General features: G+C 56.2%; 52 protein-coding genes, 1 tRNA gene and 2 other annotated features (1 of these 55 cut by a window edge). Of the genes, 36 read left to right on the top strand and 17 right to left on the bottom strand.

All coding sequences use genetic code 11. From position 1 onward, the window contains the following. On the bottom strand, positions 1–1,260 hold a 1,260-nt coding region (gene nagA, locus FX155_RS01220; protein WP_154487467.1), incomplete at its 3' end, for an N-acetylglucosamine-6-phosphate deacetylase. A gap of 109 nt (positions 1,261–1,369) precedes the next feature. Here nagA and murQ point away from each other — a divergent pair. From murQ to FX155_RS01275, 11 genes are all read left to right on the top strand, one after another. Then, positions 1,370–2,206, top strand: a complete 837-nt coding sequence (gene murQ / locus FX155_RS01225) for an N-acetylmuramic acid 6-phosphate etherase (RefSeq protein WP_022487936.1) — start codon at positions 1,370–1,372, stop codon at positions 2,204–2,206. Then, entirely contained in the window at positions 2,196–3,584 is a 1,389-nt protein-coding gene (locus FX155_RS01230; protein ID WP_154487469.1) for a PTS transporter subunit EIIC, read from the top strand. Before murQ ends, FX155_RS01230 begins: the two co-directional genes overlap by 11 nt. 75 nt (positions 3,585–3,659) lie before the next feature. After that, on the top strand, positions 3,660–4,721 hold the full coding sequence (locus FX155_RS01235) for a MupG family TIM beta-alpha barrel fold protein (RefSeq protein WP_022487938.1): 1,062 nt from the start codon (positions 3,660–3,662) through the stop codon (positions 4,719–4,721). Positions 4,722–4,759: 38 nt separating this feature from the next. Continuing rightward, complete coding sequence (gene ychF, locus FX155_RS01240; RefSeq protein ID WP_022487939.1) at positions 4,760–5,869, top strand: redox-regulated ATPase YchF; 1,110 nt, start codon at positions 4,760–4,762, stop codon at positions 5,867–5,869. 24 nt (positions 5,870–5,893) lie between these two features. Further along, on the top strand, positions 5,894–6,664 hold the full coding sequence (locus tag FX155_RS01245) for a histidinol-phosphatase HisJ family protein (RefSeq protein WP_022487940.1): 771 nt from the start codon (positions 5,894–5,896) through the stop codon (positions 6,662–6,664). A 115-nt stretch (positions 6,665–6,779) separates the two neighbouring features. Then, on the top strand, positions 6,780–7,391 hold the full coding sequence (gene nadD, locus FX155_RS01250; RefSeq protein WP_022487941.1) for a nicotinate-nucleotide adenylyltransferase: 612 nt from the start codon (positions 6,780–6,782) through the stop codon (positions 7,389–7,391). 36 nt (positions 7,392–7,427) lie between these two features. Next, complete coding sequence (yqeK, locus tag FX155_RS01255; RefSeq protein ID WP_022487942.1) at positions 7,428–8,006, top strand: bis(5'-nucleosyl)-tetraphosphatase (symmetrical) YqeK; 579 nt, start codon at positions 7,428–7,430, stop codon at positions 8,004–8,006. A 17-nt stretch (positions 8,007–8,023) separates the two neighbouring features. Continuing rightward, positions 8,024–9,001, top strand: coding sequence for an LCP family protein (locus FX155_RS01260; protein ID WP_022487943.1), 978 nt, complete (start codon positions 8,024–8,026; stop codon positions 8,999–9,001). Positions 9,002–9,062: 61 nt separating this feature from the next. Beyond that, entirely contained in the window at positions 9,063–9,416 is a 354-nt protein-coding gene (gene rsfS / locus FX155_RS01265) for a ribosome silencing factor (protein ID WP_012937544.1), read from the top strand. Continuing rightward, a complete protein-coding gene (locus FX155_RS01270) occupies positions 9,413–10,306 on the top strand; it encodes a S1 RNA-binding domain-containing protein (RefSeq protein ID WP_022487944.1) in 894 nt (297 codons plus the stop codon). The genes rsfS and FX155_RS01270 overlap by 4 nt, the downstream gene beginning before the upstream one ends. Before the next feature lie 140 nt (positions 10,307–10,446). Next, positions 10,447–10,522: transfer RNA gene (locus tag FX155_RS01275), tRNA-Ala, on the top strand. 168 nt (positions 10,523–10,690) lie between these two features. Here FX155_RS01275 and FX155_RS01280 read toward each other — a convergent pair. Continuing rightward, the gene (locus FX155_RS01280) at positions 10,691–11,302 is read right to left on the bottom strand and encodes a helix-turn-helix domain-containing protein (protein WP_154487471.1); all 612 of its coding nucleotides are present in this window, start codon (positions 11,300–11,302) and stop codon (positions 10,691–10,693) included. Between the two features lie 132 nt (positions 11,303–11,434). Here FX155_RS01280 and FX155_RS01285 point away from each other — a divergent pair, with 132 nt between their 5' ends. From FX155_RS01285 to FX155_RS01325, 9 genes are all read left to right on the top strand, one after another. Further along, complete coding sequence (locus FX155_RS01285) at positions 11,435–11,629, top strand: hypothetical protein (RefSeq protein WP_154487473.1); 195 nt, start codon at positions 11,435–11,437, stop codon at positions 11,627–11,629. Between the two features lie 154 nt (positions 11,630–11,783). After that, on the top strand, positions 11,784–12,851 hold the full coding sequence (locus tag FX155_RS01290; protein ID WP_154487475.1) for a tyrosine-type recombinase/integrase: 1,068 nt from the start codon (positions 11,784–11,786) through the stop codon (positions 12,849–12,851). 49 nt (positions 12,852–12,900) lie between these two features. Next, entirely contained in the window at positions 12,901–13,761 is an 861-nt protein-coding gene (locus FX155_RS01295; protein WP_154487477.1) for a DnaD domain protein, read from the top strand. Then, a complete protein-coding gene (locus tag FX155_RS01300) occupies positions 13,758–14,207 on the top strand; it encodes a hypothetical protein (RefSeq protein ID WP_154487479.1) in 450 nt (149 codons plus the stop codon). Before FX155_RS01295 ends, FX155_RS01300 begins: the two co-directional genes overlap by 4 nt. A 194-nt stretch (positions 14,208–14,401) precedes the next feature. Next, positions 14,402–14,902 (top strand): hypothetical protein, encoded by a 501-nt coding sequence (locus FX155_RS01305; protein WP_154487481.1) that lies wholly within the window; start codon positions 14,402–14,404, stop codon positions 14,900–14,902. Beyond that, complete coding sequence (locus FX155_RS01310) at positions 14,812–15,873, top strand: relaxase/mobilization nuclease domain-containing protein (protein WP_154487483.1); 1,062 nt, start codon at positions 14,812–14,814, stop codon at positions 15,871–15,873. Before FX155_RS01305 ends, FX155_RS01310 begins: the two co-directional genes overlap by 91 nt. Beyond that, positions 15,863–16,213 (top strand): hypothetical protein, encoded by a 351-nt coding sequence (locus FX155_RS01315; RefSeq protein ID WP_154487485.1) that lies wholly within the window; start codon positions 15,863–15,865, stop codon positions 16,211–16,213. Before FX155_RS01310 ends, FX155_RS01315 begins: the two co-directional genes overlap by 11 nt. 76 nt (positions 16,214–16,289) lie before the next feature. Beyond that, positions 16,290–19,085, top strand: coding sequence for a class I SAM-dependent DNA methyltransferase (locus tag FX155_RS01320; RefSeq protein ID WP_195839595.1), 2,796 nt, complete (start codon positions 16,290–16,292; stop codon positions 19,083–19,085). A gap of 194 nt (positions 19,086–19,279) precedes the next feature. After that, positions 19,280–20,038, top strand: coding sequence for a metallophosphoesterase family protein (locus FX155_RS01325; RefSeq protein ID WP_154487489.1), 759 nt, complete (start codon positions 19,280–19,282; stop codon positions 20,036–20,038). A gap of 727 nt (positions 20,039–20,765) precedes the next feature. Here FX155_RS01325 and FX155_RS01330 read toward each other — a convergent pair. Further along, positions 20,766–21,842, bottom strand: a complete 1,077-nt coding sequence (locus tag FX155_RS01330; RefSeq protein WP_154487491.1) for an AbrB family transcriptional regulator — start codon at positions 21,840–21,842, stop codon at positions 20,766–20,768. A gap of 135 nt (positions 21,843–21,977) precedes the next feature. Here FX155_RS01330 and FX155_RS11615 point away from each other — a divergent pair, with 135 nt between their 5' ends. From FX155_RS11615 to FX155_RS01365, 7 genes are all read left to right on the top strand, one after another. Continuing rightward, the gene (locus FX155_RS11615; protein ID WP_154487493.1) at positions 21,978–22,430 is read left to right on the top strand and encodes a LysR family transcriptional regulator; all 453 of its coding nucleotides are present in this window, start codon (positions 21,978–21,980) and stop codon (positions 22,428–22,430) included. A 10-nt stretch (positions 22,431–22,440) separates the two neighbouring features. Beyond that, a complete protein-coding gene (locus FX155_RS11620) occupies positions 22,441–22,905 on the top strand; it encodes a LysR family transcriptional regulator substrate-binding protein (protein ID WP_268234262.1) in 465 nt (154 codons plus the stop codon). Positions 22,906–22,929: 24 nt separating this feature from the next. Next, a complete protein-coding gene (locus FX155_RS01345) occupies positions 22,930–24,336 on the top strand; it encodes a WG repeat-containing protein (RefSeq protein ID WP_022487947.1) in 1,407 nt (468 codons plus the stop codon). Positions 24,337–24,653: 317 nt separating this feature from the next. After that, on the top strand, positions 24,654–25,919 hold the full coding sequence (gene leuC / locus FX155_RS01350; RefSeq protein WP_022487948.1) for a 3-isopropylmalate dehydratase large subunit: 1,266 nt from the start codon (positions 24,654–24,656) through the stop codon (positions 25,917–25,919). After that, positions 25,916–26,398: a 3-isopropylmalate dehydratase small subunit gene (locus tag FX155_RS01355; protein WP_022487949.1), complete on the top strand. Its 483-nt coding sequence runs from the start codon at positions 25,916–25,918 to the stop codon at positions 26,396–26,398. Before leuC ends, FX155_RS01355 begins: the two co-directional genes overlap by 4 nt. Then, a complete protein-coding gene (leuB, locus tag FX155_RS01360) occupies positions 26,398–27,471 on the top strand; it encodes a 3-isopropylmalate dehydrogenase (protein ID WP_022487950.1) in 1,074 nt (357 codons plus the stop codon). The genes FX155_RS01355 and leuB overlap by 1 nt, the downstream gene beginning before the upstream one ends. A gap of 112 nt (positions 27,472–27,583) precedes the next feature. Beyond that, the gene (locus FX155_RS01365; RefSeq protein WP_154487497.1) at positions 27,584–28,153 is read left to right on the top strand and encodes a DNA-3-methyladenine glycosylase I; all 570 of its coding nucleotides are present in this window, start codon (positions 27,584–27,586) and stop codon (positions 28,151–28,153) included. Between the two features lie 25 nt (positions 28,154–28,178). Here the strand turns inward: FX155_RS01365 and ilvN (FX155_RS01370) are convergent, their stop codons facing one another. The 5 genes from ilvN (FX155_RS01370) to FX155_RS01390 all read right to left on the bottom strand — a co-directional run bounded on the left by ilvN (FX155_RS01370) (position 28,179) and on the right by FX155_RS01390 (position 34,049). Further along, on the bottom strand, positions 28,179–28,682 hold the full coding sequence (gene ilvN, locus FX155_RS01370; RefSeq protein WP_154487499.1) for an acetolactate synthase small subunit: 504 nt from the start codon (positions 28,680–28,682) through the stop codon (positions 28,179–28,181). Continuing rightward, positions 28,679–30,376 carry a biosynthetic-type acetolactate synthase large subunit gene (gene ilvB, locus FX155_RS01375; RefSeq protein WP_154487501.1) on the bottom strand — a complete coding sequence of 566 codons (1,698 nt, stop codon included), beginning with the start codon at positions 30,374–30,376 and terminating at the stop codon, positions 28,679–28,681. The genes ilvN (FX155_RS01370) and ilvB (FX155_RS01375) overlap by 4 nt, the downstream gene beginning before the upstream one ends. Before the next feature lie 39 nt (positions 30,377–30,415). Then, a complete protein-coding gene (gene ilvC, locus FX155_RS01380) occupies positions 30,416–31,426 on the bottom strand; it encodes a ketol-acid reductoisomerase (RefSeq protein ID WP_022487954.1) in 1,011 nt (336 codons plus the stop codon). 82 nt (positions 31,427–31,508) lie between these two features. Continuing rightward, positions 31,509–31,748, bottom strand: a binding site (T-box leader). Positions 31,749–31,879: 131 nt separating this feature from the next. Continuing rightward, on the bottom strand, positions 31,880–32,566 hold the full coding sequence (locus FX155_RS01385) for a response regulator transcription factor (protein ID WP_022487955.1): 687 nt from the start codon (positions 32,564–32,566) through the stop codon (positions 31,880–31,882). After that, positions 32,544–34,049, bottom strand: a complete 1,506-nt coding sequence (locus FX155_RS01390) for a sensor histidine kinase (protein WP_022487956.1) — start codon at positions 34,047–34,049, stop codon at positions 32,544–32,546. Before FX155_RS01390 ends, FX155_RS01385 begins: the two co-directional genes overlap by 23 nt. A gap of 238 nt (positions 34,050–34,287) precedes the next feature. Continuing rightward, positions 34,288–34,527 (top strand) — a binding site (T-box leader). Positions 34,528–34,672: 145 nt separating this feature from the next. On the opposite strand from FX155_RS01390, the gene ilvB (FX155_RS01395) reads away from it, so the two are divergent. The 4 genes from ilvB (FX155_RS01395) to FX155_RS01410 all read left to right on the top strand — a co-directional run bounded on the left by ilvB (FX155_RS01395) (position 34,673) and on the right by FX155_RS01410 (position 38,853). Beyond that, positions 34,673–36,370 carry a biosynthetic-type acetolactate synthase large subunit gene (gene ilvB / locus FX155_RS01395; RefSeq protein WP_154487503.1) on the top strand — a complete coding sequence of 566 codons (1,698 nt, stop codon included), beginning with the start codon at positions 34,673–34,675 and terminating at the stop codon, positions 36,368–36,370. Between the two features lie 12 nt (positions 36,371–36,382). Beyond that, complete coding sequence (gene ilvN, locus FX155_RS01400; protein WP_022487958.1) at positions 36,383–36,946, top strand: acetolactate synthase small subunit; 564 nt, start codon at positions 36,383–36,385, stop codon at positions 36,944–36,946. Continuing rightward, positions 36,943–38,193 (top strand): ATP-binding protein, encoded by a 1,251-nt coding sequence (locus FX155_RS01405; protein ID WP_154487505.1) that lies wholly within the window; start codon positions 36,943–36,945, stop codon positions 38,191–38,193. Before ilvN (FX155_RS01400) ends, FX155_RS01405 begins: the two co-directional genes overlap by 4 nt. A gap of 99 nt (positions 38,194–38,292) precedes the next feature. Then, on the top strand, positions 38,293–38,853 hold the full coding sequence (locus FX155_RS01410; RefSeq protein WP_022487960.1) for a methylated-DNA--[protein]-cysteine S-methyltransferase: 561 nt from the start codon (positions 38,293–38,295) through the stop codon (positions 38,851–38,853). A 30-nt stretch (positions 38,854–38,883) separates the two neighbouring features. Here FX155_RS01410 and FX155_RS01415 read toward each other — a convergent pair whose 3' ends face one another. Beyond that, positions 38,884–40,389 (bottom strand): ArnT family glycosyltransferase, encoded by a 1,506-nt coding sequence (locus tag FX155_RS01415; protein WP_154487507.1) that lies wholly within the window; start codon positions 40,387–40,389, stop codon positions 38,884–38,886. Between the two features lie 157 nt (positions 40,390–40,546). On the opposite strand from FX155_RS01415, the gene FX155_RS01420 reads away from it, so the two are divergent. Then, the gene (locus FX155_RS01420; protein ID WP_195839596.1) at positions 40,547–42,436 is read left to right on the top strand and encodes a YadA-like family protein; all 1,890 of its coding nucleotides are present in this window, start codon (positions 40,547–40,549) and stop codon (positions 42,434–42,436) included. A gap of 38 nt (positions 42,437–42,474) precedes the next feature. On the opposite strand, the gene FX155_RS01425 is transcribed toward FX155_RS01420, so the two are convergent. Both FX155_RS01425 and FX155_RS01430 read right to left on the bottom strand, forming a co-directional pair. Beyond that, positions 42,475–43,596 carry a 5-methyltetrahydropteroyltriglutamate--homocysteine S-methyltransferase gene (locus tag FX155_RS01425; RefSeq protein ID WP_154487511.1) on the bottom strand — a complete coding sequence of 374 codons (1,122 nt, stop codon included), beginning with the start codon at positions 43,594–43,596 and terminating at the stop codon, positions 42,475–42,477. Between the two features lie 148 nt (positions 43,597–43,744). Then, positions 43,745–48,031, bottom strand: coding sequence for an acyl-CoA dehydratase activase-related protein (locus FX155_RS01430; protein ID WP_154487513.1), 4,287 nt, complete (start codon positions 48,029–48,031; stop codon positions 43,745–43,747). A gap of 226 nt (positions 48,032–48,257) precedes the next feature. Here FX155_RS01430 and FX155_RS01435 point away from each other — a divergent pair, with 226 nt between their 5' ends. Then, positions 48,258–49,106, top strand: a complete 849-nt coding sequence (locus FX155_RS01435; protein ID WP_154487515.1) for a carcinine hydrolase/isopenicillin-N N-acyltransferase family protein — start codon at positions 48,258–48,260, stop codon at positions 49,104–49,106. Between the two features lie 121 nt (positions 49,107–49,227). Next, on the top strand, positions 49,228–50,841 hold the full coding sequence (locus tag FX155_RS01440) for a putative polysaccharide biosynthesis protein (protein ID WP_154487517.1): 1,614 nt from the start codon (positions 49,228–49,230) through the stop codon (positions 50,839–50,841). 35 nt (positions 50,842–50,876) lie between these two features. Here FX155_RS01440 and FX155_RS01445 read toward each other — a convergent pair whose 3' ends face one another. The 4 genes from FX155_RS01445 to FX155_RS01460 are packed head-to-tail and all read right to left on the bottom strand — an operon-like array spanning position 50,877 to position 54,058. Then, on the bottom strand, positions 50,877–51,302 hold the full coding sequence (locus FX155_RS01445) for a RidA family protein (RefSeq protein WP_154487519.1): 426 nt from the start codon (positions 51,300–51,302) through the stop codon (positions 50,877–50,879). A 15-nt stretch (positions 51,303–51,317) separates the two neighbouring features. Beyond that, positions 51,318–52,604 carry an aminotransferase class V-fold PLP-dependent enzyme gene (locus FX155_RS01450; protein WP_154487521.1) on the bottom strand — a complete coding sequence of 429 codons (1,287 nt, stop codon included), beginning with the start codon at positions 52,602–52,604 and terminating at the stop codon, positions 51,318–51,320. Positions 52,605–52,636: 32 nt separating this feature from the next. After that, on the bottom strand, positions 52,637–53,857 hold the full coding sequence (locus FX155_RS01455) for a pyridoxal phosphate-dependent aminotransferase (RefSeq protein ID WP_154487523.1): 1,221 nt from the start codon (positions 53,855–53,857) through the stop codon (positions 52,637–52,639). Between the two features lie 45 nt (positions 53,858–53,902). Next, complete coding sequence (locus FX155_RS01460) at positions 53,903–54,058, bottom strand: hypothetical protein (protein WP_154487525.1); 156 nt, start codon at positions 54,056–54,058, stop codon at positions 53,903–53,905. Positions 54,059–54,219: 161 nt separating this feature from the next. Here FX155_RS01460 and FX155_RS01465 point away from each other — a divergent pair, with 161 nt between their 5' ends. Next, complete coding sequence (locus tag FX155_RS01465; RefSeq protein ID WP_195839597.1) at positions 54,220–55,110, top strand: LysR family transcriptional regulator; 891 nt, start codon at positions 54,220–54,222, stop codon at positions 55,108–55,110. Positions 55,111–55,136: 26 nt separating this feature from the next. On the opposite strand, the gene FX155_RS01470 is transcribed toward FX155_RS01465, so the two are convergent. Both FX155_RS01470 and FX155_RS01475 read right to left on the bottom strand, forming a co-directional pair. Then, positions 55,137–56,093, bottom strand: coding sequence for a M23 family metallopeptidase (locus tag FX155_RS01470; RefSeq protein WP_022487970.1), 957 nt, complete (start codon positions 56,091–56,093; stop codon positions 55,137–55,139). A 141-nt stretch (positions 56,094–56,234) separates the two neighbouring features. Beyond that, positions 56,235–56,774 carry a PadR family transcriptional regulator gene (locus tag FX155_RS01475; protein WP_154487529.1) on the bottom strand — a complete coding sequence of 180 codons (540 nt, stop codon included), beginning with the start codon at positions 56,772–56,774 and terminating at the stop codon, positions 56,235–56,237. 172 nt (positions 56,775–56,946) lie between these two features. Between FX155_RS01475 and FX155_RS01480 the strand changes: the two genes are divergently transcribed. After that, positions 56,947–57,151, top strand: the beginning of a protein-coding gene (locus tag FX155_RS01480; protein WP_154487531.1) for an alpha/beta hydrolase. The gene runs 779 nt beyond the window's last position; the window shows 205 of its 984 coding nt (coding positions 1–205); its start codon is at positions 56,947–56,949; the stop codon falls past the right edge of the window.

Here is a 57,151-nt window from a genome sequence, read left to right on the forward strand (position 1 = left end):
TAATCGATTACAATGCAAACCGTATTCATTCGAGTATTGATTATTTAACTCCGAATGAAAAATACCAGCAATTAGTAAGTTAACGAGGTGTCTCGGTTCGATGTGTCTAAAAGCCTTGACACCTTTCAGGGGTGCTGCGCAGAATGCGCAGCACCCCTTTACGTATGTCCGCAAAATCCGGAAATCTTCGTCAAACATGGTGATGTCCGCCCGTTTTCCTGGTTCCAGGGTGCCCCGGTCGGTGAGGCCCAGTTCCCGGGCCGGGTTGGCGGTGGCCAACTGGACGGCCTGGGGCAGGGTCAGGTGGGCCCATTTCCAGATGTTCCGGACTGCCTGTTCCATGGTCAGGATGCTGCCGGCCAGGGTGCCGTCTTCCAGGGTGGCCCGGCCGTCCTTTACGTACACGGTCTGGCCCCCCAGTTCGCTTTTCCCTTCTCCCAAGAGACAGGCCCGCATGGAATCAGTGATCAGCACTATCCGGCTGAGGCCCTTGGTCCGCACCGCCAGCTCCAGGGCCGCCGGGTGGATGTGGATCCCGTCGGCAATCAGTTCGCAGGTCACCGGCAGAGTCAGGGCTGCCCCCACCAGGCCGGGCTTACGGTGATGGAGGGGACTCATGGCATTGTACAGGTGGGTGATGTGGCTGGCCCCTGCAGATATGGCCCGGGCTGCCTCCTCATAGGTGGCGTCGCTGTGGCCCAGGGACACGATGATCCCCGCCCGGCAGCACCGGGGAATGAAATCCATGTCCGTAAGGGTCTCCGGAGCCAGGGTCAGGATCCGGATCAGACCGGTGAAGGGTTCCACCAGATCCCAGTGGGCTTTCTGGATGTGGCAGGCCTTCTGGGCTCCCTTATATCTTTCGCTGATGAAGGGTCCTTCCAGGTTGGCCCCCAGGATCTCCGCCCCGGTTGCCCTGCCCCGGGCTTCCCGGATGGCGGAAAGAGCCCGGGTGATGGCGTCTCCGCTGGACGTCATGGTGGTGGGCAGCCAGCCGGTGACCCCGGTGGATGGCAGCAGCCGGCTCATGGTTCCAAGGGCCTCCCGGGTGCCGTCCATGGCATCTTTTCCTCCGCAGCCGTGGATGTGGAGATTAAGGAACCCGGGGGATACGTAGGCTCCCTGGGCATCGATGATCTCCGTGCCGGCCGGCAGCCGGTCCGGCTCACAGAATCCCTCCAGGGTCTCCCCGAACAGGAGCGCCTGTCCCTCCCGGATTTCTTGTGGTAAAATAAGTCTGCCGTTGATGATTGCTTTCATGGTGGATCTCCTTTTTCTGCTGACCATGGGGAAGGGATCCTCTCCATGGGGTACCTATCGACAAAACACTCTTTATTATAGCATAGCAAAAGGCTGGAGGTTTTTTTCAATGATCGATCTGGACAAGCTTTCTACGGAACAGCGGAATCCCGCTTCCGTTGCCATTGACAAGGTATCCACCCAGGAACTGGTGGAAATCATCAACCGGGAGGACCACAAGGTGGCCGATGCAGTGGAAAAGATTCTGCCGGCCATTGCCCTGGCGGTGGACCTGGTGGCGGACCGGCTGGGCCGGGGCGGCCGGCTGTTCTACATGGGCAGCGGTACCTCCGGACGGCTGGGGATCCTGGATGCGGTGGAGTGCCCCCCTACCTACAGCACCGACCCGGAACAGATCCAGGGGCTCATCGCCGGAGGCTATGAAGCCATCTTCCGGGCCAAGGAAGGGGCGGAAGACAGCGAGGAACAGGGCCGGGACGATATCTGGAACAAGGAACTGACTCCCCTGGATGTGGTGATGGGCATCAGTGCCTCCGGCCGGACTCCCTATGTGCTGGGGGGCATGAAGGAAGCACGGGAACGGGGCTGCGCGGTACTGGGGCTCTGCTGCAGCCGTCAGTCCCCCATGGCCAAACTGGCGGATCTGTGCCTTACGGTGCTGCCGGGGCCGGAAGTGATCACCGGATCCACCCGGATGAAGGCGGGCACTGCCACCAAAATGGTGCTGAACATGATCACCACCGGAGCCATGGTGAAGCTGGGAAAGGTCCGGGGGAACCTGATGATCGACGTGAAGGCCACCAACGAAAAACTCCTGGAACGGGCCCTGCATATTGTCTGCACCGTCACCGGCTGTTCCCGGGAAGAAGCCCGGCTGAGCCTGGCCCGGAACCGGGGCAGTGCCCGGAAGGCCGTGGAGGAATGGGAGGCGGCCCATGGAAAATAAGGACCTGGCCCGGGCCATCCTGGACTTGGTGGGGCCCCGGGACAACGTGCTCCAGGCCAGCCACTGCATGACCCGGCTCCGGCTCCAGCTGGCGGACCGGGCAGTGGACCGGCAGGCCCTGGAAAAACTGCCGGGGGTCATGGGGATCAATGAGGCGGGACCGGAGCTCCAGATCATCCTGGGGCCGGGAAAGGCTGCCCAGGTCACCGATGCTTTCCAGGCTCTGCTCCAGGAAGCACCGGATCTTCCAGGGGAAAAGAAGGAAACGGAGCAGCCTGTTCTGGGAGATTTCACCGGAAAAGTGGGGGACGGAAAAGAACTCCATGAGGCCATCCGGGCCCGGAACGCCACCCCCGGGAAATTGTTTCTGAAACGGATCGCCGGGATCTTTGTGCCTCTCATCCCCGGGTTCATCGGCTGCGGTCTTTTGACCGGGATCCTGAACATCGTCCGTCGGCTGGATCCCCAGCTGGCCGGCCATGCTTTTTTCCAGATCCTGGGACTGGCCGGGAATGCCGTGTTCTGGGCCATGAACCTGTTCGTGGGCTGGAACGCCGCCAAAGAGTTCGGCGGGTCTCCGGTGCTGGGCGGAGTCCTGGGGGCTCTCATCAGCCATCCGGGCCTTGCCGGGATCACCCTGTACGGCCAGGCCCTCATCCCCGGCCGGGGAGGCGTGGTGGCGGTGCTGCTGGCAGCGGCCCTGGGAGCCCTGCTGGAAAAACGGATCCGCAAACTGGTGCCGGAAGCCCTGGACCTGTTCCTGACTCCCTTCCTGGTACTGGGGATTATGGCTTTTGCCACCCTGTTTGTGTTCCAGCCTTTGGGAGACTGGGCGGCGGAAGGCATCGGCTATGCCGCCACGGAAGCGGTGAGCCGGGGCGGAGCCTTTACCGGCTTTGTGCTGGGGGGCCTGTTCCTGCCCCTGGTGATGCTGGGAGTCCATCAGGGACTGACCCCCATCCATGCCCAGTTGATCGCCCAGTACGGGTACACCATCCTGCTGCCCATCCTGGCCATGGCCGGCGGGGGACAGGTGGGGGCCGCCCTGGCGGTCTATGCAAAGACCCGGGATCCCCGGATCCGGAAAGTGGTGGCCTCCGCTCTGCCGGTGGGGTTCCTGGGGGTGGGGGAACCGCTGATCTACGGGGTGACCCTGCCTCTGGGACGGCCCTTCATCGGGGCCTGCATCGGAGGCGCCTGCGGAGGCGCCGTCCAGGCGGCCTTCCAGGTGGGTGCGGCGGCCCTGGGGATTTCCGGTCTTCCTCTGGCTCCCAGCACCACCAACGTGCCCGTGTACCTGCTGGGGCTCATGGTTTCCTACGCAGCCGGTTTCGCGGCCACCTGGGTGCTGGGGTTTGAAGAGAAAAGTGCAGAGTGAAGAGAAAAAACACTTAACCACCTAATCACTTAACCACTTAACCACTGAATGATTCCCTCAAGGAGGCGTTCGAGTATGACGAAATTGGCAAAAGGGATTTCCCTGTACCCCGGCCTGGGACGGCCTTTGGAAGACTGTCTCCGGCGGCTGGAAGAGGCTGCGGCACTGGGGATCACCCGTCTGTTCCTTTCCTTCCACATCCCGGAAACAGATCCGGAGGCCTTTGAACGGGAAGTGGCACCGCTTTTGGCCCGGGCCCGGGAACTGTCCATGGAAACCGTAGGGGATCTGGTGCCCGGGCGCCCGGTACCGGAAACGCTGACTTCCCTGCGGCTGGATGACGGATACACTCCGGAAGCCATGAAGGCCCTCCAGGACCGGTATCCGGACCGGAAACTGGTGCTCAATGCTTCTGCGGTGGGAGAAGACCTGCTGGAAGCACTGGAACGCCAGGGGGTGGACCTGTCCCGGATGGAAGCCCTCCACAATTTCTATCCCCATCCCCACACCGGCCTTTCCGAAGGCTACCTGCGCCGGCAGAATGACCTGTTCCACCGGCTGGGAATTCCGGTAGGGGCCTTTGTGGCCAGCCGGAAGGGACGGCGGGGGCCCCTTCGGGAAGGGCTCCCCACCCTGGAACAGGACCGGCACCGGATCGTATCCCAGGGAGCCCGGCAGCTGGCGGCCCTGGGCCTGGACGCTGTATACATCGGGGACGACGGTCCGGACCGGCAGGAACTGGAAGATCTGGCCCGGGTATCCGGTGAGGTGCTGGAACTGACCCTCCAGGTGTGGGAGGACAGGCCCCTGTACCCGGTACTGGCACACCATGTGTATGAAACCCGTCCGGACGAGGCGGAAGAAGTGATCCGCACGGTAAACAGCCGGGCCCTGTGGAAAGGGGTGGAAATTCCCAAACTGCCTTTCCGCCGCTGCCATGCCGGGGATGTGACGCTGGACAATCCTCTTTACGGCCGGTATGCCGGGGAACTGGAGATCTGTCTCACGGAACTGCCGGCGGACCGGCGGGTGGATGTGCTGGGAAGGATCCCGGAAGAGGAACGGTTCCTGCTGAAGTATCTGCCCGGAGGGAAAAAGTTCCGGTTCCGGGTGGTGAAGATGGACACCGGAATATGATATAATAAACAATAGTCTGCATGAAGGAGAGATACAATATGAGTTCTACCAATCTGGAAATGGGAATCGTGGGCCTGCCCAACGTGGGCAAAAGCACCCTGTTCAACGCCATCACCAAGGCAGGGGCCGAAGCGGCCAACTATCCTTTCTGTACCATAGAGCCCAACGTGGGCGTGGTGGACGTGCCCGATGCCCGGCTGAAAGTGCTGGCGGACATGTTCCATTCCAAAAAGATCGTACCGGCGGGGATGAAGTTCGTGGACATTGCCGGCCTGGTGAAAGGGGCTTCCAAAGGGGAAGGCCTGGGGAACAAGTTCCTGTCCCACATCCGTCAGACCGATGCCATCGCCGAAGTGGTCCGGTGCTTTGAAGATGGGAACATCACCCATGTGGAAGGATCCATCGATCCGGTCCGGGACGTGGAAATCATCAACACGGAACTGTGCCTGGCGGATCTGGAAAGCGTGGAAAAGCAGCTGGTGAAGGCCCAGAAGCTGATCAAGGCCGGGGACAAGAAGGCTGCCGCCCGGGCTGACCTGCTCCAGCGGATCTCCGATGCCCTGGGAGAAGGAATCCCGGTGCGCCGGGTGGAAATGACCGACGATGAAAAAGCCGGCCTGAAGGAACTGGATCTCCTGACCTCCAAACCCATCCTCTATGTGGCCAATGTGGCGGAAGAAGAAGCGGCGGACTGGTCCGGGAATCCCTATGTGAAGGCCCTGGAAGACTATGCCGCCAAAGAAAACGCCCAGGTGATCGTGATCTCCGCCAAAGTGGAAGAAGAGATTGCCGAACTGCCGGAAGACGAAGCCAAGGAATACCTGGAAATGGAAGGCCTTTCCGAAGCCGGCCTGGACCGTCTCATCAAAGCCGGGTTCAAGCTGCTGGGGCTCCAGACCTTCCTTACCGCCGGGGAAATGGAATCCCGGGCCTGGACCATCGTCCAGGGTTCCACCGCGCCTCAGGCAGCCGGGAAGATCCATACGGACTTTGAAAAAGGCTTCATCCGGGCGGAAATCGTCTCTTATGACGACCTGGTGAAGTGCGGCTCCAAACAGGCGGCCAAGGAAAAGGGCCTGGTGCGTCTGGAAGGCAAGGACTACATCATGCAGGACGGGGATGTAGTGGAATTCCGTTTCAACGTGTAAAAACAGGAAAAGAGGTGCGTGCCCATGCTGTTTGATACCCATACCCATGCAGATTATTCCTGCGATGCGGAACAGACCATCCAGGATGCTGCAGCAGCGGCCAGGGCTCAGGGAATCGGGATCATCCTGACGGAACACTGGGACCGGTACTATCCCACCAATCCGGAGATGTTCCTGTTCGACATCGACGACTATTTCAAAAAGGACGGGCCTTACCGCAGCAGCCAGGTGCTCCTGGGCATCGAGGTGGGGCTCCAGCCCCGGGCCATCGAGGAAGACCGGAAAATGGTCCAGGCCCATCCCTTTGACGAAGTGGTGGGGTCCATGCACTGTTTCGACGGGCTGGACATGTACGAACCCACCACCTATGAAGGGCTTACCAAGGACCAGGCGGTGCGCCGGTATCTGGAAGATTCCGTCCGGTGCCTGGAAAGGAAGCCGGATTTCGATTCCTACGGGCACATCGACTATATCTGCCGGTATATGCCCTATCCGGATCCCAATCTGTATTATGAAGACCATCCGGACCTGTGGGACTGGGTGTTCCGGCTGCTGATCGCAGAGGACAAGGCCCTGGAGATCAACACCCGGCGGCTGGGGGATGACAGCGTGATCCCGCCCCTCCTGAAGCTGTACAAACGGTTCCGGGAACTGGGGGGGAGATACGCCACCCTGGGCAGCGACGCCCATTACAAGGAACATGTGGGCCGGGATTTCGCCAAGGGGAAACAGATGGCCGAAGAAGCGGGCCTGACCCTGGTGTACTACAAAGAACGGAAGCGGATCCGCTGCTGACAAATGGGCCTTTGGGGCCCATTTTCCATACATTTGTCACGGCTATATTCTTGTTTTCGTTTCTTTTCCCTGTTATAATACTCTGGTATCACCATCACAAAGGAGAGTGGAGAACATGGGCCGTCAGCGCCTGGGCATCCTGGGCGGGACCTTCGATCCCATCCACAACGGACATCTGATGATCGCCCGTGCCATGCTGGACAAACTGGGACTGGACAGGATCCTGTTCATCCCGGACTACATTCCGCCCCACAAACGGGGCTGGCACTGTTCTCCCTCTGCAGACCGGCTGGCCATGACCATCCTGGGGGCTGGGGAAAATCCCCGGTACACGGTTTCCTCCATGGAACTGGACCGGGGCGGCGTATCCTACACCTGCGATACCCTCCGGAAGCTCCACCGGAAATGGCACCGGTTCTACGATTTGTACTTCATCATCGGGGCCGATTCGGCAGAACAGCTGCCCACCTGGCACCATATCCGGGAGGCCATGACCTATGCCACCTTTGCGGCGGCGGCCCGGCCCGGCTTTGCTCCCCAGAAGGAGAAAGTCAGCGAGGATCTGGCCCGGCAGGGACTGAAGAATCTGGTCTGGGTGGATACACCGGAACTGGACATTTCTTCCACAGCGATCCGGGAACGGATCCGGAAAGGCGAACCGGTGGATACCATGATCCCCAAGGCAGTAGCGGAATACATCGAACAGAGAGACCTCTACCGTCAGTAGGGGCTTCTCTGTTTTTTTCTTGGGAGGGGAAAACCTATGGAATTGAACGAAATGAAAGAACGGCTGGAAAAAGAACTGCCGGCCAAACGCTTCCATCATACCCTGGCCGTCAGCCAGACGGCCGTTGAACTGGCCCGGCTGTACGGAGTGGACGAAGAGAAAGCCGCCATTGCCGGCCTGCTCCATGACAGCGGGCGGCAGGTCCCCAAAAAGGATTTCATTGCCAGGGCGGCGGAACTGGGCATTGAACTGGATGAAGTGGAAAAGAACCAGCCCATCCTGATCCATGCCAAATTAGGGGTCTATTACGCCCAACATGAATTCGGGGTCACGGATCCGGACATCCTGTCCAGCATCCGGTACCACACCACCGGGGCAGCCCATATGAGTCCTCTGGCCATGGTGATCTACCTGGCGGACCTGGTGGAGCCCAACCGGGATTTCCCCGGGGTGGACACCATGCGGGAAGAAGTGAAGAAAGGCCTGGAAAACGGTATGCGGAAGGCCTATGCACATACCATGGAATATCTCCTGGACCAGGAGATGCTGATCCATCCCGACTGTCTGGCCGGGTACAATGAACTTGTCCTGAAAGAGAAAAAGAATCAGAAATAACAGGAGCAGAACAAAAGATGACAGACCAAAAGAAAACAGGGAACCGGCGGTACAAGAAACGGCTGCGGAAAGGACGGGCCTTCTTTTCCCTGGTGATGATCCTTTTCCTCATGGCCAGCTGCTTTGCGGCAGGCATGCGGATCTACAACCGTTTCTTCCGGCCCCGGGCTCAGGTGGCCGAAACCCAGAAGGATACCCTGACTACGGAAGGGTTCTCCAACCGGATCAATGTGCTGCTCCTGGGGACGGACGATGGGGACAGCGAAGACTTTGACAAGGACGTGCCCAAACGGACGGACGCCATGCTGTTGGTGAGCTTCGACCCGGAAAACAGCCAGGTTTCCGTCCTGAGTCTGCCCCGGGATACCCGGGTGACCATCCCCGGACGGCGGGGCCATGACAAGATCAACGCGGCCTACGCCTACGGGGGCGTGAATCTGGCCAAACGGACTGTGGCCAATCTGCTCCAGGTGCCGGTGAACCACTACATGCAGGTGGACTGGCAGGGCTTCATCAAAGTGGTGGATATGCTGGGCGGGGTGGACCTGGATGTGGAACAGGACATGGATTACGAAGACCCCTACGCAGACCTGAAGATCCACCTGAAGAAGGGAAAACAGCATCTGAACGGGGAAAAAGCCGGGGAATACGTCCGGTTCCGTCATGATGAAATGGGGGACATCGGCCGGGTGGAACGGCAGCAGAAATTCATGAAAGCCCTGGCCAAACAGGCCTTCACCGTGGGGAACATGGTGAAGCTGCCCGTGATCATCGGCACGGCGTCAGAGTATGTGAAAACGGACATGACCTTCATCCAGCTGGTGAAGGCGGCCAACTGCCTGCGGATCTTCGGCGAAGGGGGCGTGAAGAGCGCCAGCCTGAAGGGGGATTTCGGGGACATCGGCGGCGTCAGCTACTGGGTCACCACTCCCTCCAAGATTGCTGCCACCCTGGACGAACTGAAGATCCCCCACCGGCGGATCCCCAGCATCTGAGTGCACAAACGTTCTGTGAAACGAGAAATATGAGTTTTTATGAGAAAGGAAGGATGATACTATGACCGGAAAAGAACTGGCCAACAAAATTGCAGCGGCGGCTGCGGACAAAAAAGCACGGGATATCCTGCTGCTGAACATGGAAGGACTGTCTTCCGTCACCGACTACTTCATGATCTGCTCGGCTCCCAGCACCACCCAGGTGCGGGCCATTGCCGACGGCATCGAAGACAAGCTGGCCCAGGAAGGGAAGTTGCCCGCCCACAAGGAAGGGTACAGCGAAGGGAACTGGGTGCTGCTGGACTACGGTGACTGTGTGGCCCATGTGTTCCAGGAATCCCAGCGGAATTTCTACAATCTGGAACAGCTGTGGGCGGACGCTCCCAGCGAAAGTTATACGGAGACGGAAGCATGAGAAAAGAGCGTGGACCGGTAACCGTCAAGACTGTGGGCCGATATCGGGTGGGGGATGTGTGCGAGATGACCGTGGCCCGTGTGGGGGAAGCGGGAGCTTTCCTGGATGCGGGCACCGGCAGCACCTCCGATGACATCCTGCTCCACCAGCACCAGCAGACCAGCCCGGTGAAGGTGGGAGACAAGGTGAAAGTGTACCTGTACCTGGACGCCAAGGGCCGGATGACCGCCAGCATGAAGCTGCCCAAAATGCGGGAAGGCCAGCTGGGCTATGTAAAGGTCCTGTCCGTCACCCGCCAGGGGGGCTTTGTGGACATCGGCGCCGAACGGGGGGTATTCCTGCCCTACAGCGAAATGCGGGGCCATGTGTCTCCGGGTCAGCTGGTATGGGTGAAGCTCTACCGGGACAAAAGCGGCCGGCAAGCGGTGACCATGCGGGTGGAAGAGGACATGGTCCGGGCTTCCGTGCCTGCCAAAGATGTGAAGGTGGGGGATGAACTCACCGGCACCGTCTACAACATCCTGCCGGAAGGGTTCTTCCTGCTGACCACCCAGCGGTATCTGGCCTTCATCCACCGGAGCGAAGTGCCTGACGGACGGCTGGACTTCGGTCAGAAGGTCACCGGACGGGTCACCTTCGTCCGGGAAGACGGCCGGGTGGACATGTCCCTCCGGGAAGTGAAGGAAAAAGCCATGGTCACCGACAGCGAACGGATCCTGGCCCTCCTGGAAAAACGCCAGGGCACCATGCCCTACAGCGATGCCACCCCGCCGGAAATCATCAAAGACGCCTTCGGCATTTCCAAAGCCGCTTTCAAACGGGCCCTGGGGCGCCTGATGAAGGAAGGGAAGATCACCCAGGAAAACGGGTGGACCAGTCTGGTGAAGTAAGGGAAGCTGCGCTTTCCGCCAATGGTCAATTGTCAATGGCCGAGGGAAGCCTGCTGGCACAGGCTTTGAACGGTTTTTCAAAACCATGAAAAAAGTTGTTGACAGGAAGCCCTTTTGGGGGTATACTTAAGAAGTCGTTTGGGGGCATAGCTCAGCTGGGAGAGCGCTTGCATGGCATGCAAGAGGTCAGGAGTTCGATCCTCCTTGTCTCCACCAAATGAAAAGTCAGTACCCATGCGGGTTTGCACCGCATGGGTACTTTTTTTGTTTATCAAGTTTAGCGTAAGGGAGACCTTATAGTAACCCTTATGAAAAAACAGGACAGAAAGTTGAATGGATAAAAAACTTTCTGCCCTGTTTTTTTATGCATTTATTTATGTAGTCTTATAACAAAGCGTTTAAATCATAGACCGGAAGTGCGGGATTTTCCCATATCTTTTTATTGTTTTTATCAAATTGTATGGCAAAGGACATCTTCTTACGAAATTCCTTATCACTGGGAATTTTAAGTGTCAGCAGGAAGGATTTTATCTTCTCGCTCAGGGTAGGATTGTCCCATTCATTACTATGGGCTACATTGCCAACGAAAAAATTACGGAAAAAGAGAAGGTTAAATCGATTATCAAGAGTATAAAATTTAGGCTCTTTGCCATTGTAAACATAGTTGACATAATTCTTGATTTCATTAGGCAAATTCATAGATTCATTTAAGGCGGCGTATTTTTCAGCTCTGGAAATGGACTCCTCTGAATAAGGCGTATCACTGATACCCATCAGCCAATCAATACTGACCCCGTAAAAATGATGGATCCTTAATAGAACTTCAAAAGAAGGGCGGGCTCGCCCACTCTCAAGATCGGCTATATTGCTGCGGCTTTTGTATCTTAATAGCATAGCTAAATCTTTTTGTGTAATTTTGTACAGTTTCCTTAACAGAATAAATCTATCAGAAAAAAGAGAACCATCATATAGACTAATGTTTTGAGCAATATCCATAAAAAACTCCAGTACATAAAAAAAATATTGCGTCGATTAAATCGACGTGATATAATCACGTATAGAAGGTCGATTAAATCGACTTAAAAATAAATCTTTAGTTCATTATAACACAGAAAGGAGATTTCAGACATGGAAAAGAAATTCTTTACGACGGATGAGGTACGGCATGAAGTGTTCAGCGACCAAATCAGCAAAGGTACTATTTTGACGATGATTCGGGAAAAAGAGATTCCTTCTATCCGTATGCGCAAACGTTTTTTCATTCCGGCGTATTGGGTGAATGAACAGTTTAGAATTGCGGAAGGGAAAGAAGGGTTGAAATGAGAGCAGAGAAAGGAACTGGGACTAAGTATTACGATCAAAATCGCCAGCGGTACGTATTTCGGAAGTACTATTATGCGGTAGATGGTACGAAAAAAGAAAAATTATCACCGCTAAAAAACGAAAAGATTTGGATAAAAAAATCCAAGAATGAGAAATGACTCTGGAGAATGGACGAGAGACTTTTTCTACTGTTCTGACTGTTGATGATGTAGTGACGGTATGGATAAACTCAATCCAGACGACCATTAAAAAATCAACCTGTAAATTGTACATGAGCGTGATGAATTCTCATGTTCTCCCAGTTTTTGGCAAGCGGAAGCCGGACACGCTTACAGCTGTGGAAATCCAGTATTGGATTAATAGACTGTTAGCAAATCCTCTTAGTGCACGGACGTGTAATATAATCCGGTCTACCTGGAGTACCTGCTTTGACTGGGCAGTGGGACAGGGACTGATTCGAAAAAATCCGTTGCGAGGGGTTAGGGCTCTACGAGATAACCCCAAACCTGTCCGTGCGTTAAACCGAGAAGAACTGAAATGCCTTTTGGATGTGGCAAAAAGTGGGAGGTATTATCCTTTCGAACAGAACGATTTTGGAGAATATAGTCAACAAGAAGTGGTAGTTGTGGTGACTTTAGCTGCACGGACTGGGATGCGCAGAGGTGAAGTATTTGGACTGCGATGGAATGACATCGATTTTGGGACTGCGACTATACATGTAGTAAATAGTTTAGGCCCAGACCGAGAGTTATCGGCTCCGAAAACACTTACCAGTACCAGAAATATTTTAATTGATCCGAATACATTGGATTTATTGAAATGGTGGAAGGCTTACCAGAAAGTGTACATGAAAAATTTCTGTGGAATAACAGAACATAAAAAAAATTTGGTGTTCACGACTCAGAATGGAACTCCAGTAAGCGTCGATAATTTTCGGTGCCGTCAATGGAAGGCTCTAACGGAAGCTGCTGGCTTGTCTGGCATAGGTTTTCATTCGCTTCGGCATACTCATGCAACCTTGCTTATCGCAGCTGGGGTTCCTGTGAAGGTTGTCAGTGAGCGTCTCGGCCATAAGTCGGTGGCTCTAACCATGAAAGTGTATGTTAATGTACTTCCAACTATGCAGCAAATGGCCGTTGAGGCCATACAGAACATGACGAAAAATGAAAATGCCCCATCGGCTGTTGGCGCAGCCGATAAGGGCCAAGGTGACGAAAAATAATGCACTTCTCCGTCACCCTCCATTCTAAACAATGTAGGAGGGCTTGTAAATGGAAAGACTGAAAAAAAATGAAATCTATATGGAACGATTCATACAAGTTCCATTGGAATTTTTCAAAGACCCGAAATACGCTGACTTGTCTTCGAACGCAAAACTGATGTTTGGACTTATTAAAGATCGCGTTTGGCTTTCTGAGAAAAATGGGTGGATAAATAAGGAAGGAGACATATTTTTATATTTTACGCAGAAAAAGATGGAAACTTTGCTTGGAATTGCGCATTGCACCTGTTCAAAAACAATGAAAGAATTGGAGGATCATGAATTGATTGAACGTGTCCGGCAGGGCTTGGGATTGCCGGATATCATTTACGTCGGGAAAATAGTTCCTAGCCGAATGACATCAAGAAGTACAAAAAACAAACTTCAGGAGTATGGAATTCATATCCCTGATGTTCAAAAAACAAACACTAGATATACTGAAGTCATACAAAAAGAGGAAGAAGATAAAGAGAAAAGTTATCCACAGGAACTTTCTTCATTTTCATCGTCTCTTGATTTCTTTATGAAGAACTTCCATAAACCTGGTCCGTTTGAAGAAAAAAAGATTAATGCAGTAGTCGAAAAATACGGTGAAGAGATTGTCACTAAGGCTATGGAGGAAGCTGCATTAAAAGGAGTCCTGACAATGAAATATGTTGAAGCAATTCTCAAGAATTGGGAGAAAAATGGTGGCGACAAGAATCCCAATTCTCCCAAAACCAGCAATCAACATCCAGAATGGTGGACGCCAGAGAAACAAGCCAGAGATGTGGAAGAAATAAAAAAACAAATGAAAGAACTTGGAATACCCGAGTATCCGGATGAAAAGAGCGGAATTAAAGAAAAAAATGACGGAGGTGTCAAAAAATGAAAAAAGAGAGAGATACCAGGACAATAGAAGCGGAAATGCAAAAAAGGCAAGAGCAGCTAAAGAAAGCCCAGAACGAAATCCGTTCCCTGAATGCGGAACTGACAACCGCTAAGAAACGAGAAAAGGCCCGGCGCTACGCTGCAATCGGATCCGCCATTGAAAAGATATTAGGTGTCGGTGAGCTGTCAAACAACGATCTGAATGTCCTGATCTATTATCTTGAAAAGCCGTTTCATTCGGCAGGTGGCTCTCAAACGACAATGGCGGCGAAGTTTTCAGAAGCAATCAAAGCCGAAAGAGCGAAGGTCAGCGCTGCCCCAAATATGGCCTCCAACAGGCCGGCCAGCGCTGCATCAAAACCAGAGGCCGTCCCATCGGGACGGCAGGGCTTCACCGGAACAGGAAATGGAAGTACGCTTCCATTCCCTTCCCCGGCAAAGCCCTAACCCCACTACCGCCGATGGTGGTAGGCAAGTTTCGCCTACTGGATAGCCACTCGCTTCGCTCCGGCCATCCAGTAGGCTTCCCGGGTACGGTCGATGCTCCTCGCATCGCCCTGCCGGGAAACTTGCAAGGGGGCTTCGCTCCCCTTTGAACCCCCAAAAAATTTGCTTCGCAAATCAAAAGAAGAAGGTGCAAAATGAATCAAACCGTGACCCCAAAAACTCATCGCTTGCGGAACCATCAGGCCCTGGTCCGCTTCACCGATGAGGAATGGAACGACTTGCAAGGCAAGCTGAAAGTCAGCCAACAGACCCTGCAAGCCTACGCACTCAATGCCCTGCGCCATTCCCGGATTTCCACGGCTAGCGAAGTCCGAGAAATCCAAATGATTGGCCATCATTTCGATTTCGCCAACCAGCAACTGCGAGGCGCTTGCTCCAATTTGAACCAGCTGGCGAAAGCCCTGAACAAGCTGAACCGGATCATGGAAACCCAGACAGTCAGCCAGCAGCAGTTTCTGTCGCTGGTTGGCCTGATTCCCACACGCCCTGAACTTGATAACTGCATGCTAACCATCCAGAACTGGCGAAAGGAGATGGAAATTCCATGGCAGTCCTTAAGGCAATTTCTGGCCCGCCAAAGACCCACGGCGGCCTCCGGAACACCATCGAGTACGTCCTGCGAAACGACAAAGTAAAAGACGGCTACATGGATATGACCGGCCCGGCTCCGGAAACGCTGACCTGGGATTCCGTATATCGCTCCTTTCGGGAAGAAAAAGAAATCTGGAATAAGGACTCCGGCCGGATGTGCGCCCATTACGTGCTTTCCTTCCACAAAGACGAAAAAATCACACCGGAAGAGGTGCTGGCCTTTGGTCAGGAATTCGCTGGAAAAGCATTTCCCGGCTACCAGGTCCTTCTGGCCGTTCACCAGGACCGGGGGCATCTCCATCTCCACATGGTGTCCAACACGGTCAGCTATGAGGACGGTCACAAACTCCACACCACTACCAAGGACCTGGCGGACATGAAGGAAGCTATGAACCAGATGTGCCGGGATCGTGGCCTGACCGTAGCCGAAAAGGGGAAACATTTTGATGGCAGCCGGATGGAAGAAGGCGAAGGGATTGCCTGGAACCATAAAAAATACCGGGCCATGAGCAGCGAAAAAAAGCCGTCCTATCTGGTGGAATGCTTTCAGGCTGTAATGGAAGCCAAGGAAAAAGCCGTTTCCAGGGATACCTTCATTACGGCCATGGAACAATCCGGCTGGAACGTCCACTGGTCCGACAAGCGGAAGCACATAACATTTGAGAACAAAGACCATCAAAAGGTCCGTGACTCCAACCTGTCCAAGACCTTTACCGTAAACATCAGCAAGGAGGCGTTGCAAAATGAACTACAAAACCAAGCCGAAAGACAACAGCGAGAAGAGCTCGCAGCCTACTACCGACAGCTCCAGGACTCCATCTCCGGATCAGCTCCTGAAGATGCAGTCAGCAAGGATTACCCAGTTGGAGCAGGAAATTGCAAAAAGGACCGCCCGGATCAAAGAACTGGAAGACCAGCTCAAAGAACAATCCAAGGGCATATCCATGGAGGACCTCAACGCTCTGTCCGGCCAGTTAAACGAAGCCATAAGCAAGACTATGACTTTGAACGATAAACAGTTTGAATACCAAAGCGAACGCATCCGGGATGCAGTAAGCCGGGAAATCAAGAATATTCATATCCCCAGGCCCAACATCCCCCGTCCACCGTTCTGGTGGTACATAGAACCATATGTTCTCATTGGCGTAGCCGTATTTTCATTTTTCTTTCTTTACGGTATGCGTATGGTCAGTCACATTGATAACAAAACCGAAGTCCTGGCAAGAATGGATGAACGGATAGCCCGGATCCAATGGAATGTATCCTTCCCTGATGATCCCGTTGGACTCACCACCCCCATCCATGACCGCTGGGTAAACCAATTAAAATATGAATCAGAACAGCAAAAGGAATAAGTCACACCGGCTCATTCCTTTTCTCTTTCCACAGGGAATGTGATACAATACACCCAATAGAACTTTGTTATGGGGGATGGACATGGAAGATCAGAAACGACAAGCAGCTAAGGATTTTGCAGAATATTGGCAAGATAAAGGCTATGAAAAGGGAGAAAGCCAAAAGTTCTGGCTTTCTCTCCTTCGTGACGTGTATGGAGTATCCCACCCGGAACGGTATATCAGCTTTGAAGACCAGGTCCACCTGGATCATACCAGCTTCATCGATGGGATGATTCCCTCTACCCACGTGATGATTGAACAGAAAGGCCGGAACAAGAACCTGAAAGCAGCCATCAAGCAATCGGACGGTTCCCTGCTGACCCCGTTCGTACAGGCTAAACGGTACATTACCGAACTTCCGGTCAGCATGCACCCCAAATACGTGATTACCTGCAACTTCCAGGAGTTCCTGATTTATGACATGGACAACCCCCAGGGAGAACCGGAACAGCTCCTGCTGAAAAACCTGCCCAAGGAATACTACCGCCTAAATTTCCTGGTCAATGAAAAGAGCAAAGTACTGAAACAGGAAGAAGAAATCTCCGTGAAGGCCGGGGATTTGGTGGGGAAAATGTATGATGCCCTCCGGAAACAGTACCTGGATCCGGATTCTAACCATGCCCAGAAGAGCCTGAATATCCTGTGCGTCCGGCTGGTATTCTGCCTGTATGCGGAAGATGCTGGTGTTTTCGGCAGCCACAGCCAGTTCCATGACTATCTGGAAACCTACCGAACCCGGAATCTCCGGGATGCTCTGATAAAGTTATTCCGTATCCTGGACCAGAAACCGGAAGACCGTGATCCTTATGAGGCCCCGGAACTGCTGGCCTTCCCCTATGTGAACGGTGGTCTTTTTGCCGATGAAAACATTGAAATTCCCCGGATAGATGAAGAAATCGCTGAACTGCTGATTAAAGAGTGCAGCGAGCAGTTCGACTGGTCCGAGATCAGCCCCACCATCTTCGGGGCCGTATTCGAAAGCACCTTGAACCCGGATACCCGGCGGAAAGGCGGGATGCACTACACCAGCATCGAGAACATCCATAAGGTTATTGACCCCCTATTCCTGGATGATTTGAAAAAGGAACTGGAAGAAATTAAAAGCATCCAGGTGGAAAATACCCGGAAAAAGAGTCTGGTGGCCTACCAGGAGAAGCTGGCTTCCCTGAAATTCCTGGATCCGGCCTGTGGCAGCGGAAACTTCCTAACAGAAACCTATCTGTCCCTGCGGAAGCTGGAAAATGAAGCCGTTTCCTGCTACTATGAAGGCCAGATGGTACTGGGAGACTTCGTAGACCCCATCAAAGTCTCCATCAGTCAGTTCTACGGCATCGAAATCAACGACTTTGCCGTAACCGTGGCCAAGACGGCCCTGTGGATTGCCGAAAGCCAGATGATCCAGGAAACCCAGAAAATCGTCCACATGGACATTGATTTCCTGCCCCTGACTACCAATGCCTTCATTCATGAAGGGAACGCTCTGCGGATGGATTGGAACAATGTATTACCCCATGGGGCTTGCTCGGTCATAATTGGCAATCCTCCGTTCCGAGGATATAGTTTGCAAACCAAAGAGCAGAAAGCCGATATTCTTTCCATCTATGTAGACGAAAATGGAAAGCCTTATAAAGCGGCCGGGAAGATTGACTATGTAGCCGGGTGGTATTTTAAAGCAGCCCAGTATATGCAAAGGACTTCTATCAGAGCAGCTTTTGTTTCTACCAACAGTATTACCCAAGGTGAACAGGTAGCCGGAGTCTGGAAGCCAATTATGGAACGCTTTGAAACCCACATTGATTTTGCATGGCGAACCTTTGTCTGGAGCAGTGAAGCATCTGAAAAAGCAGCCGTTCATTGTGTGATTGTTGGATTTAGTGATGCGCCAAATAATACAGATAAAATTATTTTTGATGGCTCTACAAAAAAAGTAGTAGAAAATATCAACCCGTATCTCATAGAGGCACCGATGGTATTTATTGATAGTCGAAAAAAGCCTATATCCAGAGTCCCAGAAATGGTATACGGAAACAAGCCAACAGATGGAGGCTTTCTCTTTCTCACACCGGCAGAAAGAAACGAAGCTATCAAAAAAGAACCGTCACTAAATAAATACATAAAACAAATTTACGGAGCAAAAGAATATATTAACAATATTGAGCGGTACTGTTTCTGGCTTGAGAATATCTCTCCAACAGAAATTAAAAAATCGGCTTTTCTAAAAACGCGTATTGAGGGCGTACGTAAATTTCGCTTGAATAGTCCTAAAAAGGCAACTCAGAAAAGTGCTGAAACTCCTTATTTATTTCAAGAAATTAGACAACCACATAATAATTACATCATAATTCCAAGGCATTCATCTCAGACGCGCAGATATGTTCCGGTTGGCTTCGTATCGCCAGACATAATTGTCAATGATGCCGTACAAATAATTCCCGATGCTAGTTTGTATATGCTAGGAGTAATATCATCCAATGTTCATATGGCGTGGATGCGGGCTATTTGTGGCCGAATAAAAAGTGACTATCGTTATTCAAAAGATATTGTCTACAACAATTTTCCCTGGCCTACTCCCACCCCGGCTCAAAAAGCCAAAATCGAAAAAACGGCACAGGCCATTCTGGATGCACGGGCCAAATATCCGGATTCCAGCCTGGCAGATCTGTATGACGAACTGACTATGCCCCCGGAACTCCGGAAGGCCCATCAGGAAAATGACAAGGCCGTCATGGAAGCCTATGGGTGGAATTGGCGGGGAATGACCGAAAGTGACTGTGTGGCCGAACTGATGAAGTTGTATCAGAAGCTGATTGACACAGAAAAGGAAGAGTAGAGAAAAGAAGATGCCGGATGAATGGATAGACAGTATCCTCCAGCTCCAGGATACCGTTAGGATGCTCCAGGTGCTCTTCTGACGAGAGATAAGCCAAAATACGAAGCCAGTTGTACCATGAAAAGCAAATCCCGTCAGAACGCTTCTAAAATGAGATTCTGACGGGCTTTTTACACCCATGAAAGGAAAGTATCATGATTTATCTCACAGGAGACACCCACGGCCCTCTGGATTTTGACCGGATCCGGCCGGAAAATCTGATTCTCCGGGGCGTGGACTGCCAGCCGGAGGACATTCTTATTGTTTGTGGAGATTTCGGGATTCCCTGGACGGACCCCGCCCAGGGCCCGGACCGGGAAATGCTGGAGGAAATCGCCCGCTGGCCCTATACAGTGGCCTTTGTGGACGGGAACCATGAGAACTTTGCCCTGCTGAATCAGTACCCAGTGGTAGAATGGAAGGGCGGACAGGCCCACCAGCTTCTGCCCAACCTGTACCACCTGATGCGTGGGGAGCTGTTCACCCTGGAAGGCCATACCTTCTTCACCATGGGCGGAGCCATGAGCATGGACCGTTGGATGCGGAGAGAAGGGATCTCCTGGTGGCCGGAAGAAATCCCTTCCGAAGCGGAATGGCAGCACGCCTGGGACACCTTGGACCGGGCCGGATGGAAGGTAGACTACGTGGTGACCCACACGGCCCCCACTCGCTGGAAAATCCAGGGCGGTATGCGGATGGTGGCCCACCTGGGCGACAAATGCCCGGTGGCCCGGAAGCTGGAAGAACTGGAAAGCCATCTCACCTACCACCGCTGGTTCTTCGGCCATCTCCATGACGATAGGATTACCCAAGATGCGAAAGGCGTTTGGCTGTATGAAAAGGTTGTGGTCCTGGAAGAGTATGGCTCCAGGATACGGTCAGGGTGCTTCAGACGCTCTTCTGACGAGAGATAAGCCAAAATACGAATCCCGGTGGTGACATGAAAAAGAAACCCCGTCAGAACACCTCTAAAATGAGGCTCTGATGGGCTTTTTTTAGGGGGAACAGGAGTATTTGTATGGGTCAATTGCAACTTTTTGAAAATTGAAAAACAAAATTTGGCATAGAAAAAAATGAATAAAAAAACGGATCTATAAGAAAGGGGAAGAGACCTAAAAAGAGACCTTATGCTATTGCTTTTTTTGTTTCAAATGAACTGCTTGCACAAGATGTTGATATAATTATTCTTAACACTACTAATTAGCGTATATGAACAAGATAATAAATGAAAAGTGGAGATGGCATGCAAGAGGTCAGGAGTTCGATCCTCCTTGTCTCCACCAAATGAAAAACCAATACCCTTGCGGTTGTGAAGCCGCAAGGGTATTTTTTGTATCTGGGGCCGTTGAACGTTGACAGCTGAACGTTGAGGAGCTGTTGCTCATGCAACAGCCCTTTTTTATTCCGTTTTACTTCATCGAAGGCGGTATAAAAATTCTCTCTGGTTCTCCATGCTCATGGCTACCCAGATGGTGACCGTGGCCATAGCGCTGTTGATCAACTGGCAGTGAAAAAGGGGGAATATTGCACGTGAAAAATATGTATGCAATATCCCCGTCAATGGTCAATCGTCAATGGCCGAATGATAAAATTTGCAGGCAAATTTTTGGATGTGTAAATCGGTACCGTAGGGGCTGCTGCTTATGCAGCAGCCCCTTTTTTTCCGCTGTCCGGCTTGAAGAACCTCCGGATCACAAAGGGCACTCCCATGGCCAGCATGAGCACCCGGACCAGCTGGTAGGTAAGGATCACGGCCACATCCTGGTGCATTTCCAGGCCGGTAAGGCACATTTCCGCAATGCCTCCGGGGGCCAGGGCCAGAAAGGCGGTAAGGGTGGAAAAACCGTAGAGCCGGGACATGAACAGGGACAGGGCGACGCTGGAAGCCACCATCAAAAGGGAACCCAGGAGTACATTGGGAATCAGTTCCCGGGTCTTCAGCAGTTTTTCCCGGTCCATCATGGTGCCGATGTACAGGCCGATGTGGAGCTGGGCAAAAGCCATGGCGGGAGCCGGGACCCGGGGCACACTGCCCTGCCACAGAGCAAAGAGGGAAGTGATCAGAATGGGTCCCAGCAGCTGCCCTGTGGGCATATGGGTCTTTTGGGCCAGGAACCGGCCCAGGAACACCAGGGGGACCACTAGCAGCCAGCCCGGATGGAACAGGCTCCGGAAATCACCCAGGGTGGTGACCCACAGACTGGCGCCGGCGGCCCGGGTGATCTGGCCTCCGAACAGGTTGATGGCCAGGAAGGGCACGCTGACTTCCACCACGAACAGCCGCAGGCACTGGGAGACTACCACCACGTTTTCGTCCGCTTCCTCATAATCGTCCATGAGCACGGTCATGGCTGTCAGGCCTCCCGGCAGGCAGCCCATAATGGAACTGAGCAGGTTGGCGAAGGTGTGCCGGTGCATGTGGATGGCCACGGCCACGGAAACGCCCAGGGTGAACAGGCTGGCACCCAGGATCCCCAGGGTTTCCTGGCTCATTTTAAGGAAGGTGTCCGGGGTGCAGTTGCTGCCGATGCCGTAGCCGGCTACCCCCAGCATCAGCCCCCGCCAGGCCCGGGGCCATTGGAAGGAATTATCCAGAAAAGTGCGTACAACAAAACCGGTGATGATACCTCCCAGCAAATAGGGAATGGGGATGGCCAGCTGCCGGAGCAGGAAGCCCAGCAGGGCGGATGCCAGTAAGGCGGGAAAACGTTGTTTCATGGAAAGATCTCCTTTGGAAGCCGGAGCGCCTGTCCGGCAGGATACTTTTATTATAGACAATGGGTTCCATACTGTAAAATCTTAATAGTATAATAGGGATATAGCAAAAATGATATAACAAAAGGAGGGACTGCCATGTTCCATGAAAAATACCTGCGGGATTTCCTGAAAGTCTGCGAAAACGGCAACATTACCGCTGCCGCCGCCCAGCTGGGCCTGTCCCAGCCTGCTCTCAGCCGGATCGTGAAAACGGTGGAAAAGGAAGCAGGGATGCCTCTCCTGGTCCGGGAAGCCAGCGGAGTCTACCTGACACAGGCGGGAGAAATCTATGCCCGGATGGCCCAGGCCATGGTGGAAAACTACCAGAACGGTCTCCGGGAGATCCATGACCTGCGGGATTCCCAAAGCGGCCAGATCCGTCTGGGGCTGTCCCGGATCTCCAGTGAGACCCTGCTGCCGGTGATCCTGGAGCAGTTCCGCACCCTGTATCCCCAGGTGGAACTCCGTTTGACGGAAACCCTGATCCGACAGCTGAATCCTCTCCTCCGGCAGGGAAAAACTGGACCTGGCCCTGACCTATTTCCCTGACGATCCGGAGTTGGAATACACCCGGCTGCTGACGGATACGGTGTATCTGGAGGCCCCTCCCGGCTTCAGCCGGCAGTTTTCCTGGACCCCGGGTACCGGCCATGTGATGGAGGATGTGGGGCGGCTCCGGAATCAGCCCTTTATCCTGCTGAAACCGGGGCGGGGGCTCCGGTACAAGGCGGATCAGTTCTTCCGGGAGGGGAAGATCCAGCCCCGGATCATCCTGGAAACGGACAGCGTGGAACTGGCTCACCGGCTGGCCCTGGCCAACCACGGGTTCGCCCTGATCCCCCGGCTGGCTTTTCCCACCCTGGCCCGGACGGATCAGTCGGTGTTTTTCCAGGTGAAAGACCATCCTCTGGACCGGACCCTGTACCTGGCCCGGCGGAAGGGGGCCTACATGACCCGGGCCATGGAAGCCCTCTGCGGCCTGATCCGGACCAGTGTAACAGGATCCCGTTCTATGGTACAATAAGGCAAGTGAACGGAGGTGTTTTCTATGAACAGAAAACAGATGGCTCTGCTGGTTGGACTTTCTCTGGCTTTGGGGCAGACGGCTTTTGCCGCCGACCATGTGGCCGTGGTGGAGAAAGACGGAAAGCAGGGCGTGATCGACCGGGCAGGGAAGGAAATCCTGCCCCTGGTCTATAAAAAAATCGCAGTGGGGGATCCGAAAGAGGATCCGGCGATCCTGGTCCAGCTGAAGGGAAAATACGGCCTTTATGACCGGGAGGGAAAGCAGCTGCTGGCCCCCACCCTGAAGAAGATCACCGATATCAATGAAGGAATCATCGGCGGCGTGACGGAAAAGAAGTGGAATTTCTACACCCTCCAGGGAGCCAGGCTTCCCGGGGAATGGGAAGAGGCCCGGGCCTTCCAGGAAGGGCTGGCCCCGGTGAAAACCCAGGGCAAATGGGGCTTTGCGGACAAAACCGGGAAACTGGTGATCCCTGCCCAGTACAAGGAAGTCCGCAGCTTCAGCGAAGGGCTGGCCGCGGTGAAAAAAGACAGCCAGTGGTTCTATATCCGGAAGGACGGGAGCCTGCTGCCCAGCATGAGCGTGAAAAAGGCCGGGGACTTCCACCAGGGGGTGGCCGTGGTGGACGGAGGCTGGCTCATGGATACCCAGGGAAAGAAATACGCCAAACTGAAGCCTTATGCCTTCGTAGGGGACTTCCAGGACAATGGATTGGCGGAAGTGGGTGTCCGCCGGGCCAGCCACAGCTTCCTGGATTACATCTCCATCGGCTGGGGCTGGGGAGACGGCTGGGGCTGGGGCGGTCCCTACTGGGGCGTGGGCCCGGGCTGGGGTCCCTATTGGGGAGATTACGGCTACCACCATCATCACCATCATCACGGCTGGGGTGGCAGCATCGGCATCTCTCCGGGAGCAGTGATGCCCTCCAGTATGTACCGGGGCTATGTGAACAAACAAGGCCAGGAAGTGATTTCCCCCACCTACAGTTTTGTGTCCCCCTTCTACGGGAAACTGGCCCTCATCCGGGACGAGGGCCACTGGGGCATGGTGGATGCCAAAGGCCAGGTGGTGATCCCGGCAGCCTACGATGCCCTGCTGCCCTTCAGTGAGGGACTGGCCGCCTTCCAGTCGGACAAAAAGTGGGGGTTCATCGACGAGACCAACAAAGTGGTGATCCCCAACCGGTTCGACAGTGTCCAGAATTTCTTCCAGGACCGGACCACAGCAGTGGAAAAGGAAAAAGGCGGGATCATCGACAAAACCGGGAATCCGGTGGCCCCTTTCCGGTCCGAGCTCCGGGAGCTGGGGCCTCTGACAGCGGACCGGGCGGCCTACAAGGACGCCCAAAAGAAGAAATGGGGCTATGTGGATGAAAATGCAAAGGTCGTAATCTCTCCGCAATATGACAAGGCTGGAATTTTCGACTGATTTTTCAAATCGGCTACAAAAAACTATTGACAGAAACAGAGTGCAGTGGCATAATGTAAACCATACCATTTCAAACAAACACAGGTAATGAACGGGAGCGGAATCGCAGAAACTTCCAGAGAGCCGGCGGCGGGTGTGAGCCGGTAAGCTTCGAGGATTCCTCTCACCCGGGAGCCGCAGGGGGGAAAGACCAGTAGTCCCTGCCGTCCACAGTGCGTTAAGCTGAATGAGACCCAACATAGGGTGGTACCGCGTCCATTCGCCCCTATCTGCTTTGCAGCAGGTAGGGGCTTTTTGTGCAAGAGAGGGGAATACGTATGGGAATGACAAGAACACAGAAAATCCTGGCCCGGCATGCCGGCCGTCCGGAGGTGGAAGAAGGGGAACTGCTGGTTTCCCAGGTTGACCTGACCCTGGCCAACGATATTACCGGGCCTCCGGCCATTGACGAATTCGACAAAATCGGCCGTCCGGTATTCAACAAGGACAAGATCGCATTGGTGCCGGATCATTTCTCTCCTCCCAAGGACATCAAATCCGCCACCCTGTGCAAGCATATGCGGGATTTTGCCCGGAAGCATAACATCACCAACTATTTCGAAGTGGGCCGGATGGGCATCGAACACGCCCTGGTGCCGGACAGCGGGCTGGTGGCTCCCGGGGAACTGGTGATCGGGGCTGACTCCCACACCTGCACCTACGGGGCTGTCAACGCCTTCTCCACCGGGGTGGGCCAGACGGACCTGGGGGCAGCCATGGCCAGCGGCCAGACCTGGTTCAAGGTCCCCAAGGCCATCAAAGTGGTGCTCACCGGCAAAAAGCCGGACTACATTTCCGGCAAGGACGTGATCCTGACCCTGATCGGGATGATCGGGGTGGACGGTGCCCTGTACCAGTCCCTGGAATTCTTCGGAGAAGGAGTAGGGGAACTGGCCATGGCGGACCGGTTCACCATCTGCAACATGGCCATTGAAGCCGGGGCCAAAAACGGCATCTTCCCGGTGGATGACAAGACCCGGGCATACCTGAAGGAACGGGGAGTCACCCGGGAATGGGAACCGGTGGAAGCCGATGAGGATGCGGTCTACGACCGGACCATCACCATCGAACTGGACAAGCTGGTGCCGGTGGTGGCCTATCCCCATCTGCCGGAAAACACCCATCCGGCAGCGGAAGGCAAAGACCTGGCCATTGACCAGGTGGTGATCGGGTCCTGTACCAATGGACGGTATGAGGATCTGGTATCCGCCGCCCGGATCCTGAAGGGACGGAAAGTGGATCCCCGGGTCCGGTGCATCATCATCCCGGCTACCCAGGAAATCTACAAACGGGCCATGGACAACGGGCTGCTGGATATCTTCATCGAAGCCGGTGCAGCGGTTTCCACTCCCACCTGCGGACCCTGCCTGGGCGGCTACATGGGCATCCTGGCTGCCGGGGAACGGTGCGTTTCCACCACCAACCGGAATTTCCGGGGCCGCATGGGCCATGTGGACAGCGAAGTCTACCTGGCCAGCCCGCTGACGGCTGCTGCCAGCGCCGTTACCGGTCACATCACTGATCCCAGGGAGGTACTGAAATGAGTAAAGTATGGCGTTACGGAGACCATGTGGACACGGATGTAATCATCCCCGCCCGCTACCTGAACATCTCCGATTTCAAGGAACTGAGTGAACATGCCATGGAAGACATCGACACCACCTTTGCCCCCAATGTAAAACCCGGGGACATTATGGTGGCCGGCCGGAACTTCGGCTGCGGGTCTTCCCGGGAACACGCCCCCATTGTGATCCAGCAGAAAGGGGTCGCCTGCATCATTGCGGAAAGCTTTGCCCGGATCTTCTACCGGAATGCCATCAACATCGGCCTGCCGGTGCTGGAAATCGGGGAAGAAGCCAAAAAGATCCAGGCTGGGGACCAGGTGGAAGTGGATTTTGACAAGGGAGAAATCCATGTGGTGAACAAGAACCTGACCATCAAGACCCATCCCCTGCCAGCCTTTGTCCGGAAAATCGCCGAAGCCGGCGGTCTCATCAATTATGTGAAAGGAGTCCATGCCTGATGAAAGTCACTGTATTGGCCGGGGACGGCATCGGCCCTGAAATCACCGATGCGGCTCTGGAAGTCCTGAAGAAAACGGCGGAAGTGTTCGGCCTGGACATTTCCTACGATCATAAGCTTATGGGGGGCTGTGCCTATGACCAGTTCGGCACTCCCCTGCCGGAAGAAACCATCGCCAGCGCCAAGGCTGCTGACGGGGTCCTGCTGGGGGCCGTAGGGGGTCCCAAATGGGATCATATCGAAGACGTGACCAAACGGCCGGAGAAGGGCCTTTTGGGCATCCGGAAGGCCCTGGGACTCTACTGCAACCTGCGTCCGGTCCAGGTGCGGCCCTACATGGCCCATCTGTCTCCCCTGAAGACGGAACGGGCGGAAGGGGCCGATCTGGTCATCGTCCGGGAGCTCACCGGGGGCATCTATTTCGGGGAACACCGGGAAGCTGCCCTGGTGGACGGGGTGGAAACCGCCTCTGACGTGGAAAAATACACCCGTCCGGAAGTGGAACGGATCGCCGTGAAAGCCTTCGAGGCAGCCCGGCTGCGCCGGGGCAAGGTGACCAGCGTGGACAAGGCCAATGTGCTGGGGGCCTCCCGGATGTGGCGGAAAATCGTGGAAGAAATCCATGAGGCCAAGTATCCTGATGTGGAACTGAACCATTTTTATGTGGACAACTGCGCCATGCAGCTGGTGCTGAACCCGAAACAGTTCGACGTAATCCTTACCAACAACATTTTCGGGGATATCCTCAGCGACGAAGCCTCCACCATTGCCGGCAGCATCGGGCTCCTGCCTTCTGCCAGCCTGGGGGACGGCACCGGGCTCTATGAACCCATCCACGGCAGCGCCCCGGACATTGCCGGAAAGGACATTGCCAATCCCCTGGGGACCATCCTGTCTGCTGCCATGCTGCTGCGCTATTCCCTCCATCAGGAAGAAGCCGCCCGGGCCATCGAAAGGGCCGTGGACGAGGTGATGAAAGCCGGCTACCGGACTCCGGACCTGGCCGGAGAAGGACTCACCACCGTAGGCACGAAGAAAATGGGCCAACTGGTGGCGGAAGCGGTGAGAAAATAAGGGGTCTGCTGCCTGGGCAACAGACCGTCAGCGGTCAGCTGTCAAGGGTCAGCGGCCGAAGGAAAAAAGCTGCCTGGAAAGGCAGCTTTTTTTGATGAAGGAGATGAAAATTATGACCCAATGGGCGGACGGGAAAATACGGTGTTTCTGGGCCAATCCCAACAATCCCCGGTACATCCGGTACCATGATGAGGAATGGGGACGGCCGGTCCATGAAGACCGGAAACTGTTTGAGATGCTGCTGCTGGAAACCTTTCAGGCCGGTCTTTCCTGGGAATGTGTGCTGAACAAGCGGGAAGGGTTCCGGCAGGCCTTCGACGGCTTCGATCCGGAAATCATTGCCGGCTATACGGAAGCAAAAACAGAAGCTCTCCGGCAAAATCCCGCCATTATCCGGAACCGGCTGAAGATCCGGGCCGCCGTGACCAATGCTCAGGTGTTCCTGGCCATCCAAAAGGAATGGGGGAACTTCGACCGGTACCTGTGGCACTGGACGGAAGGAAAGACCATCCGGGAAACGGGTCTTGCCCATTCCCCTCTGTCCGATGCCCTGTCCAAAGACCTGAAGAAGCGGGGTATGAAATTCGTGGGCACCACGGTGGTCTACTCTCTCCTCCAGGCCGTAGGAGTCATCTGGAGCCACGAGAAGGGGTGCTGGCTGGAGCAGCAAAAGGGGGTGTGAAAAAATTCACACCCCCTTTTTTCATTTACATCTTCTTCACCGGCACCAGCCCCCGTCCCAGGGAAATCTGCCCGGTCCGGGCGATTTCGATGATCTGGTAGTCTTCCAGGACTTCCAGCAGGGCGTCGATGTGGTCTTCCCGGCCGGTGAGCCGGAGCACCAGGGACTTTTTCTGCACGTCCACCACTTTGGCATGGAACAGGTCCGCCAGGTTGGTCAGCTCTTCCCGCGCCTGGGGGGTGGGGGCGCTGACTTTGATCATGGCCAGTTCGTAGCTCACAAAGGGAGCGTCGTCCAGGTTCACCACCTTGATCACATCGATAAGCTTGGCCAGCTGTTTGATGGCCTGGTCCAGCTCGTACCGGTCCTCCACGGACACCACGATGTTGATCCGGGTCACGTCCCGTTCTTCCGTATAGCCGGCGTTGATGAACTCGATATTGATGGCCCGGCGGCTGATCAGTCCGGCTACATGGGTCAGGACCCCGGGCTTGTTGTCGGCCAGGATGGCCAGATGCTGTCGAATCATGATTGTTCGCCTCCTGTTACCATTTCATCCAGTTTCTTCCCACCAGGGACCATGGGGTAGACATTTTCGTCCGGCGGGATGGTCACTTCCAGAAGGGCCGGGCCGTCCTGGGCAAAAAGTCTGTCCAGGGCTTCCGGCAGCTGGTCTTCCGTTTCCACTGTCCAGGCCGGTACGCCCATGGACTGGGCAATCCCTGCAATGGACGGATTGGCCGTCAGGTCGGATTCGGCAAAATGGCCCTGGTAGAACATGCCCTGCCACTGATGGACCATGCCCAGGGTGTTGTTCCGCAGGACGACGGTCTTTACGGCAATGCCGTATTTGTGGAGGGTGGCGAATTCCTGACAGTTCATCAGGATGCTCCCGTCTCCGGTAATGAGCACCACCGGGTTGTCCGGAGCCCCCAGCTTGGCTCCCAGGGCGGCGGGCAGACCGTAGCCCATGGTCCCCAGGCCTCCGGAAGTGATGAAGTGATGGGGCTGGGAAACCGGGTAGAACTGGGCGGCCCACATCTGGTGCTGGCCCACATCGGTGGCGGCAATGGAATCGGGACCGGCCTTTTGGGCCAGCTGTTCCAGCACTACCTGGGGAGAAAGCCCTCTGTCAGAGGAAGGACGGGTACCGGAAGGATGGCCGGCCTTCATTTCCTGGAGCTCCTGGCGCCAGGTGACGGTCTGGACCGCCGGAATGGGGGCGGCTTCCAATTTCTTCCAGAAGGCGGGCAGGGACCAGCGGAGATCCCCGTTCACACTGAGATCCGCGTGGACGATCTTGTTGATCTCCACCTGATCGATGTCGAAATGGACGATCCGGGCTTTGGGAGCGAAGTTGGCCACAGAGCCGGTGACCCGGTCGTCGAACCGGGCTCCCACTGTGAGCAGCAGGTCACACTGGGTGATGGCCATGTTGGCGGTCCAGGTGCCGTGCATACCGGCCATGCCCAGGTTTTCCTCCCAGGCATCGGGGATGGCTCCTTTGCCCATAAGGGTGTATACCACCGGCAGCTGGGCGGCTTGGACGATCTGCCGGAGGGTGTCCGCAGTGTCGGACAGGACCACTCCGCCGCCCACCATCAAAAGGGGACGGTGAGCCTTACGGAGAGCCTCCAGGGCCCGGTCCACTTCTTCTTCCCGGCCTTCCTGGAGGGGCTGATACCCCCGGAGGGAGACGGTTTCCGGATATTCGTAGTCAAAGGCCGTGTCGAACACATCCTTGGCCACGTCCACCAGCACCGGTCCCGGCCGGCCGCTCCGGGCGATGTAGAAGGCTTCCTTCAGCACCCGGGGCAGGTCCTGAACCTTTTTCACCAGGTAGTTGTGCTTGGTGATGGGGGTGGTGATGCCGGAGATGTCCGCTTCCTGGAAGGAATCCCGGCCGATGAGATGGGTGGCCACCTGGCCGCTGATCACCACCAGAGGGATGGAATCCATATTGGCGGTGGCAATGCCGGTGACCATGTTGCAGACTCCGGGACCGCTGGTGGCAAAGCAGACACCCACTTTCCCGGTGGCCCGGGCATAGCCGTCCGCTGCATGGACGGCCCCCTGTTCATGGCCGGTGAGGATATGGGGGAATTTCATCCGGTACAGAGCATCATACAGGCTCAGTACGGCCCCTCCAGGATAGCCGAAGACAACCTGGACCTGTTCTTTTCGCAAACTTTCGATGACGGCTTCTGCACCGGTGATTTTCATGGTTTCCCCTGCCTCCTTTAAAGCTGGAATGGTTGTGGATTACTCGTTTTTGTCGTTTTCATGGAGCCAGGGCATCATGCTGCGCAGTTTTTCCCCGACTTTTTCGATGGGATGTTCCGCATGCTGACGGCGCATGGCCAGGAAGTGAGCCCGGCCGCCGGCACGGTTTTCCAGCAGCCAGTCTTTGGCGAAGGTGCCGTCTTGGATATCCTTCAGAACCTGTTTCATGGCAGCTTTGGAATCCTGGGTCACCACTTTCGGGCCGGCGGTATAGTCCCCATATTCGGCGGTGTCGGAAATGGATTTCCGCATTTTGGCCATGCCGCCTTCGTACATCAGGTCCACGATCAGTTTCATTTCATGGAAGGTTTCAAAGTAGGCGATTTCAGGCTGATAGCCGGCTTCGCACAGGGTTTCGAATCCGTTGGTGATCAGCTGGCAGATGCCGCCGCACAGGACAGCCTGTTCCCCGAACAGGTCAGTTTCCGTTTCTTCCTGGAAGGTGGTCTGGATGACCCCGGCACGGGTGCCGCCGATGCCTCTGGCATAGGCCAGGGCCAGGTCGAAGCATTTGCCCGTGGCATCCTGTTCCACTGCGAATACATCAGGGACGCCGCCCCCTTCTACAAAAGTCCGGCGGACCAGATGGCCCGGACCTTTGGGAGCCACCATGAACACGTCCACATCAGCGGGAGGGACGATCTGCTTGAAATGGACGTTGAACCCATGGGCAAAAGCCAGGGCGCTGCCGCTTTTCAGGTTGGGAGCGATTTCGGCTTTGTACACATCGGCCTGCTTTTCATCAGGGATCAGGACCATGGTTACGTCAGCAGCGGCTACCGCTTCGGCTACGGTCTTCACTTCCAGGCCGGCAGCCCGGGCCACATCGGCGGATTTGCTGCCTTTGTACAGGCCCACCACCACGTTGACGCCGCTTTCCTTCAGGTTCAGGGCATGGGCATGGCCCTGGCTGCCGTAGCCGATGACGGCCACCGTCTTGTCTTTCAGTACGCTCCAGTTAACGTCCTTGTCATAAAATACTTTTGCCATGGGAAACATCTCCTTTGAAAATAGAAATAAAATGGGGATACGCTGCAGGGGTTTTTCGTATAAAAAAATCCGTCCCTATGAAAATAGGGACGGAAAGTTTCCGCGATACCACCCTGGTTCTCCGGCCATTGCTGGCCTGGAGCGCTCTGCAACGTACTATCATACGCGTTCCGGTTAACGGGGGAAAGCCGTCCGTGCTTACTGTTTTTCAGCAGGCTCCTGGGGGAGGATTTTCGTTTGCCGGTTTCTGCTGGCTCTCACCATCTGTCAGCTCTCTGGGAGAAACGGGAGGCAAAGTACTCGTTCCCTTCATGGGATTTGCCTTGTTCACTTGGTTTGAAAAGGATGGTGTCAGTATACATTGCACAAGAACAGTTGTCAACATGATTTTTAAAAAAGTTCCAAAAGCACAAAACGAAAATAAAAAGTGTAAAGAATGTAATAGCCGTTTTTCTATTTCCGGAACCGGTAGCCCACGCCCCATACGGTTTCGATGTACTCCGGTTTGGTGGTGGAGGTTTCGATCTTTTCCCGAATCCGGTTCACGTGGACGGAAACCGTGGCCGTGTCCCCCAGGGAATCTTCTCCCCAGATCCGCTCGAACAGGGTCTCTTTGCTGAACACGATCCCCGGATGTTCCGCCAGGAACAGCAGCAGGGCGAATTCCTTGTTGGGCATGATCACTTCTTTCCCGTCCACATAGACCCGGTGGCCTTCCCGGTCGATGGTCAGGCCTCCCCGCTGGAGCACCGGGCTGGCGGCTTTCTGGCCGGTGAGCTGCCGGTACCGCTGGAGATGGGACTTTACCCGGGCCACCAGTTCTCCCGGGCTGAAGGGCTTCACGATATAGTCATCGGCGCCCAGGCCCAGGCCCCGGATCTTGTCCACATCTTCCTGCCGGGCGGACACCATAAGGATGGGGATGTTCCGCTTTTCCCGGATCTGCCGGCACACCTGGAACCCATCCAGCCCCGGCAGCATAATGTCCAGCAGCACCAGATCCACCTCTGGTTCCAGGGCTTTCTTTTCCCCGGAGGGGCCGTCCGGGGCGATTTCCACCTGATAGCCGTTGGCTTCCAGATAATCCCGTTCCAGTTCCGCTATATCCCTGTCATCTTCAACAATCAGGATCTTTTCCATTGTTCCCATTCTCCTCCAAAGAAAATTCCATGCATATTTTCAGGCCCCTGGGCTGATTGGCCTCCGCCCAGATCTTTCCCTTCATGGTTTCCACGATTTTCCGGACCACCGCCAGGCCCAGGCCGCTGCCGGCGGACACATGGCTCCGGGCCCGGTCCGTCCGGTAGAAGCTTTCAAAGATCCGGTCCAGCTGGTCTGGTGCCACCCCGGATCCGTTGTCCGCCAGTTCCAGCCGTACCCGGTTCTTTCCGTCAGAGAACAGGTGGAATTGGGCGGTGCCGGTTTTTTCCGTTTTGTATTTCCAGCTGTTGCTCAGCAGGTTGTCCAGCACCCGGGCAAACTGGTCCCGGTCCATTTTCACAGGGGCCCGGTCCAGGGTGCTTTCCAGAGTCACCTGGAGGCCGTTCTGTTCCCAGTGATCCTTTTGTTCCTCCACATAGTCCTTCAGACAGGCGCAAAGATCCACCGTTTCCCAATGGAAGGGAACCTGGTCCAGATCCAGTTTGGAAAACAGGAACAGGGTCTGGTTCAGTTTGGCCATGCTTTCGGTGGTTTCCAGGATTTTCTGGAGGTACCGCTGCTGTTTTTCCGGGGTGTCCGCGATCCCGTCCTGGAGCCCGGAGGCATAGCCCTGGATTTTGGTGAGAGGGGTGGCCAGGTCGTGGGCGATCCCTGCCAGCATTTCCTTCCGGCTCCGGTCATACTGCTCCCGTTTTTCCCGGGCATGGCGCAGTTCCAGCCGGGTGGTCTCAAAGGCCCGGAGGGTGTCTCCGATTTCATCCCGGCTGTCGGCTTTCACCGGGGTATCCAGGTCTCCCCGGCTCACCTGGGCGGCCACCCGGCGGAGTTTGTTCAAAGGCTTCAGCAGCTGGACGGCCATAAGCCGGCTGAGAGCCAGGCCTGCCAGGGCAGCGGTCAGCATCACCAGCAGGAAGGCTCCTACGAAGCTGCCCTTGAACAGTTCCTTGGAGTGCATGGCGAACCGGTCGTCGGTTTCCACCAGCGGGTCAGCCCCCACCACATAGGTTTCCACGCCGGTCTGGAGGGAACGGTAGTAGAAGGCCACTCCTTTTTTTCCCCAGCTGATGCCACCCCGGCCTTCCGGTACCTGCTGGAGAGTGGCGGTGCGGATTTCCTCCGGCTGCTGCCCTTCCGTCACATAGAAGGGCTGGCCGTTCCGTTCCAGCAGTACCCGGAGCCCCTGGTCTTCCAGATGGTCACTGACCAGCAGCAGAGGTTTGGGTTTGTCCGGGTTGTAATGGTCTGACCGGACCCGGAGCCGGGTCAGTTCAAACTGGATGGACAGAGTGGGGCCGCTTTCCGGCCAGATGAAGGAAAGGACGCTGGCACGGTTCAGGTTTTCTATACCAAAGATCCAGAAAATCCCCACACTGAGCACCATGAAGCAGAGTACAGGGGTCAGGATCATCAGATAGTTGGCGGCCAGCAGCCGTTTCCGGATGGGAAGGTCTTTCCAGCGCATAGGTTCCACAGTCCCGCCCGGGAAAAGCGGGAGGCTCCTTTCTTTTTGAATGTCTTCATATTATAGCATTTTTCCTGGGGCCTCCGAATGGAAGGAAAGATTGTTTCGAAAGAGTTTATGGGCTGTTTCTTTCTTTACAATTAAAAAATAAAAAACAGGAGAATGCAACAAAAACACAAAAAGATATTGACAAGCGTCCTCACGGGAGATAAAATAGCGACAATTCACAATTTCAAATCCCAATCCCATGAGGGGAAAGAGTAGTCCGGGGGAAGCTGACAGAGAGATGGCGGCAGGTGCGAGCCATCAGGGGAACCTGGAGGAAACTGGTCCCGGAGGAGACAGGCTGAAGCAGTGCAGTAGGCCTGGACGGTGTTCCCCGTTACCGGAAGCGCGTATGACTGTACGTGGCAAAGTGTCCCGGACCAGCAATGGACCGGGGAAACAGGGTGGTACCGCGGATTTTTCCGTCCCTTTGGAGGGACGGATTTTTTTTATTTCTGCGGCCACCGTCAAATCGACTTTCCCCACCCGGGTTCCGATACCAGAACCCATTGAAAAGGATCAGGGCCACGATACCAGGGCCCAGTTGAAAAGGAAACAGCGTTGAAGGAGGACCTCTTATGGAAATGACCGGCGCAGAAGCCATCCTTGCATGTCTCAAAGCAGAACAGGTCCCGGTGGTTTTCGGCTACCCGGGAGGGGCCGTACTGGGCCTGTATGATGCCATTTACAAAACCAACTTTCCCCATATTCTCACCGGCCACGAACAGGGGGCCATCCACGCGGCGGACGGGTACGCCCGGGCCACCGGAAAGGTGGGGGTGTGCATTGCCACCAGCGGCCCCGGGGTCTGCAACATGGTGACGGGGATTGCCACCGCCAACATGGATTCCATTCCCCTGGTGATTATCAGCGGTCAGGTGGCCACCTCCCTGATCGGTCAGGATGCCTTCCAGGAGGCGGACACCGCAGGGATCACCACTCCCATCACCAAATACAACTATCTGGTCCGGAAGGTGGAGAACCTGCCCCAGGTGCTGAAAGAAGCCTTTTACATTGCCCGGACCGGCCGGCCGGGACCGGTGCTCATCGACATCGTCACCGACGTGTTCGATGCCAGACTGGATTTCCAGTATCCCCAGGAGGTCCATCTCCTGGGCTACCAGGGGAGTCTCCATCCCCGGCAGTCCGATGTCCGGCGGGCGGCGGAAGCCCTCTGCCGGGCCCACCGTCCGGTGATCATGGCCGGAGGCGGGGTGATCCTGTCTGGCACCGGAGGAGTGCTTACGGAACTGGCCCGAAAAACCGGGATCCCGGTGGTCACCACCCTGATGGGGAAAGGGGCCGTGCCCGATTCCCTCCCCCAGAACCTGGGGATGCTGGGGATGCACGGCAGCTACGCCGCCAATATGGCAGTATCCGGCTGTGACCTGCTGCTGGCTTTCGGGGTCCGGTTCGACGAACGGTCCACCGCCAAGGCCAGCCTGTTTGCCCCGGCGGCCCGGATCGTCCATTTCAATGTGGAACCGGGGGAAATCAACAAGATCATCCCGGTCCAGGTGGCGGTGCCCGGCGATCTCCAGGAATCCCTGCCCCTTTTTGCCAGTCTGGTGGAACCTCTGGCAGAAGCCGTTAAAGAGCAGACGGCTCCCTGGCGGGAACAGGGAGAAGAAATGAAACGGGAGGTCCCCTGCAGCGCCCATGGGTGCACCGGGGGGATTTCTCCGGAAACCGCCCTGAAACAGGCGGCGGCCCGGGCTCCCCAGGACACCCTTGTGGTCACCGACGTGGGCCAGCACCAGATGTGGGCGGCCCAGTTCTTCCCTACGGAACAGCCCCGGCATTTCCTTACGTCCGGAGGGCTGGGCACCATGGGGTTCGGCCTTCCTGCCGCCCTGGGAGCCAAAGTGGGGGAACCGGACAAAACCGTCCTCCTGATTACCGGGGACGGGAGCATTTTGATGAACTGTCAGGAATTCACCACCCTGCCCACCTACGGCATCCAGGTGAAGACCATCGTCCTGCGGAACGGCCAGTTGGGCATGGTGCGCCAGCTCCAGGGCCTGTTCCGGGGAGGCCGGTATTCCCAGACCAAACTGATCCGGAAGCCCTCCATGGCCAAAATCGCGGAAGCCATGGGGATCCCTTCCCGGAGCATTTCCCGGCCGGAAGAGCTGGCAGAAGGTCTGGAGTTCCTGTTTGGGTCGGAGGGATCCGCCCTGCTGGAAATCACCATTCCCGAGGATGAACGGGTCTATCCCATGGTCCCGGGCAGCAAAGGGCTGGATCAGATGATCCTGGGCCCGGAAGAGAAATAAGGAGGAAAACCCATGAAATGGCAGCATATCGCCCTTCTGGTCAACAACCGGCCGGGAGTCCTGTCCCATGTGGCCGGACTCATCGCCCGCCGGAACATCAATATAGAATGCCTGAACGTAGGCTACACGGAAATCCCGGAAATCAGCCGGATCAACCTGGTGGTGGGAGTGGAAAGCCGGTTCCAGCTGGACCAGGCCATCCACCAGCTGAGCCATCTCATCGATGTAATCAAGGTGGTGAACCTGGATGATGCCCCCCTGGTGAGCTATGAACTGACCCTGATCAAGGTCAGCGCCCCTACCCCCCAGATCCGGGAAGAACTGACCAACATTGCTGGCCTGTTCCATGCCAAGATCGTGGATGTGTATCCGGATTCCCTGATTTTCCGGCTTACGGGACGACAGGATCATATTGAGGCCTTAAAGCAGATGCTCCGGAGCTACACCGTCCTGGAAATCGCCACCACCGGCCAGATTGCCCTGGGACGGGGGCCCCAGACGGTGAAGGACAGCCTGCTGGCCGCACCTCGGCCGGAAGAAACGGAACCGGCTGAAAGGAAAGGAGAACAGCCATGAGCCAGAACCAGACCGCGGATTTCCGCCTGTTTGCCCGTTTGTCCGTCCTCCGGAACCTTCGCCGGGATCCGGTGATCCACAGCCTGGCCAAAGCCCAGGCCCATCCGGAACGGGAGAAACACCTGGCCCGGGCCCGGGAAGCTGTCCTGGCCGCCGCTGAAGAGCTGGGCCTTGCCGGGAACCTGTGGCAGGGATACTTTTTCCATCTCCTGGCAGAAGGGGACAACCTGGCCGCCCAGGTGGCGGAAAACCGGGGCACCGCCGGCAGCGGCCTTCTGGCGGCTCTCACCCGGGACCTGGAGGCCCTCCGTCCCTTTTTGGACCTGTCCGGGCAGGCGGTGTTCCAGGACGGGTTCTATGACCATTATGAACCCAGCCGGCCGGCCCGGGAGAACCTGGAAAGCCAGCTGGCCCGGCAATTGAAAGAAACCCCTGAAGCCGCCGGACAGGCCCGGCTGCTGCTCCACCATTACCAGCGGTACGGCCGGGGAAAAATGGCCCGGTATGAAGCCTTCTGCCTGGATGCCAAAGGACGGTTCCAGGGGATTGCCGACTTTCCCCATTACGCCTGGGACGATATCCTGGGTTATGAGGACCAGAAGGAGAAGCTCCTGGCCAATACCCGGCAGTTCATGGCCGGCCGGGGCTGCAACAATGTGCTGTCCACGGGCAGCCGGGGCACCGGGAAGTCCACCTCCATCAAGGCCCTGATCCCCCTGTTCAGTGCCCAGGGCCTGCGTCTGGTCCAGATCAAGCGGGATCAGCTCCAGCTCTTGGCGGAAGCCATGGAACGGGCCGGGAAGATCCGCAGCCACCGGTTCCTGTTCTTCTTCGACGACCTGTCCTTTGATGAGAACGAAAAGGAATACAAGTACCTGAAATCCGCCATTGACGGAGGGGCTGCTCCCCAGCCGGACAATGTGATGCTGTGCGCCACCAGCAACCGGCGGCACCTGCTGAAGGAAACCTGGACGGACCGGAGTGACGACCTGGAGGCGGAAGTGTACCGGGAAGACGCCACCAACGAATCCATTTCCCTGTCCGACCGGTTTGGGCTGATCCTCCATTTCGGGGCTCCCACCCAGCAGGAATACCTGGCCATCATCGACCACGAACTCCGGAAAGAAGGCATCCAGCTGTCCCCGGAAGAACTCCGGGTGGAAGGGGTCCGGTGGGAAATGGAACACTCCGGCCGGAACGGAAGGATTGCCAAACAGTTCGTCCAGTGGTATCTGGGGAATCATTGAGAGGGTTGCTGCGTCTGCAGCAGCCCCTTTTTCCTGTCTGATAACCGCCGGTTTTTTCTTTTTTTCTGGTACAATAAAGGCAGAACAGGAGGGAAAACCATGAAAAAGACGGTGTTGTATATGGATAAGGTGGAAAGTCCCTTGGGGACCATCCTCTTGAGCAGCCATGGAGAAAAACTGAACGGGCTGTGGTTCCAGGGAGAGAAGTATGAAGAAATCCGGATGAAAAACGAAGACGGTGTGGAAGAACGGCCGGATCTCCCTGTATTCCAGGAAACCCGGCGTTGGCTGGACCTGTATTTCCAGGGGAAAGATCCAGGCTTCACGCCTCCCCTTGAACTGTCCGGCAGTGATTTCCGGCAGCAGGTAGGGCGGATCATGCTGACCATTCCTTACGGAAAGACCATGACCTATGGCGCCATTGCCCGGGAAATGGCCCGGAGGGAGGGAAAGGAGCGGATGTCGGCACAGGCCGTGGGAGGAGCGGTGGGCCACAATCCCATCAGCTTGATTATTCCCTGCCATCGGGTGGTGGGGACCAGCGGAAGCCTGACCGGATACGGCGGCGGTATGCCCCGGAAAGTGTGGCTGCTGGAACATGAAGGAATCGATCTGAAAGCCTCCGGTTTCACCATACCGAAAAAAGGGACTGCCCTGTAACAGGGACAGTCCTTTTTGCTTCCAGGAGATTCAGTTTCTTCCCCACACGGTCCAGCGTCCTCCTTCTCCCAGCTTCTCCCAGTCTCCCGGGACCTGCTGGAGGAAGTCTTTCTGGCTGCTCTGGTCCACCAGCACAATGAGCCGTCCCGTATTCGGCAGATCTTCCAGGGCTTGGAAGGGCATCATGTTCTTGGCGTTCCAGTTGATTCCTTCCGGCCGCATCTGCTGCAGCCGCTGCCGGGTTACCAGCCGGGGAGCGGGAATCTTGCTGTAATAGGTGAAGGAAACCGGATACCGGCCCCCGTACACGTACACCGGCACCCCGGGCACATGATGGACGGAAACCAGCTGGGCTACATCCCAGGCGGAAGCCTGGCGGCACAAAGGGGCGGCCAGCACAAAAGACAGCACCGTGAACAGCAGGACCATGGCCGCGGCTGCCCGTTTCACCCAGTACTGGAAATCCAGCCGGCTGACGGCACAGGCCAGGCCTATGGCCAGCGGGGGCAGGTAGGGGAAGGTGTAGGTGGGATATTTGGTGGCCATGCATTCAAAGAAGAACCAGGTGACCAGCACCCACAGGAACAGGAAGCGCTGCTGGTCGTCCAGGCTCTTCCAGAAGGTCCGGGTCTTGATCCGTTCCTTCAGGGTCTTCCCGTACTTCTTCCACAGCCAGGGCAGGCTCAGGCTCCAGGGGAAGCAGCCAATGAGGAAAATCAGGAAGTAATACCACCAGGTGTTGTTCCGGGGATGTTCAGACACCGTGGCCCGGAGCACATTGTGGACCCCGATGAACCCGTCCAGGAAGGCGAAACCGTGGAGAAGTGTCATGGGGACGTACCAAAGGGCGGCAATGGCCAGAGCCAGCAGGATCCCCCGGAACAGCTTCATGTGGGCCAGGGTCTTGAAATCTCGGTTCCCGGCCAGGTAGGCCAGGATGATCAGGCCGGGGAGCACCAGACCCAGAGGCCCTTTGGTCAGGATGGCCACCCCGGCCAGGACATAGGCTCCGTAATACAGACGGGGCCGTTTTTCTGTCTTGGCAAGGTAGAACAGCATCAGGGCTCCATCTATGGCAACAAACAGGGTCATGTCGGTGATCACCGCCTTGGCCAGGTAGAAATATTCCACACTGGTGGCCATAATGAGACCACTGAGGAATCCCACATTCCGGCTGTACAGCTTCTGGGTGAACCAGTAGGTCTGGAGCACCCCGATGGTGCCGAAAACCGCCGGGAAGAACCGGGCGGCAAAGGAAGTCTCTCCAAACAGTTGGAAGGCCGCCAGCAGTTCTCCGTAGAACATCCAGGGTTTGTCATACCAGTAGTTTCCGTAGATCCGGGGGGAAAGCCAGTCCCCGGAAGCCAGCATCTCCTTGGCGGTAAGGACATAGTTGGATTCCACCGGATCGGTGATCAGCAGCTGTCCGTTGCCGGCAAAGAACAGCACCAGGCTCAGCAGCAGAAGCAGAAAAGCAGGCCAGTGCCGATGATAAAAGCCCAGCAGCGGATTGTCGTCATGTTCCCAATATTCCATATCCGGATCCTCCCATATCTTGATGGTTTCAGTATAGAAGGGAATCTTAAAGGAAAATTAAACACAATCGAAGGATTGATTAAAGAAAAGGAGGACAGCTGTACGTACGACTGCTGGTATGACAGGAAGAGGAAAAATAAAATACGGAAAATTCCAAGTGAATCCGGAAGGCGGTAACCGGGACCGGAATTATCTCAATGATGGAGCCAAGGGAACCGATTCCCTGGCAGTAGGGGCCGGGGCTTATGCCGATGGGACCATGGGGGCAACCGCCCTGGGCAATGATGCCCATGCAGAAGGGGAACGGGCTTTGGCCGTAGGGAACGGATCCCGGGCCACAGGGTTGGATGCCATTGCCATCGGCACCGGGTCCCAGGGAGAAGCCAATGGCACCAATGCCATTGCCATTGGGGAACAGAGCCATGCTGTAGGCCTGTACACCACAGCGGTAGGCAGTTATTCCGAAGCCACTGCAGAAGGGGCCGTGGCCCTGGGGCAGCAGGCCAAGAGCAAAGGGGCATACAGCACCAGCATCGGCCTTATGGCCAACGGCATGTATGAAGGAGGCACGGCCGGGGATCATTCCACCGCCGTAGGCGCCTATTCTGAATCTTCCGGACTGGCTTCCACAGCTTTGGGCGGCTTCAGCAAAGCCACTGAGAAATTTGCCACTTCCCTGGGGTATGCCAGTGGAGCCGGCCTGCGGGGGACGGCGGTGGGAGCCGCCAGTCTGGCAGAAGGAGAAGGGGGAACGGCTGCCGGTATCCTGAGCCGTGCTGTTGCCTCCGGGTCCGTGGCTCTGGGCATGGAATCCGTGGCCGACCGGAAAGCGGGCTGGCAGGGCTACCATCCCGTATACGGCCAGATGGTCGATTCGTCTCCTGCCTGGCAGTCCTCGTGGGGCGCCGTGTCCGTAGGAGCTGGGCCTCAGGATCAGGATGAAAACGGCAGGCCGATTCCCCAGCGGACCCGGCAGATCATCAACCTGGCTGCCGGCACGGAAGATACGGATGCCGTGAACGTAGCCCAGCTGAAGGAAGCCATGAGCGATGCCCGGATCTCCATCCATGCCGGAGAAGGGATCATTGTGGAGAAACGGGGAACGGAATACACCATCAAAGCCAATCTCAACGGATTGAGCAACGAACATGGAACGGTACATATCCTGTCCGACCCCAGTGAGCTTCCCGGCACCCAGGATGAGCCGGAACTCAGACCGGCCAGAGCTGCCCTGCGGGCGGTGGCGGAACCGGAAACTGACGACGGAGGTCCGGTCCATGTAGGTTACGTGGCCAACGAGGTGGATTTTGCCACCGACGATGGGAATACCGCCAAACTCAACGACGGGGGCACCGTCAAGGTACTGGGCGGGGACAACATCCATACGGCTTCCAGTTCCACTACAGTCGAAAATGGCCGGACTGTGGACAAAATCCACATCCATCTGAAACCGGACATCAAGGTGGACAGTGTGACCATCGGGGAAAAGGGCCCGGTGCTGGATGGAAAGGGTATGGATATGAAAGGTCTGTCCATTACGGGACTGGCACCTGGTGAAGTGTCGGCTGCCTCTACCGATGCAGTGAACGGCAGCCAGCTTCACGCCACCAACCAGATGGTCCAGGAAAATCGGCAGAACATCACCCAGTTGGGGAACTCTCTGAACAAACTGGATGCCCGGGTGAACCGGGTGGGTGCCGGGGCCGCCGCGCTGGCAGCTCTCCAGCCCCTGGACTTTGATCCGGATGACAAATGGGATTTTGCCGCCGGATACGGCAATTATGCAGGAGCCCATGCCATGGCCATCGGGGCCTATTACCGGCCCACGGAAGATGTGATGTTCAGTGTGGGAGGCTCCTTCGGCGGAGGCGAGAATATGGTCAATGCCGGAGTCACCTTCAAATTGGGCAAAGGAGGCAAAGTGACCACCTCCAAGACGGCCATGGCCAGGGAAATCAGCATCCTCCGCAGCAATGTGGAAGAACTGAAAGCCATCGTCAACCGCCAGAGTGCCCTGATCGATCAGCTGACTGCAAAAGAACGGTAAGGAAAAGGGGCTGTTGCGTATGCAACAGCCCCTTGTTTTCACGCATCTTCCCAGACTTTTTCCGCAATGGACCGGATCAGACGGAGCTTGGCCCACTGTTCTTTTTCCGTCAGCAGGTTCCCTTCTTCGGTGGAGGAGAAACCGCACTGGGGACTCAGGCACAGCTGGTCCAGGGGTACGTATTTTTCCGCTTCCCGGATCCGGGCGATGATGTCTTCTTCCTTTTCCAGTTCCGGGGTCTTGGAGGTCACCAGGCCCAGGACCACCTGCTGATCTTTGATGAACCGGAGAGGTTCGAAGCCTCCGGCCCGGTCGCTGTCGTATTCCAGGAAGAATCCGTCCACATGGCAGCGGCCGAAGAGGGTTTCCGCCACCGGTTCGTAGCCGCCGCTGGAGAACCAGGTGGAACGGAAGTTCCCCCGGCAGATGTGCATGGTGATGGTCATGTCCTCCGGTTTGGCTTCCAGGGCCCGGTTGATCATATCCACATAGTGGTTGGCCAGTTCATCCAGGTCAAAGCCCCGTTCTGCATAGGCTTTCCGCTTGTCTGCGTCGCAGAATTCTCCCCAGCTGGTGTCATCCAGCTGCAGGTACCGGCAGCCGGCAGCGTAGAAGGACCGGATGGCCTGCTGGTAGGCCAGGGCAATGTCCGTGAACAGCCGGTTCTGGTCCTGGTATTGGGGAATGGGTTCATAGTGTTTTTCCCGGACGCAGCAGATCAGGTGCAGCATGCTGGGAGAGGGGATGGTCATTTTGGCCAGGGTGTCCCCGGCCGCTTCCTTCAGGAACCGGAAATGGTCCAGGAAGGGGTGGCTGCCGAAGCTGATGGGACCGGTGATCTTGGCAGTCCGGGCTTTGGGCTGGGCCCCTTTGAAATGGACGGACCAGTTTTCTGCGGAAATCTCCGTAACTCCTTCCAGTTCCGTCAGGAAATCCAGGTGCCAGTACCGGCGGCGGAATTCCCCGTCGGTAACGGCCCGGAGTCCCACTTCTTTTTCCTTGGCCACCAGGTCCCGGATGGCTTCGTCTTCCGCAGCCTTCAGGTCAGCGGCAGTGATGGTCCCGGCGGCAAAAGCCTCCCGTTTTTCCTTCAAAGCAGCCGGCCGCAGAAAGCTCCCTACAATATCATACCGAAAAGGCGGTTTGTTCTTTACAGTCATGAATATATCCTCCCACATCATTCACATTTTGTTCATGGGAAAAGTATAGCATACGCATAGGGATTTGGATAATGCAGAAAAACAACCGGTTGCTATAGATTTTGGGAATAACAAAAAAGGCCTGCTGCGCCGGCAGCAGGCCTTTTCTTTAAATCATGATCTCCCTCTTCGCCAGATTCTCGTCGAAGAAGCCTTTTTTCTTTTCTGCTTTGGGAGCGGGAGCCGGGGCGGCGCTGGTGCGGATGTTCTCCACAAACAGCAGCAGCCGGTTGGTCACGTTCACGTCGCTGACCCCGCTGTCGAAGTCCAGGCTCAGCAGGTTCATGTGGGGATAGAGGGATTTGATCTTCTTTTCAATCCCCTTGGAGATGATGTGGTTGGCGATGCAGCCGAAAGGCTGGAGGCTGATCACATTCTCGATGCCGTGCTTGGCGAAGTTCACCACTTCCGCCGGCAGCAGCCACCCTTCCCCGAACTGGGCGGCCATGTTGATGATGTTCTTCCCGTCGTTGGCCAGTTCGAAAATGTCCTCGATGGGAGTGAAGTATCGGAATTCTTCACCGATCTCGTTGAACTTCTTCACCTGCTTGTTCACCCACATGTACAGCACATCGGCGATCACATTGGGCATATGGTGCCGTTCCAGGCCGAATTTCCGGTTGGTGATCCGGTTCACGAAGGCCTGCATGAAGAAGGGTGTCAGGAGAGGCGGCATCACTTCGATGGAATGCTCCATGAGCCAGCCAGTGATGTTCTTATGGGCGAAGGCGTTGAATTTCAGGTAAATCTCCCCTACGATCCCCACCTGGGGCAGCCGCACATCCGGTTTGGCCAGGTCGTTGAATTCCGCCGCCGCTTCCTTCAGCAGCTTCAGAAGGCCGCTGGAGCTGTTGGCTTCGATTTCCTTCTTGGCCAGATCCAGGTACTTGTCCTTCAGTTCTTCTGCCTTGCCCTTTACGGTTTCCCGGACTACGGAGGCATTGAAGAACTTGGCCAGGCAGTCGGAGAACAATACGGTGGAAACGGTGATCTTGGCAATCTTCAGCCAGTTCAGTTCAAACCCCGGCTGGTCGTTCTGGATGTTCTTGCTGGTGGCCAGGGACAGCACCGGGGTGTCCTTGAACCCGGCAGAAATCAGGGCGTGCTTGATGAGACCGAAATAGTTGGAGGCTCGGCACTGGCCGCCGGTCTGGGTAATGGCCACAGCCGTGTGGGAGGGGTCGTATTTCCCGGACTGGAGCGCCCGGATAAAGTCCCCCACCACCAGGGTGGCCGGGTAGCATACTTCGTTGTTGGCGAATTTCAGCCCCAGATCCGCACTTTGGACAGTGCTTTCCGGCAGGGTTTCCACATGGAAGCCTGCATTCTTCATCACCGAAGGGATCAGCGGGGAGATGAAGGGAGTGAAATAGGGAGCCAGGATGGTGTAGTCCCGCATGCTCTTTTCGAAGCGGGGAGGCTGTTCGAAGGGGGTGGAAGTGAATTTGGCATCCCGGTTGTACCGGATGCTTTCCACCACGGACCGGACCCGCAGTTTCAGGGAGCCGATATTGGACACATCGTCGATCTTCAGCAGGGTCAGGGCCTTCCCGTGACGCTGGAGGATGCCCCGGACTTCGTCCTGGAGGAAGGCATCCGGGCCGCAGCCGAAGGAGGTCATTTCCATAAAGTGGACGCTGTTGTCCTGACGGGCCACCCAGTCGGCAGCCTTGGAAATCCGGTTGATATAGGCCCACTGGCGGACCAGATAGGAATCATCGATGGTGATGGTGCTGTCATCCCGGACCAGGTCCTCGTTGATCACATTGATGCCCATGGCTGCAATGGATTCGCTGAGTTTGTGCTGGATCAGGGGGTCCGTATGGTAGGGACGTCCTGCCAGCAGGATGGTCAGCTGTTTATTGTCCCGGCTTTTCCGGAGAATTTCCTCATTCTTTGCCTTGATGGCCCGGCCGTATTCTTCCTGGGCCTTCAGGGCCGCCTTCAGGGCCTTGTCCGCGGTGAACCGGTCAAAGCCGATGTAGCTCAGGTATTTCCGAATCTGCTTCTTCAGCAGGGATTCATCCTGGAAGTTGATGGGCGGGGAATCAATGGGGATCTCCGTGTTCACCACGCTTTTGATCACGTCGGAATAGCCGGAGACCACCGGGCAGTTGTAGCTGTTCAGCTGCCGCTTGTCATCCTGCCGTTCGTAGATCACATAGGGCATGAAGATCCGGTTCACCCGCTTCCGGATCAGGTTGTTGATGTGGCCGTGGACCAGTTTGGCCGGGAAGCAGATGTTGTCGCTCATCACATCGTGGATCCCGCCTTCGTAGTTCTTGAAGGTGGAGGGATCGGACAGCTGGACCTTCAGGCCGCAGGTGGTGAACAGGGCATGCCAGAAGGGATAATCCTCGTAGATGTTCAGGCACCGGGGAATCCCGATGACCCGCTGGGCATCCTCGTTTACCGGACGGTCGAAGAGCAGCTTGTATTTGTAGTCGTAGATGTTTTCTCCGGGCTTGTGGTCTTCCCCGTTGTTGGTGAAGAATTTCTCACATTTGTTCCCGGAATAATAGATGCTGCCGTTGCTGAAGTTGTACTTCTTGATCAGGCAGTTGTTTTCGCAGCCGTGGCACTGGAGCTGGCTGTCAGTGTAGTTGGCCACATGGATCATGTCATCCAGGGTGGCTTCCCCTTCCGCCCGGCTCCGGGCAAACAGGGCACAGCCGTAGGCTCCCATGATTTCCGGGATGTTGCTCCGGTGGACAGTGGTGCCGGTCAGCAGTTCGAAGGCCCGGACCACCGCATCATTCTTCATGGTGCCTCCCTGGAGGACGATGTCGTTCCCCAGGTCATGGGTGTTCTGGAGCTTCAGCACCTTGTACAGGCAGTTCTTGATCACGGAATAGGCCAGACCGGCGGAAATGTCCCCGATGGTGACTCCTTCCCGGAGGCTCTGTTTTACCTTGGAGTTCATGAACACCGTGCACCGGGTACCCAGGTCGCAGGGTTCCTTGGCTTCACAGGCCAGTTTGGCAAAGTCGCTGACGGAATAGTTCAGCCCCTTGGCGAAGGTTTCCAGGAAGGTGCCGCAGCCGGAGGAGCAGGATTCGTTCAGTTCCATCCGGTTCAGGACCCCGTGGTCCACGAAAATGGCCTTCATGTCCTGGCCCCCGATGTCCAGGATAAAGGAAACGTCCTGGTGGATTTTCCGGGCGGCCAGATAATGGGCGATGGTCTCGATGATGCCAGTCTTCAGGTCGAAGGCGGCTTTGATCAGGTCTTCCCCGTAGCCGGTGGAACAGCTGCCCAGGATCCGGGGGTTGGCTCCCACCTTCAGGCATTCTGCATAGAACGCTTCGAAGGCTTCCTGGACGGCGCCGATGGGATTCCCGTTGTTGGGCCCGTAATGGGTGTACAGGATCCGGTCTTCCGGGTCCGTAACCACCAGCTTGGTGGTGGTGGAGCCGGAGTCGATGCCCACATAGACTGCGTCGGTTTCCGGGGTGAGAGGGGTCAGCTGGATGGCGTCCGCTTCCTTGGCCTTTTTCCAGGCGGCATAGTCTTCCGGGGATTTGAAAATGGGAGGCAGGATGTCATCGGACCGGACGGCCACTTTGGGAGCGCTTTCCAGTTTTTCCACCAGCTGGTCGAAAGTGATGGAAGGAGCGTCTGCCGCACTGAGGGCAGTGCCGTAGGCCGGAATCAGATTGGCGTTGTCCGGCACCACGAAATTCACATAGGGGATCTGGAGACAGTCCATGAGAGCCTTCCGCAGAGCGGGCATAAAGGTCAAAGGACCGCCGCAGAGCAGGATCTTGGGCTCGATGGTGCAGCCGTGGCTCAGGGTGGAAATCACCTGGACCGCCACTGCATGGAAAATGGAAATGGCAATGTCTTCCCGGCTCACGTTCTTGGCCAGCAGGTTCTGGATATCCGTTTTGGCAAAAACTCCGCAGCGGGAAGCGATGTAGTGGACGTGCTGGGCCATTTCCGCCAGCCCGTTCAGCTGTTCGATGGGAATCCCCAACAGCACAGCCATCTGATCCAGGAAGGCCCCGGTGCCACCGGCACAGTTCCCGTTCATCCGCAGATCACAGCTGCCATCTTTTTTAATATACACGATTTTGGCGTCTTCGCCGCCGATGTCGATCAGGGTGGCCACGTCCGGATATTTGGCTTTGACGAATTTGGTGGCGGCGATGACTTCCTGTTCAAAAGGAATGTTGAATTTTTCCGCCACCCCCATGCCCACGGAACCAGTGATCTTCAGCTTCAGGCTGGCGGCTCCGATCTGGGAACGCAAAGTCTGCAGTTCTTCCCGCAAAACGCCAGCCACATTGGCCTGGTGCCGCTTGTAGCGGGAAAACACCACATGGGAATGATTGTCCAGCACGACGATTTTACACGTGGTGGACCCGATGTCTAAACCTACACGATACGTACTCATAATGCACCTCATCTTAAAGTGTATTTAATTATAGCACAAATCCCGGAGAACTCCAGTGGTTAATCCAACATAGGGTATGTGGCAGCAGGTCCTGAATGAAACCCTTATCGCAGTGCAGAGTGAAGGGGGCAGAGGATTCCCTCCAAGCCCGGTGTTGGGGGCATAAGGCCCTGAAAGGATAATTGTGATACAATGACAGAAGACAAAGAAAGGGAAGGAATCCATCATGGGAATTTCAGTAAGGAAACTTCTCCCAGTCTGCCTGGCCGCCTGGCTGCCGGCGGCTGCCGCCTGGGGATGCACTCTGTTCGGAGCTCAGGGGAGCCGGGTCTTGGGAGGGGGAAGTCTGCTTGTAAAGAATCGGGACTGGCGGCCGGAATATCAGGAAATGCGGCTGGTCCAGGGACCTTTATACCGGTATTATGGAATCTATGGGGGAGCGGAAAACCATATGGCTCTCAAAGGCGGGGTTAATGAAGCCGGCCTGGCGGTGTTCTCAGCATCTGCCAGCAGCATCCCGCGAAAGGAACGGCTGGCCATGGGGCCTTGGGGAAAGGGGGCGCTGAAAGAACTTCTGGGCAGCTGTGCCACAGTAGAAGAGGCGCTGGCCAGGGGTACGGATTTGGGAGGTCCCAAATTCCTGCTGCTGGCAGATGCTTCTGAACTGGCCTGGGTGGAAGTGGGGGATCATGACCAGGTGGCTGTGCGCCGGGTCAGCAACGGTACCCTTTCCCATACCAATTTTTATCTGAGCCCGGAGTTCCAGCGTCTGAATCTGAAAGAGGGCGTTTCGGCTCGGCACCGGTACCGCCGGATCGAAGAACTGCTGGCAAGCCAGCAGACCCCGTATGTGTTGGAAGATTTGATCCGCTTCAGCCAAGACAAGGCGGAAGGACCGGACAACAGCATCTGGCGGCTGGGCAGCCGGCCGGACGGACCTCAGACCCTTGCTGCTTTTGGGGTGTGGCTGCATCCGGGAGCTCGGCCGGATGTGTTTGTCAAGATCCGCTACAGCCCCGGAGACCAGGGAAGGGAGGATGAGTATCAGCTGGATGGAGAACATTTATTTCCCTGATCCATGGGAGAAATGCCCACAACCTGCCAAAATATGATAAAATAATACAATTACAGTGCAAATCCCAGGAGCCCGGCGGACCCGTCGGGGTTCCTGCAGAAACCGATAAAGGAAGGGCAGTATGGAACAGCAAGGACAAACTTCCGGCAACAGCAAGACGAAAAAATTTTTGAAGGGTACTTTGATTCTCACCATTTCCAGCATCGTGGTGAAGGTGATCGGGGCCCTGAACTGGGTGATCCTCTCCCGGGTCATGGGGGGCGAAGGCATTGGTCTGTACCAGATGGGCTTCCCCATCTATCTCATGGCCATCACCGTTTCTTCCGCCGGGATCCCGGTGGCCATTTCCATCATCACCGCGGAAAAAGTGGCCAAGGAGGACTATACCGGGGCCCAGCGGGTGTTCCGGGTATCCCTGCGGATGCTGTTCTGCACCGGACTGTTCTTCTCCCTGTGCCTGCTGGTGATGGCCAGATGGCTGGTGTCTTCCGGGATCATCCCGGATCCCCGGGCCTACTATTCCATCATCGCCCTGGCACCGGCGGTGTTCTTCGTTACCTTCCTTTCCAGCTTCCGGGGGTACTTCCAGGGCTGGCAGATCATGACTCCCACCGCCTGTTCGGAAATCACCGAGCAGCTGGTCCGGGTGGTCACCATGATCGCCTTTTCCTATCTGCTGATGCCCTACGGTCTCACCTATGCGGCAGCCGGGGCCAGCATGGGGGCTGGGGCCGGGGCCCTGTGCGGCCTCCTGCTCCTCCAGGTGTTCTACCTCCGGCTGAAGCACAAATTCTTCCCCAAAGGGGAACAGAAGGTGCCGGAAGCGGAACAGGAACCGGCCGGGAAAATCATCCGCCGGCTCATCGCCCTGGCCCTGCCCGTATCCATGTCCAGCCTGATGCTGCCCATTGTGTCCAACCTGGACATGATGATCGTGCCCCGGCGGCTCATGGTGGGAGGCTGGTCCATGTCCGAAGCCACCACTCTGTTCGGGTATCTCACCGGCATGGCGGTGCCTCTCATCAACATGTCCACCATCCTGACGGCGGCTCTGTCCATCAGTCTGGTGCCTGCCATCAGTGAATCCCGGGTGCTGGAAGACAGGGAAGGGATCCGGGAAAAAGTGGCGGCGGCCTTCTCCGTGGCGGCGGTAATCACCATTCCCTGCAGCATCGGCCTTCATGTACTGGGAGGACGGGTGGCGGCCCTGATTTATAACGCCCCCAAGGCCGGGCCCTCCATTGAGACCATGAGCTGGGCCATTTTCCTCCTGGGGCTCCATCAGGTGAGCACCGGGATCCTCCAGGGGTTGGGGAAGACCAAGATCCCGGTGATCAATATGATCATTGCGGCGGCTTCCAAAGTGCTCCTGAACTGGAACCTGACCCCCACCCTGGGAATCGTGGGGTCCTCCTGGGCCACTGTGGCGGATATCGGGATCGCCGCCATCCTGAACCTTTTCTTCATTAAAAAGTACACCGGCTTCTCCCTGGAACTGAAGCAGCTGGGAAAAACCGCCCTGGCTGCCCTGGTCATGGGAGCGGCGGTGAAAGGCTTCCTGGCCCTGGTGCCCAACTGGGGTGCCTGGAGCATCTTGGGCGGCATGGCCGTAGCCATTCCCGTCTACGGCCTCCTGCTCCTGGTGCTGAAGACCATGCCCGAAGAAGAACTGAACCAGATCCCCTTCCTGGGAAGGAGAATGGTGATGGTGGGGAAGAAACTGAAATTGCTGTAAAAAAGAGGCTGTTGCGCGTGCAACAGCCTCTTTTTTCATTCCTTCTCCTTCACCACAGCCAGCAGGCTGATTTCCACCGGAGCGTTGCCCGGGAGCCCAGCCATGCCCAGGGCACAGCGGGCACACCGGCCGGCGTCTCCCAGTTCTTCCAGCAGGTATTCAGAAGCAAAATCCGCCAGTTTGGGGTGGGCGGTAAAATCCGGAGCTCCGTTCACGTACACGTCCATCCGTAGGATCTTTTCCAGCATTTCTCCGGTCCGGAGCTGGTTCCGGGCGGCTGTCAGGGCATTGGCCGCCGCCTGGACCACCGCCTCCCGATAGGTTTCCAGGGGAACCGCCCCCTGGACTTTGCCCTGCATGATCAGGACGCCTTCTTTCCTGGGGGTCATGCCGGCAGTGGCAATGAGCCGTCCGCTGCGGGCTGCCGGTACATATTTCCCCTGAGGGATGGGATTTTTCATTGGAAGACTCCTTTCTCAGCAGCCCTGGGCTTTGGCAATGTCCCAGGTGACTTCCAGGAAACGGTCGATATCGCTGAAGTCGTGGCAGTGGAGAGGGGATACCCGCAGCAGGCCGGTGCGGCCCAGGGATTCCACGATCCGCTTGGAATATTCACTGGTGTTGATCCGTTCGAAGACCAGTACCCCCCGTTTGTCATATTCTTCCCGGAGTGTGGTGTAATCCATCCCTTTCAGACCCATGGCCACCACCAGGTCCCGGCTGTCATCCACCGGTCCATCGAAATACAGCTCCACTCCCGGGATGTGGCGCAGACCCGGCAGGGCTTCGGTGCCTTCCAGCATCCGTTCCAACAGGCTGTTTTCGTGGGCGTGGCAGTACTGGAAACCTGTCACATACTGGGTACGCCGATCCTGGCTGTCTGTATAGTGACGGCCGATCCAGCAGATGTAGTCCACCATGGCACTCATGGCTGCGAAGTTGGCGTGAGGGTAGGTACCCAGCTCCCATTCCTTTTCCGGTTTGGCCAGCAGTTTGTCATGGGGCAGGGCGGCCACCCGGTCAGAGACGTATCCATAGCCGCAGCCCCGGATACCCATGGCTTTGTAGGGAGCGATCACCAGTCCGTCCAGCTGCAGGTCATGGGCGTACAGGGCTGCATGGGGAGCGTGCTGTACCGCATCAGAGAGGATGAACAGATCCGGTTTGATCTGCCGGGCTTTTTCCACGATTTCCTTCATGGGGAACACTTTCCCGGAGATGTTGGAGGCACTCATGACACTGAGCAGGCAGGTGTCCTGGTCCACCAGCTTCAGGATTTCCTCCACATCCACCCCGCCGGTTTCCGGATTGGCCCTGGCCACCCGGAATTCCTTCCCGGTCTTTTCCGCATACATCCGGGCGGCATCGTAGGCGGAAGGATGCTCGATGGCCGTGGTGACCACATTGGTCCCCGGCACATTTTCCACAATGGCCCGGGTGATACTGAAGGTGACCTTGGAAGGGGTCAGTTCCGTCACCAGGGCTCCTTCTCCCGGGGCAGCGCCAAAAAGCACTTCCATCAGGTCCCGGATCCCCTTGTCCTTCACTTCATGGAGCTTCAGGGAAACATCATGATACCGGAGGGGACAGTCAGGGATCTGCTCATAGCGGGCCTTGGCTTCCACACAGGCTTTGAGACGGAGGGAGCCTCCAGAGTTTTCAAAGAACAGCCGTTTCCGGCCCAGGGGATTCTCATCCATATAACAGAATCTGCTTTTGATTTCCTTCTGCAGTTCCGGATCGAATACAAAATGTTTTTCCATAGTTTGGCCTCCTGTACTGAATTTACCTGCTGTTACCGGCTGCGGTACCGTTCCATGATCTGGAGCACCCGGTCAATGGCATCATGGGTATTTTGGGGATCCTGGGAGAAGTTCACCCGGAAACTGTGGGTGAACTGGGGACCGAATTCTGTGCCCGGAGTGATGATGACACCGGTGAGTTTCCGGACGATCTTGGCAAAATCACTGATGCTCACGTCCATAGGCGGCAGAGTGGGGAAAATATAGCTGCCTCCTTCGGTTTTCCGGACGCTGCATCCTGCATGGCTCCGGACCAGGGCAATCAGATCATCCCGGATGGCCTGATGGACGGCAATCCGGTCCTTCAGCCATCCTTCCGGTTCCCGGAACCAGCTGCGGAACACATACTGGCTGTAGCCCGGGGCCCGGAGGGTCACAATGGCCTGTAGTTTTTCCATCCGGTCGATGATCCAGGAGGAACCGAAAGCCGTGCCCAGACGGAACCCGCTGAGAGATTCGGTCTTGGACGGTCCCATGATGGTCAGCAGGCTGTCCGGACGGTCGGCTTCGGGCAGGGCCCGGAGATGGGTATAGGGATGATTGTCAAAGATCTGCCGGGAATACAGCTGGTCCACCAGGAGGATTACATGGTATTTTTTCGCCAGCCGGGCGATTTCCCGGGTCTCTTCTTCAGAAAAGATCACGCCGGTGGGGTTGTTGGGGTTGGAATACAGGAACAGCTTCACACCCTGTTTGAAAGATTCTTCCAGGGCCGCCAGATTCACTCCGGCATTTTTATCCTGGCTCAGGTAGTCCAGTTTTACAGGAACCAGTTCCCCTTCAAAGAATTCCACCAGTTTCCGGTTGTCGAAGTAATCCGGTTCCACGATGGCCACTTTGTCGCCCCTGCCCACCAGGCTGCCCAGGGCCAGGAACAGAGCCCCCTGGGTCCCGGGGGTCAGGATCAGTTCCGTTTCCGGGTCGATGGGAGCTCCGGTGAAGGCTGCCAGTTTGGCTGCCACATCTTTCCGGATATCTTCTCCGCCCCGGTATTCCGTATAGGCCACGCAGCCCCCTTTCCGGAACCCTTCCACAAAGGTTTCCAGGGTGCCGGGAGCCGGCTGGTGGGCGTCCACGTCGCCGTGAGAGAAGTTGACCGCCGGACCGGGCAGGGGTTCTCCCCGCAGATCCAGTTCCACTTTTTGCTGCCGGCTTTCCTGTCCCGGAGCATTGTCGATTCCCAAACGCTGGAATTTTGCTGTCATCAGATCCATGGTTGATTCTCCTTTTTTATAGATTGCGCTGTTGCTGAATGTTTTTTACATTCCCGGCAGGACAGTGGCTTTTGCCTGCTGGCAGCGGCAGCTGACGGAGGCAGACGATTTCTTTCCGGGAACCGGGGCGGATGCCAGTTTTCCCGCCAGACGGGTCCGGATGAATTCGTCTTTTTCCAAACCAGTCAGTAATTTATCCATGAAGCTCTTTTTCATAGCACTCACCCTCTCTTTATCAATCTTTCTGTTTCTCAGGAATGTTTTCCTTGGATGGTTTCAGTATAAGTCAGAAGGAAACAGTTGTAAAACAACTTATTTTACTTTATAATATTCTAAAAACGACTATTAAAAGGAACGGAAAAATGGATACGGAATCACTCTACCTGTTCCGGGATCTTTGCCGGACCCGGAACATGACCCAGACCGCCAAGAATTTTTATCTGACCCAATCCACCCTCAGCAAACGGCTGGCCCGGCTGGAAGAGGAACTGGGATATCCGCTGCTGCTGCGGAGCAAAGGGCGGCAGGAAGCGGAACTGACCGGGAAGGGAGAACAGTTCCTGGGGGTGGCGGTCCATATGCTGGAATTGTACGAGGAAGGGCTTTCTTTTCGGGAAGAAAAGGAAAGGTATCTGCTGCGGCTTGGGTGCATGCGCAGTGCCCAGGAATATTTCCTGGCCGGGTTCCTCCAGGATTACCTGGGGGAGCATCCCAGGTGCAGCCTTACCCTGGAAGACCATCACAGTGTGGAAATCCGGGATTTGCTGCTGGAAGGGATGCTGGATGTGGGCATTGTGCAGTTCCCCCTTTCCAACAGAGGACTGGTCAGTGTGCTGCTCCACGAAGAGCCGTTCCTGGTGGTGATGAAGGATCCGGGAGACTTCCAGGGGAAAAAGGTCATTTCCATGGAAGACCTCAACGGGAAACAGGAAATCTTCCAGATCTTCACGGAAGAATTCCGCAGCTGGCATGATCAGTACTGGCGGGCCATGGACAGCAAGATCCGGGTGAACAGCACACCCACCGCCGAAAAGTATTTCCAGGCTCCGGAAGACTGGATGCTGGTGCCCCGGTCGGTGGCCGCCGCCATGGGCGAAAGAGGATTTTCCGTATTCCCCCTGGCGGAAAGGACTCCTTTCCACCGGCTGTACCTGGCCTGCCGTCAGGGAGAAGACCGGCTCTGGGTAAAAGAAATGGCCACCGCCCTCCAAAAGCATTTTCAGGAATTGGAAAAAGGAGCTGTGAAGAAATGAGGATTCATTTCTTCACAGCTCCTTTTTTATCCCACCGGCCTTGCAAAATTCAGCGGATTCACCGGACTCCCGTTCTGGCGCACTTCGAAATGCACGTGAGGGCCGGTGCTGTAGCCGCTGCTGCCGGCGTAGCCGATGATGTCTCCCCGGCGTACGGTCTGGCCCGGCTGGACGGCGATGGCGCTCATGTGGCCGTAGCAGGTGGTGAGCCCGTTGCCGTGGTTGATGCTGACGAACCGGCCGTAGCCCCCGTTCCACTGGGCATCTTCCACCGTTCCGGCAGCGGATGCCTTGATGGGGGTGCCGTAATCCACGGCGATGTCCACCCCGGGATGGTAATCACTGCCGTTCCCGAAAGGATCTGCCCGGAGACCGAAGAAGGAACTGATCTCCCCGCCGCTCACCGGCCAGCCGTAGGTGCCGTCCCCGGTATCTGACAGGGCCAGCAGCATGTTGGTGAGGTTTTCCTTCTTGTAGGCCAGCTTCTTCCAGTTGATTTCATCCTGGACTTCCAGTACGGAAAGCTGGTCAGCGGTGGTGGAGCCTCCCTGGCCCCCTTTGTCCAGTTCCTTGGACTTTTTGTCCACGGCATCTTCTCCGATTTTCACCCCGTCCTTGGCCAGCTTCTGGCGGACGGCGTTTTCCACCTGGACCACCTGGGCCAGTTCCCGCTGGAGCTTTTCATTGTCATCCATGAGCTTGGCCAGCCGTTCCGTGTAGACCCCATAGTCCGCCCGGTAGTTGGCCAGTTCCGTCTGTTCGTCCCAGGCCTTGAACAGCAGCCCGGCACACACCGCCAGCCCCATTAGGCTGGCCAGGAAGGCACCGCAAAAGCCCACCAGCAGCTTGGGCCCTGCATGGAATTCCTGGATCTGTCCGTCTGCATCTTTCCACTGGAAAGAAAAACCGGCTCCCACCAGGTGCCCGGAAGGGAGGATCCCCTTGATTCCTTTCAATTTATCCGTCAGTTCCTTTTTCTCCATACCTGCTCCTTACAAAAAGGACGTGCCAGCGGCACGTCCTGTACAACTCTTCGATTGTTCTGCACATCTTGACTACCGAGTCAATATTTTATCGCGAAAATCCGGTGCCTTCAACCGTTTCCCCAAAAAATTTACAAATTGTTAAATCTCCGCCAACTGCTTCTTTTCCCACTCCAGCTTCCGGGTTTCCCGCTGGATGGCTTCCTGGAGGATCAGGGCGTGGCCGTATTCTTTTTCCCGGTCTTCCTGGTTGGGGAACAGCAGCTGCCAGCGGAGCCGGAGGTGGGACAGCCGTTCTTCGTGGCGCCGGATGTCTTCCAGGAACAGCTGCCGGAGCTGGGGGTCTTTCCGGCTGCGGATCAGGTACAGCTTCATGGTGAATTCGTCCCGGGTGGGCATGATGCTGCCAAAAGGCTGGGCCAGCCAGTCCCGAAGCCGCTGGCGGCCGGAAGGGGCCAGGCGGTAGTATTTTTTCTGGAGCTTGGTGCCCACAGTGCCGGTATAGCTGGTGATCTGTCCGCTTTCTTCCAGCTTCCGGAGTTCCGGATACACCTGGCTGTGCCGGGCGCTCCAGAAGTCTCCCACTTCCTGGGCAAAGATCTTCCTGATGTCGTAGCCGGTGAGATCCTGCTTGGCCAAAAGGCCCAGCAGAACATACTGGAGGGTGTTTTCTTTCGTCATGGGAGGGCTCCTTTCTTCCGTTGTATTATATCATAGAAAAAAGGACATCCAGGCATATTGACAGCCTGTCTGCCAACATGCTACACTCGTGACAACCAAAACATGTAAATATTTACATGTTTTCCTTCAGCAGGAGGAAGACAGTCTGAGAGCGAGTGAGGGAGGCAGTTTTATGAAAATGAAAGGAAAAATGAGCCGGCTGGTGCTGTCCAGTCTGCTGCTGCTGGGCATGACGGGATTTTCCGGGGCAGAAGGGGCAGAGCATTATGCCAGCAAGACCCTGGAGGTGACTCCGGTGAAAACGGAAGTGAAGCAGATTTCCGGTGTGGTCTATGAACAGGTGCCCACCCGGGGCTATCCCAATGTGCCCATGGCCA

It is taken from the genome of Acidaminococcus fermentans, assembly GCF_009696675.1.
Classification (GTDB): Bacteria; Bacillota; Negativicutes; order Acidaminococcales; family Acidaminococcaceae; genus Acidaminococcus.

What these genes read in the sequence shown, in the direction of transcription:
- FX155_RS01305 (WP_154487481.1), top strand. Translation starts at nt 14,402, where the DNA reads ATGAATCAAACCGTGACCCCAAAAACTCATCGCTTGCGGAACCATCAG.
- ilvB (WP_154487503.1), top strand. Translation starts at nt 34,673, where the DNA reads ATGGAAATGACCGGCGCAGAAGCCATCCTTGCATGTCTCAAAGCAGAA.
- FX155_RS11615 (WP_154487493.1), top strand. Translation starts at nt 21,978, where the DNA reads ATGTTCCATGAAAAATACCTGCGGGATTTCCTGAAAGTCTGCGAAAAC.
- FX155_RS01445 (WP_154487519.1), bottom strand. Translation starts at nt 51,302, where the DNA reads ATGAAAAATCCCATCCCTCAGGGGAAATATGTACCGGCAGCCCGCAGC.
- leuB (WP_022487950.1), top strand. Translation starts at nt 26,398, where the DNA reads ATGAAAGTCACTGTATTGGCCGGGGACGGCATCGGCCCTGAAATCACC.
- FX155_RS01385 (WP_022487955.1), bottom strand. Translation starts at nt 32,566, where the DNA reads ATGGAAAAGATCCTGATTGTTGAAGATGACAGGGATATAGCGGAACTG.
- leuC (WP_022487948.1), top strand. Translation starts at nt 24,654, where the DNA reads ATGGGAATGACAAGAACACAGAAAATCCTGGCCCGGCATGCCGGCCGT.
- FX155_RS01300 (WP_154487479.1), top strand. Translation starts at nt 13,758, where the DNA reads ATGAAAAAAGAGAGAGATACCAGGACAATAGAAGCGGAAATGCAAAAA.
- FX155_RS01345 (WP_022487947.1), top strand. Translation starts at nt 22,930, where the DNA reads ATGAACAGAAAACAGATGGCTCTGCTGGTTGGACTTTCTCTGGCTTTG.
- FX155_RS01410 (WP_022487960.1), top strand. Translation starts at nt 38,293, where the DNA reads ATGAAAAAGACGGTGTTGTATATGGATAAGGTGGAAAGTCCCTTGGGG.
- FX155_RS01440 (WP_154487517.1), top strand. Translation starts at nt 49,228, where the DNA reads ATGGAACAGCAAGGACAAACTTCCGGCAACAGCAAGACGAAAAAATTT.
- ilvC (WP_022487954.1), bottom strand. Translation starts at nt 31,426, where the DNA reads ATGGCAAAAGTATTTTATGACAAGGACGTTAACTGGAGCGTACTGAAA.
- rsfS (WP_012937544.1), top strand. Translation starts at nt 9,063, where the DNA reads ATGACCGGAAAAGAACTGGCCAACAAAATTGCAGCGGCGGCTGCGGAC.
- FX155_RS01285 (WP_154487473.1), top strand. Translation starts at nt 11,435, where the DNA reads ATGGAAAAGAAATTCTTTACGACGGATGAGGTACGGCATGAAGTGTTC.
- FX155_RS01430 (WP_154487513.1), bottom strand. Translation starts at nt 48,031, where the DNA reads ATGAGTACGTATCGTGTAGGTTTAGACATCGGGTCCACCACGTGTAAA.
- FX155_RS01390 (WP_022487956.1), bottom strand. Translation starts at nt 34,049, where the DNA reads ATGCGCTGGAAAGACCTTCCCATCCGGAAACGGCTGCTGGCCGCCAAC.
- FX155_RS01460 (WP_154487525.1), bottom strand. Translation starts at nt 54,058, where the DNA reads ATGGATAAATTACTGACTGGTTTGGAAAAAGACGAATTCATCCGGACC.
- FX155_RS01435 (WP_154487515.1), top strand. Translation starts at nt 48,258, where the DNA reads ATGGGAATTTCAGTAAGGAAACTTCTCCCAGTCTGCCTGGCCGCCTGG.
- FX155_RS01355 (WP_022487949.1), top strand. Translation starts at nt 25,916, where the DNA reads ATGAGTAAAGTATGGCGTTACGGAGACCATGTGGACACGGATGTAATC.
- FX155_RS01290 (WP_154487475.1), top strand. Translation starts at nt 11,784, where the DNA reads ATGACTCTGGAGAATGGACGAGAGACTTTTTCTACTGTTCTGACTGTT.
- FX155_RS01295 (WP_154487477.1), top strand. Translation starts at nt 12,901, where the DNA reads ATGGAAAGACTGAAAAAAAATGAAATCTATATGGAACGATTCATACAA.
- yqeK (WP_022487942.1), top strand. Translation starts at nt 7,428, where the DNA reads ATGGAATTGAACGAAATGAAAGAACGGCTGGAAAAAGAACTGCCGGCC.
- FX155_RS01270 (WP_022487944.1), top strand. Translation starts at nt 9,413, where the DNA reads ATGAGAAAAGAGCGTGGACCGGTAACCGTCAAGACTGTGGGCCGATAT.
- FX155_RS01470 (WP_022487970.1), bottom strand. Translation starts at nt 56,093, where the DNA reads ATGGAGAAAAAGGAACTGACGGATAAATTGAAAGGAATCAAGGGGATC.
- FX155_RS01405 (WP_154487505.1), top strand. Translation starts at nt 36,943, where the DNA reads ATGAGCCAGAACCAGACCGCGGATTTCCGCCTGTTTGCCCGTTTGTCC.
- FX155_RS01450 (WP_154487521.1), bottom strand. Translation starts at nt 52,604, where the DNA reads ATGGAAAAACATTTTGTATTCGATCCGGAACTGCAGAAGGAAATCAAA.
- FX155_RS01475 (WP_154487529.1), bottom strand. Translation starts at nt 56,774, where the DNA reads ATGACGAAAGAAAACACCCTCCAGTATGTTCTGCTGGGCCTTTTGGCC.
- nadD (WP_022487941.1), top strand. Translation starts at nt 6,780, where the DNA reads ATGGGCCGTCAGCGCCTGGGCATCCTGGGCGGGACCTTCGATCCCATC.
- FX155_RS01245 (WP_022487940.1), top strand. Translation starts at nt 5,894, where the DNA reads ATGCTGTTTGATACCCATACCCATGCAGATTATTCCTGCGATGCGGAA.
- murQ (WP_022487936.1), top strand. Translation starts at nt 1,370, where the DNA reads ATGATCGATCTGGACAAGCTTTCTACGGAACAGCGGAATCCCGCTTCC.
- ychF (WP_022487939.1), top strand. Translation starts at nt 4,760, where the DNA reads ATGAGTTCTACCAATCTGGAAATGGGAATCGTGGGCCTGCCCAACGTG.
- FX155_RS01425 (WP_154487511.1), bottom strand. Translation starts at nt 43,596, where the DNA reads ATGACTGTAAAGAACAAACCGCCTTTTCGGTATGATATTGTAGGGAGC.
- FX155_RS01465 (WP_195839597.1), top strand. Translation starts at nt 54,220, where the DNA reads ATGGATACGGAATCACTCTACCTGTTCCGGGATCTTTGCCGGACCCGG.
- FX155_RS01230 (WP_154487469.1), top strand. Translation starts at nt 2,196, where the DNA reads ATGGAAAATAAGGACCTGGCCCGGGCCATCCTGGACTTGGTGGGGCCC.
- ilvB (WP_154487501.1), bottom strand. Translation starts at nt 30,376, where the DNA reads ATGAAAATCACCGGTGCAGAAGCCGTCATCGAAAGTTTGCGAAAAGAA.
- FX155_RS01235 (WP_022487938.1), top strand. Translation starts at nt 3,660, where the DNA reads ATGACGAAATTGGCAAAAGGGATTTCCCTGTACCCCGGCCTGGGACGG.
- ilvN (WP_154487499.1), bottom strand. Translation starts at nt 28,682, where the DNA reads ATGATTCGACAGCATCTGGCCATCCTGGCCGACAACAAGCCCGGGGTC.
- FX155_RS01365 (WP_154487497.1), top strand. Translation starts at nt 27,584, where the DNA reads ATGACCCAATGGGCGGACGGGAAAATACGGTGTTTCTGGGCCAATCCC.
- FX155_RS01320 (WP_195839595.1), top strand. Translation starts at nt 16,290, where the DNA reads ATGGACATGGAAGATCAGAAACGACAAGCAGCTAAGGATTTTGCAGAA.
- FX155_RS01325 (WP_154487489.1), top strand. Translation starts at nt 19,280, where the DNA reads ATGATTTATCTCACAGGAGACACCCACGGCCCTCTGGATTTTGACCGG.
- FX155_RS01280 (WP_154487471.1), bottom strand. Translation starts at nt 11,302, where the DNA reads ATGGATATTGCTCAAAACATTAGTCTATATGATGGTTCTCTTTTTTCT.
- FX155_RS01260 (WP_022487943.1), top strand. Translation starts at nt 8,024, where the DNA reads ATGACAGACCAAAAGAAAACAGGGAACCGGCGGTACAAGAAACGGCTG.
- FX155_RS01415 (WP_154487507.1), bottom strand. Translation starts at nt 40,389, where the DNA reads ATGGAATATTGGGAACATGACGACAATCCGCTGCTGGGCTTTTATCAT.
- FX155_RS01455 (WP_154487523.1), bottom strand. Translation starts at nt 53,857, where the DNA reads ATGGATCTGATGACAGCAAAATTCCAGCGTTTGGGAATCGACAATGCT.
- FX155_RS01310 (WP_154487483.1), top strand. Translation starts at nt 14,812, where the DNA reads ATGGCAGTCCTTAAGGCAATTTCTGGCCCGCCAAAGACCCACGGCGGC.
- ilvN (WP_022487958.1), top strand. Translation starts at nt 36,383, where the DNA reads ATGAAATGGCAGCATATCGCCCTTCTGGTCAACAACCGGCCGGGAGTC.
- FX155_RS01330 (WP_154487491.1), bottom strand. Translation starts at nt 21,842, where the DNA reads ATGAAACAACGTTTTCCCGCCTTACTGGCATCCGCCCTGCTGGGCTTC.